The organism is Campylobacter sp. 2457A (genome assembly GCF_020135895.1).
GTDB lineage: Bacteria > Campylobacterota > Campylobacteria > Campylobacterales > Campylobacteraceae > Campylobacter_D > Campylobacter_D taeniopygiae.
Map to the genome: position 1 here is coordinate 1 of NZ_JACHTO010000011.1, position 51,719 is coordinate 51,719.

Annotated in this window: 50 protein-coding genes and 2 pseudogenes; 35 read left to right on the forward strand and 17 right to left on the reverse strand. The window is 29.7% G+C overall.

Annotated elements, in window-relative coordinates:
- Nucleotides 1-211: 211 nt before the first annotated feature.
- From msrA to aspS, 4 genes are read right to left on the reverse strand one after another with little or no spacing between them, the layout of a single operon-like run.
- Nucleotides 212-718 (reverse strand): peptide-methionine (S)-S-oxide reductase MsrA, encoded by a 507-nt coding sequence (gene msrA, locus H2280_RS04660; RefSeq protein WP_337215829.1) that lies wholly within the window; start codon nucleotides 716-718, stop codon nucleotides 212-214.
- Between the two features lie 36 nt (nucleotides 719-754).
- Nucleotides 755-1,273 (reverse strand): inorganic diphosphatase, encoded by a 519-nt coding sequence (gene ppa / locus H2280_RS04665; RefSeq protein ID WP_337215830.1) that lies wholly within the window; start codon nucleotides 1,271-1,273, stop codon nucleotides 755-757.
- A 12-nt stretch (nucleotides 1,274-1,285) separates the two neighbouring features.
- Complete coding sequence (locus H2280_RS04670; RefSeq protein ID WP_137624211.1) at nucleotides 1,286-1,861, reverse strand: adenylate kinase; 576 nt, start codon at nucleotides 1,859-1,861, stop codon at nucleotides 1,286-1,288.
- Complete coding sequence (gene aspS / locus H2280_RS04675; RefSeq protein ID WP_337215831.1) at nucleotides 1,858-3,609, reverse strand: aspartate--tRNA ligase; 1,752 nt, start codon at nucleotides 3,607-3,609, stop codon at nucleotides 1,858-1,860. Before aspS ends, H2280_RS04670 begins: the two co-directional genes overlap by 4 nt.
- Before the next feature lie 85 nt (nucleotides 3,610-3,694).
- On the opposite strand from aspS, the gene H2280_RS04680 reads away from it, so the two are divergent.
- The 12 genes from H2280_RS04680 to mrdA all read left to right on the forward strand — a co-directional run bounded on the left by H2280_RS04680 (nucleotide 3,695) and on the right by mrdA (nucleotide 14,432).
- A complete protein-coding gene (locus H2280_RS04680) occupies nucleotides 3,695-4,552 on the forward strand; it encodes an NAD(+) kinase (protein WP_337195466.1) in 858 nt (285 codons plus the stop codon).
- Nucleotides 4,552-6,075 (forward strand): AAA family ATPase, encoded by a 1,524-nt coding sequence (locus tag H2280_RS04685; protein WP_337215832.1) that lies wholly within the window; start codon nucleotides 4,552-4,554, stop codon nucleotides 6,073-6,075. The genes H2280_RS04680 and H2280_RS04685 overlap by 1 nt, the downstream gene beginning before the upstream one ends.
- A 78-nt stretch (nucleotides 6,076-6,153) precedes the next feature.
- Complete coding sequence (gene cbrR, locus H2280_RS04690) at nucleotides 6,154-7,398, forward strand: bile resistance response regulator CbrR (RefSeq protein WP_337215833.1); 1,245 nt, start codon at nucleotides 6,154-6,156, stop codon at nucleotides 7,396-7,398.
- Nucleotides 7,389-8,207, forward strand: a complete 819-nt coding sequence (locus H2280_RS04695) for a TatD family hydrolase (protein WP_337215834.1) — start codon at nucleotides 7,389-7,391, stop codon at nucleotides 8,205-8,207. Before cbrR ends, H2280_RS04695 begins: the two co-directional genes overlap by 10 nt.
- Entirely contained in the window at nucleotides 8,204-9,340 is a 1,137-nt protein-coding gene (locus H2280_RS04700; protein ID WP_137624205.1) for a lytic transglycosylase domain-containing protein, read from the forward strand. The genes H2280_RS04695 and H2280_RS04700 overlap by 4 nt, the downstream gene beginning before the upstream one ends.
- A complete protein-coding gene (locus tag H2280_RS04705) occupies nucleotides 9,279-10,118 on the forward strand; it encodes a septal ring lytic transglycosylase RlpA family protein (protein ID WP_337195469.1) in 840 nt (279 codons plus the stop codon). Before H2280_RS04700 ends, H2280_RS04705 begins: the two co-directional genes overlap by 62 nt.
- Before the next feature lies 1 nt (nucleotide 10,119).
- Nucleotides 10,120-10,608, forward strand: coding sequence for an HAD-IIIA family hydrolase (locus H2280_RS04710; protein ID WP_137624203.1), 489 nt, complete (start codon nucleotides 10,120-10,122; stop codon nucleotides 10,606-10,608).
- Complete coding sequence (locus H2280_RS04715; protein WP_337215835.1) at nucleotides 10,599-11,114, forward strand: hypothetical protein; 516 nt, start codon at nucleotides 10,599-10,601, stop codon at nucleotides 11,112-11,114. Before H2280_RS04710 ends, H2280_RS04715 begins: the two co-directional genes overlap by 10 nt.
- The gene (locus H2280_RS04720) at nucleotides 11,096-11,557 is read left to right on the forward strand and encodes an LptA/OstA family protein (RefSeq protein ID WP_137624201.1); all 462 of its coding nucleotides are present in this window, start codon (nucleotides 11,096-11,098) and stop codon (nucleotides 11,555-11,557) included. The genes H2280_RS04715 and H2280_RS04720 overlap by 19 nt, the downstream gene beginning before the upstream one ends.
- The gene (gene yihA / locus H2280_RS04725; protein WP_337215836.1) at nucleotides 11,554-12,144 is read left to right on the forward strand and encodes a ribosome biogenesis GTP-binding protein YihA/YsxC; all 591 of its coding nucleotides are present in this window, start codon (nucleotides 11,554-11,556) and stop codon (nucleotides 12,142-12,144) included. Before H2280_RS04720 ends, yihA begins: the two co-directional genes overlap by 4 nt.
- Nucleotides 12,145-12,630 carry a hypothetical protein gene (locus H2280_RS04730; protein ID WP_137624199.1) on the forward strand — a complete coding sequence of 162 codons (486 nt, stop codon included), beginning with the start codon at nucleotides 12,145-12,147 and terminating at the stop codon, nucleotides 12,628-12,630.
- Nucleotides 12,630-14,432: a penicillin-binding protein 2 gene (gene mrdA / locus H2280_RS04735; protein ID WP_337215837.1), complete on the forward strand. Its 1,803-nt coding sequence runs from the start codon at nucleotides 12,630-12,632 to the stop codon at nucleotides 14,430-14,432. Before H2280_RS04730 ends, mrdA begins: the two co-directional genes overlap by 1 nt.
- 19 nt (nucleotides 14,433-14,451) lie before the next feature.
- Here mrdA and H2280_RS04740 read toward each other — a convergent pair whose 3' ends face one another.
- Genes H2280_RS04740 through rplI form a run of 7 tightly spaced genes read right to left on the reverse strand, consistent with a single transcriptional unit; the run spans nucleotide 14,452 to nucleotide 21,040 of the window.
- A complete protein-coding gene (locus H2280_RS04740; RefSeq protein ID WP_337215838.1) occupies nucleotides 14,452-16,242 on the reverse strand; it encodes an aminopeptidase P family protein in 1,791 nt (596 codons plus the stop codon).
- Nucleotides 16,239-16,805, reverse strand: coding sequence for a hypothetical protein (locus H2280_RS04745; RefSeq protein WP_337215839.1), 567 nt, complete (start codon nucleotides 16,803-16,805; stop codon nucleotides 16,239-16,241). The genes H2280_RS04740 and H2280_RS04745 overlap by 4 nt, the downstream gene beginning before the upstream one ends.
- Nucleotides 16,798-17,874: a hypothetical protein gene (locus H2280_RS04750; protein WP_337215840.1), complete on the reverse strand. Its 1,077-nt coding sequence runs from the start codon at nucleotides 17,872-17,874 to the stop codon at nucleotides 16,798-16,800. The genes H2280_RS04745 and H2280_RS04750 overlap by 8 nt, the downstream gene beginning before the upstream one ends.
- Nucleotides 17,864-18,739, reverse strand: coding sequence for a GTPase Era (era, locus tag H2280_RS04755; protein ID WP_137624194.1), 876 nt, complete (start codon nucleotides 18,737-18,739; stop codon nucleotides 17,864-17,866). Before era ends, H2280_RS04750 begins: the two co-directional genes overlap by 11 nt.
- On the reverse strand, nucleotides 18,736-20,055 hold the full coding sequence (gene hslU / locus H2280_RS04760; protein WP_337195476.1) for an ATP-dependent protease ATPase subunit HslU: 1,320 nt from the start codon (nucleotides 20,053-20,055) through the stop codon (nucleotides 18,736-18,738). The genes era and hslU overlap by 4 nt, the downstream gene beginning before the upstream one ends.
- Nucleotides 20,052-20,594, reverse strand: a complete 543-nt coding sequence (hslV, locus tag H2280_RS04765) for an ATP-dependent protease subunit HslV (RefSeq protein ID WP_137624192.1) — start codon at nucleotides 20,592-20,594, stop codon at nucleotides 20,052-20,054. Before hslV ends, hslU begins: the two co-directional genes overlap by 4 nt.
- Before the next feature lie 2 nt (nucleotides 20,595-20,596).
- Nucleotides 20,597-21,040: a 50S ribosomal protein L9 gene (gene rplI / locus H2280_RS04770; protein WP_137624191.1), complete on the reverse strand. Its 444-nt coding sequence runs from the start codon at nucleotides 21,038-21,040 to the stop codon at nucleotides 20,597-20,599.
- A gap of 146 nt (nucleotides 21,041-21,186) precedes the next feature.
- Here rplI and H2280_RS04775 point away from each other — a divergent pair, with 146 nt between their 5' ends.
- From H2280_RS04775 to H2280_RS04820, 10 genes and pseudogenes are all read left to right on the forward strand, one after another.
- On the forward strand, nucleotides 21,187-21,432 hold the full coding sequence (locus tag H2280_RS04775; protein WP_337215854.1) for an RNA-binding S4 domain-containing protein: 246 nt from the start codon (nucleotides 21,187-21,189) through the stop codon (nucleotides 21,430-21,432).
- A complete protein-coding gene (gene tsaE / locus H2280_RS04780) occupies nucleotides 21,429-21,833 on the forward strand; it encodes a tRNA (adenosine(37)-N6)-threonylcarbamoyltransferase complex ATPase subunit type 1 TsaE (RefSeq protein WP_337215841.1) in 405 nt (134 codons plus the stop codon). The genes H2280_RS04775 and tsaE overlap by 4 nt, the downstream gene beginning before the upstream one ends.
- Nucleotides 21,830-22,558, forward strand: coding sequence for an LPS export ABC transporter ATP-binding protein (lptB, locus tag H2280_RS04785; RefSeq protein ID WP_137624189.1), 729 nt, complete (start codon nucleotides 21,830-21,832; stop codon nucleotides 22,556-22,558). The genes tsaE and lptB overlap by 4 nt, the downstream gene beginning before the upstream one ends.
- Complete coding sequence (locus H2280_RS04790) at nucleotides 22,558-23,808, forward strand: RNA polymerase factor sigma-54 (RefSeq protein WP_337215842.1); 1,251 nt, start codon at nucleotides 22,558-22,560, stop codon at nucleotides 23,806-23,808. The genes lptB and H2280_RS04790 overlap by 1 nt, the downstream gene beginning before the upstream one ends.
- Before the next feature lie 118 nt (nucleotides 23,809-23,926).
- Entirely contained in the window at nucleotides 23,927-25,462 is a 1,536-nt protein-coding gene (locus H2280_RS04795) for an anaerobic C4-dicarboxylate transporter (protein ID WP_337215843.1), read from the forward strand.
- A 90-nt stretch (nucleotides 25,463-25,552) separates the two neighbouring features.
- A pseudogene (gene kdpF, locus H2280_RS04800) lies at nucleotides 25,553-25,630 on the forward strand (K(+)-transporting ATPase subunit F); the annotation flags it as partial.
- Nucleotides 25,631-25,639: 9 nt separating this feature from the next.
- On the forward strand, nucleotides 25,640-27,331 hold the full coding sequence (gene kdpA / locus H2280_RS04805; protein WP_337215844.1) for a potassium-transporting ATPase subunit KdpA: 1,692 nt from the start codon (nucleotides 25,640-25,642) through the stop codon (nucleotides 27,329-27,331).
- A gap of 13 nt (nucleotides 27,332-27,344) precedes the next feature.
- The gene (gene kdpB, locus H2280_RS04810; RefSeq protein ID WP_337215845.1) at nucleotides 27,345-29,390 is read left to right on the forward strand and encodes a potassium-transporting ATPase subunit KdpB; all 2,046 of its coding nucleotides are present in this window, start codon (nucleotides 27,345-27,347) and stop codon (nucleotides 29,388-29,390) included.
- Between the two features lie 2 nt (nucleotides 29,391-29,392).
- Nucleotides 29,393-30,034 (forward strand): potassium-transporting ATPase subunit C, encoded by a 642-nt coding sequence (locus H2280_RS04815; protein ID WP_337215846.1) that lies wholly within the window; start codon nucleotides 29,393-29,395, stop codon nucleotides 30,032-30,034.
- A complete protein-coding gene (locus H2280_RS04820; protein ID WP_137624183.1) occupies nucleotides 30,003-31,934 on the forward strand; it encodes a sensor histidine kinase in 1,932 nt (643 codons plus the stop codon). Before H2280_RS04815 ends, H2280_RS04820 begins: the two co-directional genes overlap by 32 nt.
- Here the strand turns inward: H2280_RS04820 and uvrB are convergent.
- Entirely contained in the window at nucleotides 31,929-33,902 is a 1,974-nt protein-coding gene (uvrB, locus tag H2280_RS04825; RefSeq protein ID WP_337215847.1) for an excinuclease ABC subunit UvrB, read from the reverse strand. The genes H2280_RS04820 and uvrB overlap by 6 nt on opposite strands.
- Nucleotides 33,903-34,059: 157 nt before the next feature.
- Between uvrB and H2280_RS04830 the strand changes: the two genes are divergently transcribed.
- The 4 genes from H2280_RS04830 to H2280_RS04845 are packed head-to-tail and all read left to right on the forward strand — an operon-like array spanning nucleotide 34,060 to nucleotide 36,788.
- The gene (locus H2280_RS04830; protein WP_137624181.1) at nucleotides 34,060-34,290 is read left to right on the forward strand and encodes a hypothetical protein; all 231 of its coding nucleotides are present in this window, start codon (nucleotides 34,060-34,062) and stop codon (nucleotides 34,288-34,290) included.
- Complete coding sequence (locus tag H2280_RS04835; protein ID WP_137624180.1) at nucleotides 34,280-34,525, forward strand: hypothetical protein; 246 nt, start codon at nucleotides 34,280-34,282, stop codon at nucleotides 34,523-34,525. The genes H2280_RS04830 and H2280_RS04835 overlap by 11 nt, the downstream gene beginning before the upstream one ends.
- The gene (locus H2280_RS08660) at nucleotides 34,522-34,953 is read left to right on the forward strand and encodes a type II secretion system protein (RefSeq protein ID WP_442862342.1); all 432 of its coding nucleotides are present in this window, start codon (nucleotides 34,522-34,524) and stop codon (nucleotides 34,951-34,953) included. The genes H2280_RS04835 and H2280_RS08660 overlap by 4 nt, the downstream gene beginning before the upstream one ends.
- Complete coding sequence (locus H2280_RS04845; RefSeq protein WP_337215848.1) at nucleotides 34,950-36,788, forward strand: primosomal protein N'; 1,839 nt, start codon at nucleotides 34,950-34,952, stop codon at nucleotides 36,786-36,788. The genes H2280_RS08660 and H2280_RS04845 overlap by 4 nt, the downstream gene beginning before the upstream one ends.
- Here the strand turns inward: H2280_RS04845 and H2280_RS04850 are convergent.
- Nucleotides 36,781-38,135 (reverse strand): annotated as a pseudogene (locus H2280_RS04850) (DUF2972 domain-containing protein). The gene H2280_RS04845 and the pseudogene H2280_RS04850 overlap by 8 nt on opposite strands.
- Before the next feature lie 3 nt (nucleotides 38,136-38,138).
- Complete coding sequence (locus tag H2280_RS04855) at nucleotides 38,139-38,663, reverse strand: adenylyl-sulfate kinase (protein WP_337215849.1); 525 nt, start codon at nucleotides 38,661-38,663, stop codon at nucleotides 38,139-38,141.
- Nucleotides 38,664-38,779: 116 nt separating this feature from the next.
- Between H2280_RS04855 and ispG the strand changes: the two genes are divergently transcribed.
- Nucleotides 38,780-39,853 carry a flavodoxin-dependent (E)-4-hydroxy-3-methylbut-2-enyl-diphosphate synthase gene (gene ispG, locus H2280_RS04860; protein ID WP_337215850.1) on the forward strand — a complete coding sequence of 358 codons (1,074 nt, stop codon included), beginning with the start codon at nucleotides 38,780-38,782 and terminating at the stop codon, nucleotides 39,851-39,853.
- A 27-nt stretch (nucleotides 39,854-39,880) separates the two neighbouring features.
- On the opposite strand, the gene flgH is transcribed toward ispG, so the two are convergent.
- Nucleotides 39,881-40,579: a flagellar basal body L-ring protein FlgH gene (gene flgH / locus H2280_RS04865; RefSeq protein ID WP_137624175.1), complete on the reverse strand. Its 699-nt coding sequence runs from the start codon at nucleotides 40,577-40,579 to the stop codon at nucleotides 39,881-39,883.
- 108 nt (nucleotides 40,580-40,687) lie between these two features.
- Here flgH and pta point away from each other — a divergent pair, with 108 nt between their 5' ends.
- The 3 genes from pta to H2280_RS04880 are packed head-to-tail and all read left to right on the forward strand — an operon-like array spanning nucleotide 40,688 to nucleotide 43,914.
- Nucleotides 40,688-42,190, forward strand: coding sequence for a phosphate acetyltransferase (pta, locus tag H2280_RS04870; RefSeq protein WP_337215851.1), 1,503 nt, complete (start codon nucleotides 40,688-40,690; stop codon nucleotides 42,188-42,190).
- Nucleotides 42,191-42,208: 18 nt separating this feature from the next.
- Nucleotides 42,209-43,393, forward strand: coding sequence for an acetate/propionate family kinase (locus H2280_RS04875; RefSeq protein WP_137624173.1), 1,185 nt, complete (start codon nucleotides 42,209-42,211; stop codon nucleotides 43,391-43,393).
- A gap of 29 nt (nucleotides 43,394-43,422) precedes the next feature.
- A complete protein-coding gene (locus H2280_RS04880; RefSeq protein ID WP_137624172.1) occupies nucleotides 43,423-43,914 on the forward strand; it encodes a hypothetical protein in 492 nt (163 codons plus the stop codon).
- Here H2280_RS04880 and H2280_RS04885 read toward each other — a convergent pair.
- Together H2280_RS04885 and rsmH are read right to left on the reverse strand one after the other, a co-directional pair.
- Nucleotides 43,902-44,777 carry a hypothetical protein gene (locus H2280_RS04885; protein WP_337215852.1) on the reverse strand — a complete coding sequence of 292 codons (876 nt, stop codon included), beginning with the start codon at nucleotides 44,775-44,777 and terminating at the stop codon, nucleotides 43,902-43,904. The genes H2280_RS04880 and H2280_RS04885 overlap by 13 nt on opposite strands.
- On the reverse strand, nucleotides 44,777-45,703 hold the full coding sequence (gene rsmH, locus H2280_RS04890; protein ID WP_137624170.1) for a 16S rRNA (cytosine(1402)-N(4))-methyltransferase RsmH: 927 nt from the start codon (nucleotides 45,701-45,703) through the stop codon (nucleotides 44,777-44,779). The genes H2280_RS04885 and rsmH overlap by 1 nt, the downstream gene beginning before the upstream one ends.
- A 152-nt stretch (nucleotides 45,704-45,855) precedes the next feature.
- Between rsmH and H2280_RS04895 the strand changes: the two genes are divergently transcribed.
- From H2280_RS04895 to flgG, 5 genes are all read left to right on the forward strand, one after another.
- Complete coding sequence (locus H2280_RS04895; protein ID WP_337215853.1) at nucleotides 45,856-47,346, forward strand: peptidylprolyl isomerase; 1,491 nt, start codon at nucleotides 45,856-45,858, stop codon at nucleotides 47,344-47,346.
- Nucleotides 47,343-48,731: a cell division protein FtsA gene (gene ftsA / locus H2280_RS04900; RefSeq protein WP_137624168.1), complete on the forward strand. Its 1,389-nt coding sequence runs from the start codon at nucleotides 47,343-47,345 to the stop codon at nucleotides 48,729-48,731. Before H2280_RS04895 ends, ftsA begins: the two co-directional genes overlap by 4 nt.
- Before the next feature lie 15 nt (nucleotides 48,732-48,746).
- Nucleotides 48,747-49,859: a cell division protein FtsZ gene (ftsZ, locus tag H2280_RS04905; protein WP_337203728.1), complete on the forward strand. Its 1,113-nt coding sequence runs from the start codon at nucleotides 48,747-48,749 to the stop codon at nucleotides 49,857-49,859.
- 128 nt (nucleotides 49,860-49,987) lie between these two features.
- Nucleotides 49,988-50,800 carry a flagellar hook-basal body protein gene (locus H2280_RS04910; protein WP_137624166.1) on the forward strand — a complete coding sequence of 271 codons (813 nt, stop codon included), beginning with the start codon at nucleotides 49,988-49,990 and terminating at the stop codon, nucleotides 50,798-50,800.
- 24 nt (nucleotides 50,801-50,824) lie between these two features.
- Nucleotides 50,825-51,616, forward strand: a complete 792-nt coding sequence (gene flgG / locus H2280_RS04915; protein ID WP_137624165.1) for a flagellar basal-body rod protein FlgG — start codon at nucleotides 50,825-50,827, stop codon at nucleotides 51,614-51,616.
- Nucleotides 51,617-51,719 lie beyond the last annotated feature (103 nt).

The following is a 51,719-nucleotide window of genomic DNA, read 5'->3' on the forward strand; positions in this document are numbered from 1 at the left end:
ATAAATAAATATAAGCAAAATTTGTTCCAAGCTTATTTTAACTATGATTTTAAATTAAACTTTTCACATATAATTTTAAATTCATAAAAAAACTTAAAAAACAATAAATATTTTTTTTCATTTTTTTAAACTTAAAGCGCTATTTTATAGGATTTTCATAAGAAAATCACATTGTGAAAACTTTGTGAATAAAATGTATTTTTTTAAGATCTTAATTGGATAATTTATCTCTTATAAGTTGTAATTTCGGAGCAATAACAAATTGGCAATAACTTTGATTTGGATTTTTTGCAAAATAGTTTTGATGATAGGATTCTGCGGAATAATATTTATTTAATTTATAGATTTGAGTTGCTATAGGTAAAGAGTAGTTATTTTTTATCTTTTCAATAAAGTTTTTAATTAGAATTTCATCATTTTCATTTTCGTAAAAAATTGCAGATCGATACTGAATTCCTATATCAGCACCTTGTTTATCTATGGAAGTAGGATCATGAATTTTAAAGAAGATGTCTAAAATTTCTATAAGAGAAATTTCTACATCGTTGTAGTTTAGTTTAACAACTTCAATATTGCCATCACCAGAGCATACGCTTTCATAGGTTGGATTTTCAGCCCCTCCTGTATATCCAACTTCGCTATATACAACGCCTTTAATGTTTTTAAATACAGCTTGTATGCACCAAAAGCATCCACCACCTAAAATAATACTTTTCATATTTTCCTTGATATTAGCCTAAAAAAGGCTAATAATTTATTTGTAATTTTTGATCGCTTTTTCTAAAATTTCAATTGCAGCATCTGTATCTTTGAAATCTTGCACTTTCACCCATTTATTTGGTTCAAGAATTTTATAGGTTTCAAAGAAATTTTTGATTTTATTTAAGGTTGCTTGAGGCAAATCGGTATAAGATTTGATATTATCATATCTTGCATCAATTTTTGAGCTTGGAACAGCTAAAAGTTTTTCATCCATTCCGCTTTCATCTTCCATGATTAAAACGCCAATTAAACGGCAAGGAATAACAGCTCCAGCTTGGATAGGATACTCATTTAAAACCAAGATATCAACAGGATCGCCATCATCAGCTAGGGTATTTGCGATAAAACCATAATTTGCAGGATAAAACATCGCACTTGCCATCACGCGATCAACCATAATAGCGCCACTATCTTTATCGATTTCATATTTGATATTTGATCCATAAGGAATTTCGATTACAGCATTGATTTTATTTGGGATATCTCCAATTTTGATTCTACTTAAGTCCATATTTATTCTCCTTTAAATGCTTTGAATTTTTTTAATTAATTCTTTCATATCTGCAACAATAGGTTCTATTGTGCGTTCTCCATCGATAATAAAATGAAGTTTTTTATCTTGATAAAATTTTTGAATTTCTTCTAAAGGCTCGGTATAAACTTTCATTCTATTATAAAAAACTTCTTCATTGTCATCAGCTCCGCGATTTCTACCTAAAACTCTATCTTTAGCCACTTGCTCGCTTACGCGTACCTCGATCACGCCTTTAAGCTCTATTTCGTTTTGAGAGCTTAAAACTTTATCAAATTCCATCATTTGTTCAACACTTCGCGGATAACCATCGATAATAATTGTTTTTGTTGGAGCGTTTTTAAGTGCTGAAACAATAGTATTTACAACCACATCTAAAGGAACTAAATTTCCTTTAGAAATAAAGCTATCAATTGTTTTTCCAAGTTCACTTCCACTAGCAACTTCTTCTCTTAATAAATCACCTGTTGAATAATGAGTAATATTAATATCTGATTGAGCTATAAGACTTGCATCTGTAGTTTTTCCACTTCCAGGTGCCCCTATGATTAAAAATAATTCTTTCATTTTATATTCTCCCTTAATTTGATTCCTAATTCTCTTAAAGCTTCTTTATTTGGTTCTGATGGTGCGTCTGTCATAAGACATTGTGCTCTTTGTGTTTTTGGAAAAGCGATAACTTCTCTTATGCTTTTTGATCCAGTCACTAGCATGATAAGTCTATCTAAGCCTATGGCAATACCACCATGAGGTGGAGCTCCAAAACTTAAAGCATCGAGTAAAAATCCAAATTTATTTCTTTGTTCATTTTCATCGATATTTAATTTTTTGAAAACTTTTTGTTGGATATCGTTTTTATGAATTCTAATGCTTCCACCACCTAATTCTACGCCATTTAAAACCACATCATAGGCAATAGAATAAATCTCTTCAATATCTTCTTCATCAATATTTTTTGGCATAGTAAAAGGATGATGCATAGCTGAATAAGTTCCATCATCGTTTTGTTCAAACATAGGAAAATCAACAACCCATAAAAATTCTAATACATCAGGATTGATTAATTTTAATTCTTCTGCAAGGAAAATTCTAAATCTTCCCATATAATCAAGAACGGTTTTTTTAGCTCCAGCTCCAAAAAAGACAACATCTCCAACTTCTAAATCACAGCGTTTGCTAAGTTCTTGTAAATCAGCTTCATCAAAAAATTTACAAAGTGGACCCTTAAGACCATCTTCTTTAACTTGTATAAAGGCCAAACCTTGTGCTCCAAATTTGCGAACAAATTCTTCAAATCTTTGCATTTGTCTTTTTGAAAAGATAGTGTCTCCTTGTGGAACGCGTATAGCTTTGATACGATTTTTCTTTGTATCTTTAGCGATATTTGAGAAAATTTCATTGTTAGATTTAGCAAAGATATCGATTACATCTATAAATTTAAGATCAAATCTCAAATCAGGTTTGTCACTCCCATAAAGCTCCATAGCTTCTTTATATTGCATGACTTTAAAAGGGGTTTTGATTTCTTTTCCACAAGCCTTGAAAATGTCTTTCAAAAAGGTTTCACCAACCATCATAACGTCTTTTTGTTCGCAAAAACTCATTTCAACGTCAATTTGGGTAAATTCAGGCTGGCGATCGGCTCTTAAATCTTCATCTCTAAAACATTTTGCGATTTGAAAATAACGATCAAAACCACTACACATTAAAAGTTGTTTAAATAATTGCGGACTTTGAGGCAAGGCATAAAATTCACCTTGATGAACGCGAGAAGGGACAAGATAATCTCTCGCTCCTTCAGGTGTGGCTTTAGTTAAAATAGGGGTTTCAACTTCTAAAAATCCCATATTAGCTAAAGAATTTCTAGCCGCTATACAAGCTTTAGATCGTAAAGAAAAATTTTCATAAAGTTTAGGACTTCTTAAATCTAAAAATCTGTATTTTAATCTTAATTCTTCATTAACGCTTTCATCGGCGATTGCAAAAGGAGGAACCGCGCTTTCATTTTCTATAATGAGTTTGCTAACAACAACTTCGATTTCACCGGTTTTTAATTTAGTATTAACAAGTCCTTCTCCGCGAGGACGAATTTTGCCTTCAGCAATAAGCACAAATTCATTTCTAGCACGTGAAGCGATTTCGTGAGATTCTTTGCTATCATTTGGATCACAAACAAGCTGTATGATACCGCTACGATCTCTTAAGTCTATAAAAATGACTCCTCCGTGATCGCGGTAGCTATTGACCCAGCCACAGAGTTTAACTGTTTCTCCAACATTGGAAATTCCCAAGTCTGTATTGTAATGACTACGCAATTTTTTTCCTTGAAATTAAAATAATTATTTTAAAATTATAGTATTTTTATTCTTTTGCTTAGCTAAGTTTTGTTATAATTTTTCCATGCAAAACAAAATAGATTATAAAAATATTAAGAAAGTAGGGCTTGTTGTTCGTTTTAATTCGGATCTTGATAATGAAATATGTATTTTAGAAAATATTTTAAACAAATATAATGTTGAACTTTTGCTTTTAAAAAACTCTAAAAATCCGAATTTATCACATTATGATATTGATGAGTTGTTTAAAATTTCTGATTTTATTATTTCTTTGGGTGGCGATGGAACTTTGATTTCTGTATGCCGCAAAGCTTGGGAATATCATAAAGCTGTTTTGGGAATTCATGCAGGACACTTAGGTTTTTTAACGGATTTTAAAATTGATTATGCGGAGGAATTTTTTCAATCTTTTTTTTGTGGTGATTTTAAAACGGAAAATCCTTTCTTGCTTAGTGTCAGTTTAAAGCAAAAAAATGGTCAAAAAATAAAAAATTATGCTTTTAATGACATTATCATAAAAAGGGAAGATCAAGCTTCTATGGCACATATTGAAGTTTATCATCAAGACAAAAAATTTAACGAATATTTTGGAGATGGATTGATCGTTGCTACACCTGCTGGATCAACCGCTTATAATTTAAGTGCTAATGGTCCTATAGTTTATACTTTAGCTCAAGCCTTTATCTTGACTCCAATTTGTTCTCATTCTTTGACACAAAGACCTATTGTATTGCCTAAAGGATTTGAATTAGAAATTAGAGCAAAAGGATGTATGTTTTCCATAGATGGGCAAGAAAATTACAAAATGGATGATTTTAAAAGCATTAAAGTGGGTTTAAGTCATAAAAGTGTTACTTTGATTCGTCCAAAAAATCGAGATTATTTTCAAATTTTAAAAGAAAAATTAAATTGGGGAAGTTAATGATCAATAGAATTTTGATAAAAGAAAATTTGGGTTTTAAAGAAGCAAAGCTTGAAATTTCAAAAGGACTTACTGTTTTTACTGGGCTTAGTGGAGCTGGAAAATCTGTGTTATTTAAGGGAATTTTATCCGCTTTTGCTCTAAGCGATAGTGAAGCTAAACTTGTAGAGTTAGAGCTTGATGATGAGTTAAATTTAGAAGAATATGGAATAGAAAGCGAAGAAGAAAATGTTTTTAAGCTTTTAAAAGAAAAAAATACAAAATATTTTATTAATAATCAAAGCATCGCTAAAAAAAGTTTGCAAAATTTAAGTAAAAGTTTTATTAAATATCTTAGTGCCAAAGAAAATAATGAATTTAGTAATGAAAAATTTTTGAGAATTTTAGATGCTTTGGAGATACAAAATAATCCTCAATTTGAAAATTTCTTAAATGAATTTAGAGAAGATTTTGCTAATTACACTCGATTTTCTGAAGAATTAAATCAAATTTTAGATGAAGAAAAAAAAATCGAAGAATTAAAAGAAGTGGCAAGCATTCAAATTGAAAAAATTCAAAGCATTAATCCAAAAATAGGGGAATATGAAGAATTATTAGAGCTTAAAAAAAAGCTTTCTAAAAAGGATAAATTAGATGAAGCGTGGCAAAAGGCTAGTGTAATTTTTGATTTGGAAAAAGTCGTGATTGATGCTTTAAATTTAAGCGATAAAGATCCGACTTTTTTTAGTGAATGTTTAAATGAGTTGCGTTTGATTTCAGAAAGTCAAAAATTGGAAGATTTTGATTTTGATATTGAAAAAATACTTGATAGGATAGAAAATTTATCTTTTTTAATTAAACGTTACGAGAGTATTGAAAATGCACTAGAAATTTTAGAGCAGAAGAAAAAAGAACTTGAGCATTATGAAAATCTAAGTTTTGAAAAAAAAGAGCTTGAGAAGAAATTTGAAAAAGCAAAAGACAAAATAGAAAAAAGTGCAAAAATTCTAACCCAAACAAGAAAAAATAATCTAGAACAATTGCAAAATTGCTTAAATGGATATCTAAAAAATCTTTACATGAAAGATGCTATTTTAAATTTGGATGAAAGTAAAATGATATCTTCTATGGGCAAAGATGAGATTAGTTTAAATATCAATTTGGCTAATTTGAAAAATTTAAGCTCAGGAGAGCTTAATCGTTTAAGACTTGCATTTATAGCAACGGAGTGTAAAATTTTAGGTCAGGGCAATGGGATATTATTTTTAGATGAAATTGATGCTAATTTGAGTGGCAAAGAAGCGATGAGTATCGCTAAGGTTTTAAATGAACTTTCAAATTTTTATCAAATTTTTGCTATTTCACATTTACCGCAACTTTCTTCTAAGGCACACAATCACTTTTTAGTTGAAAAAAAAGGTGATGAAAGTTTTGTCAAAAAACTGAATCAAGAAGAGAGAATCAAAGAGCTTGCTAGAATGGTAAGTGGGGAAAAGATTAACGATGAAGCTTTAGAATTTGCTAAAACTTTGTTTAAGTCTTAAGCGGATTTTTTATTTAAGCATGTTACAATTTTATCCTTACATTAAAATTAGCTTTAATTTTTAAGGTGTGTTAAATTTATGGATAAAAAAATTTTAATTGTCGATCATAATAAAATGCTTGGAAAGCTTTTGGCTAAAAAAATCCAATCGACTTTAAATTATGAGGTTGATATTGTTTTTAGTTATGCGGAGGCAAAAGAATTATCTTCTAATAAATATTTTTTAGTTTTTGCTGAATTATATTTACCAGATGCTCCAAATGGAGAGGTAGTAGAGTTTCTTTTAGAAAAAAAATTACCCGTGATTGTTTTAACCGCTAATAACGATAAAGAAGTAAGAGATGACTTTTTAAAAAAAGATATAATGGGTTATATTTTTAAAGAAAGCAGTACTTGTATTGATGATATTATAAATTCTATATCTAAATTAGATCAGTATTCTGGAACTAAAATCATTTTAGCCTTAAGCAAACTTCCTGAACGTAATGAAATTAAAAAGATCCTTACGCAAAGACGTTTTAATGTTTTAGCTGCTGCTCATGGAGAAGAAGCTATGAGTTATTTAAATGATAACAATGATATACGCCTTATTATTGCAGATGTTAATATGCCAGTTATTAGCGGAAGCGAACTTTTAGATGAGGTTAGAGCTCGTTTCAGTGAAGATGAACTAGGAGTGATACTTTTAGGCGATAAAAATGATACTTTAGAGGCTGATTTATTTAAAAATGGTGCCAATGAATATTTAATAAAACCGATTAAAAGAGATAGTTTTAATTCTCGTTTGGATCGATGTTTAACTTATATGGATAATATGAAATTTTTAAATACCTATAACAATCTTGATCCTATTTCGGGTGTAAAAAATTATGAAGCTTTAATGGATGATATTGAAGCGTATTTTAATGAAGTTATGATTAAAGAAGAAGATTTTGCTTTGGCTTTTTTAAATATTGATGATTTAAAATCTTTAAATGAAAGATATGGTTTTGATGCGGGTAATGAGATTATTAAAATTTGCGCCAATGAAATTGTAAATGAAGTTAAGGGTAGGGATATAGTAGGAAGATTTAGTCCTGAAAAATTTTGTATTTTATTAAAAAATATTTCTCACGAAAAAGCTGTTAAAATTTTATCTCGCATCCGTGTTAATATAAAAAAAGTTGGAATTTTGATTAATTTAGATGAAGTGTTTTTTACTGCTTCTATTGGTGTAGTTTTTGGTAAAAACAAAGATAAATTTGACCATTTAGCTGAAAAAGCATCTAAGGCACTTGCACAAGCAAAAACCAACGGTAAGGATCGAGTGGAAGTATGTTCTTAGATCTTGAATTTAAAGATAATTTAAAGATTATCGACACCCATTGTCATATTGATAGTGATGTTTTTAAGGATGATTTGGATGCACTTTTAACACATTCTTTTAATAATGGGATTGAAAAAATAATTATACCTGGTGCACATATTAAAGATCTTCCTTATGCTGCAGAATTAGCGCAAAAATATGATAGAGTATATTTTGCAGCTGGAATACATCCTTATGAAATTGATAATTTTGATGAAAACATTTTAAGACAATATTTAAAACAAGAAAAATGCATAGCGGTAGGCGAGTGTGGATTGGACTATTTTCGTTTTCAAAGCGATGGTTTAAAAGAAATAGAGCATCAAAAAAATCTTCAAAAACATTTTTTTAAAATTCAGCTTGAATTAGCAAAAGAGTTTAAAAAGCCTGTGATTATCCATACACGAGAAGCCAATAATGATACCTATGAAATTTTACATCAATATTCTAAGGATCTTGTTGGTGGAGTTTTACATTGTTTTAATGCGAGTGAACATTTACTTCGTCTTAGCAATGAAGGTTTTTATTTTGGAATAGGTGGAATTTTAACGTTTAAAAATGCTAAGAAATTAGTGGAAATTTTACCTAAAATTCCAAGGGACAAATTACTCATTGAAACTGATGCGCCTTATTTAACTCCAGAGCCTTATCGCGGGAAGAGAAATGAGCCTTTGCTAACTCAATTAGTGGCTAATAAAATGAGTGAAATTTTAAATTTATCAAGAGAAGAGCTTTTAAAAATTTGCTTGGATAATTCTAAAAAATTATTTTTTCAAGGTGGTTTATGAAAAAAATATTATTACTATTATTGTTTTTTAATTTTCTTTTTGCACAAATTAATTCTCCAGAATTTTATGAAAGACAGATAAAAATTTTAAGAGATTTAGATATAGAGTCAAATTTTATCAGTAATTTAGTTTTTGTTCAAAGTCAGCAAGATATAAAATCAAAGCATACTAAAACTTTGATTGACGGAATGCAAAATTTTTCAAAAATAACTCCTATGATTCGAAAAATAATATCTGAAGAAGAAGTTCCTGAAGAAATTTTATATTTAGCTATGGTTGAATCTGGTTTAAAGGTTAATAGTGTTTCTAATGCTAAAGCTGTTGGAATTTGGCAGTTTATGAAACCTACGGCCAAAAATTTAGGACTTAGGGTAGATGCTTATGTTGATGAAAGACGGGATCCTGTAAAATCAACTTATGCAGCCATTGATTATTTAAAAAGAATGAAAGCAGAGTTTGGTAAGTGGTATCTAGCTATTTTAGCTTATAATTGCGGCAATGGAAAATTGCATCAAGCTATTAAAGAGGCAGGCAGTGATGACTTAAATGTTTTGCTTGATTCAGATAAAAAATATCTTTCTTTAGAAACTCGTAATTTTTTGCGTAAAATTTTAACCCTTTCATTTTTGGCAAATGATAGGGATTTTTTATTAGCAAAAGATGCATCTTTGGTAAATTATGCTTTAAGTAATGATTTTATTAAAGTGGATGCCCCATCTTCTGTCTCGTTAAAAGATATAGCTAAAAATTTAAATATAAGTTTTGCTACTTTTAAAAAATACAATCCTCATTTTAAGCATAATTTTACGCCGCCAGGCAAAGGATATTATATGTATATTCCTTTAAATAAAGTGGCTTTTTTTGACAAGTATTTTAAAGAAAATAAACTTGCAAAAGTTGATACAACTATACCTATGACCAAAGTTTATACCGTAAAAGCGGGAGATTCTTTATATAAAATAGCGAAAAATCATCATGTGAGTATAGATAGTATTAAAGAATTAAACCGTATTTATAAAAATCGTTTAAGTATTAATCAAAAAATTATAATACCAATAAAGGAGAACAAAAATGCAAACATTAAGACAGCTCAAAGCGACTCTAAAAATTATTCCAATTTTATCCGTCATTAGTATTTTTACGGGTTGTGGAATAGGTAATTTACTTTCAGAATCAAGTAGTGGTGCTCAGGTTTATTACCCGAGTAATGATTTTAAAAGCAATCCTAGTTCTTCAGGCGGTAAAGGCACAATGAAGCCTTATACCATAAATGGAAAAACTTATTATCCAACTGTGGTATCTGTTGGAGAAACTGCTGATGGTATTGCTAGTTGGTATGGACCAGGATTTCATGGTAAAAAAACTTCAAATGGTGAAATTTATGATCAAAATGCATTCACAGCAGCACATAAAACTTTACCTATGAATACTATTTTAAAGGTTACAAATTTAAACAATAATCGTCAAGTTACCGTTCGTGTAAATGATCGTGGTCCTTTTGTAAATAATCGTATTATTGATTTATCTAATGCGGCTGCAAAGCAAATCGATATGATACACAGTGGAACGGCACCAGTTAGACTCGAAGTTATAGGATTTGGTTCTTCAAATTCTGGCAATAATGTCGTTCATTCTAATGTAAATTATGGCAACGGTGGAGAAATTTCAGGCAATGGTCAAATTTATGAGGGTGGAAATTTTATGGTTCAAATTGGTGCGTTTAAAAATCCAGAAGGTGCAAGAACTATAGCTTCAAGATATAAAACTTATAGAACTTATTCTTCGACTATACGCACAAGTACAGTGGATGGTTTAAATCGAGTTTTTTTAACCGGATTTAGAAGTGAAGAAGAAGCACGTGATTTTGCTGCAAGTGGAGCATTTGCTGGAGCTTTCATAGTAAGAGAATAAAATGATAGAATTAATTTTTTTAGATGTGGATGGTTGCTTAACAGATGGAAAAATCATCTACACTTCAGAAGGTGGTTTTATCAAAGAATTTAATGTTAAAGATGGTGCAGCGATTGAAGCTTGGATAAAACTTGGCAAAAAAATCGCTATCATTACAGGTAGAAATTGCCCTTGTGTAGATAAAAGATCTAAAGATTTAAAAATAGATCTTTTATTCCAAGGAGTTAAAGATAAATTAACTTGCGCAAAAGAAATTTTGCAAAAATTAAACCTTGATTTTTCTCAGTGTGCAGCTATAGGGGATTATTTTAATGATAAAAATCTTCTTGAAAATGTGGGTTTAAGCTTTAAGCCAAAAGATGCTCATAAGGATTTAAAGGTTGATGTGATTTTGGAAAATAAAGGCGGAGAAGCCGCTGTAGCAGAAATGATAGAATATATCGTGAAAAAAAATAATATGCAGCAAGATTGGAATAAAATTTGGCTATAAAAAGTTTTGGTATCCTTATCGCTCTTTTTGTGATTACTTTTGTGATTTTATGGCTTCAAGATCCTTATTCTTTAGATATTAAATCTTATTCTTTAAATTTTAAAAATATTGAAGCAAATCATTTAAAAGCTTATGATATCAATCAAACAGCAATTAAGTCTTATTATAAAGCTAATTCTTGGGTAAGATATACTAATAGAGATGAATTTGATAATTTCACAAATTATAATTTGGATTTTAACTTAAGTGCTAATAAGCTAGAACTTTTGGGTCAAAATATGGATAAGATAAAATTTGAAGGAAATGTTACATATTTAGGATCTAATAATGTTAAATTTATTGCTGATGAAGTAGAGTATCAGCCAAAAAACAAAATTTTAAGCACAGATACAGGTTTTAAGGGTTTGATTAATGGAAATATTGTTAATGGAAAAATTTTACAATATGATACAAAAAACAAAATTTTGCAAATTCAAGAGGTAAATGCATGTTTGCAAGAAAAATAATTTTATTATTCTTTTGTATAAGTGTATCTTTAGCGACTAAAATTGAAGTAAAAGCTTTAAATTTTTATTCCGATGAGAATAAGGGAGAAAGTATACTTAGTGGCGATGTTGAAGTTAAAAGGGGAGAAGATATTTTAAATGCTGGAAAATTGATCATCTATACTGATAAAAATCGCAAACCTATACGGTATGAAGCTACGCAAAATCCAAAATTTAAAATTAACCTAAAAGGCAAGGTTTATAAAGGAGAGGGGGATAAATTAATTTATAATGTTGTTGATGATACTTATGAAATTGATGGAAATGCATATATCAATGAACCAATCAACCATCAAAAGCTTTGCGGAGATAAAATTATCGTAGATAGGAAAAAAAATATTTATAAAATACAAAGCAAAGACAATAAACCTGCACGCTTTGTATTTGATTTGAAACAAAAATGATTATTAATGCACGTTTTATCACCTCTTTGGCAAAATTTGATATCAATTTTGCGTCTAATTTTAGTGAAGTTGCTTTTTTAGGAAGATCAAATGTTGGCAAAAGTTCTTTAATTAATTCTTTGTGTAAGCAAAAAAATCTTGCTAAAAGCTCTTCAACTCCTGGAAAAACTCAATTGATAAATTTTTTTGAAGTTTTATGTCAAAAAGATGAGGATAAATTTAATATTCATTTTGTAGATTTACCTGGTTTTGGTTATGCTAAGGTTTCTAAAAATTTAAAAGAAGAATGGAATGTTCATTTAGATGAGTTTTTAAGATTAAGAACTTCCATAAAGCTATTTATTCATTTAATTGATTCAAGACATACCGATTTAGAAATTGATAAAGGATTGAATGATTATTTAAAAGGATTTTTAAGACCGGATCAAAAAATTTTAAAAGTTTTTACAAAATGTGATAAATTAAATCAAAGCGAAAAAGCCAAACTTAGAAATAATTTTAAAGATGCAATTTTAATTTCAAATTTAAATAAATTTGGGCTTGATAAGCTTGAGAATGAAATCATTAATCAGGTTTTGGGTTTATAAATGATAAAAAATTATAGAGTAAATATCAATGGTGGGTATATATTTTTAGGTTTTTTTTATATTGTATATCAAATTTTAGGATCTATTTTTACCTATACACCTTTGCTTTATGGTTTATTTTTTTGCTATATGATTTATCTTTTAGAACAAAGTCAAAAAACCTTTAATAAACTTGATTTTCGGTGGTATTTTTCTTTATTTTTTTTGTTTTTTACAGATATTACTTATGATTTTTTTATTTTTTCATCTTGGATTGCCTTTGCTCTTTTTTATTATATTTGTGCTGATTGGATTAAAACGAGTTTGAAAATGGAAAAATTGATACCTGTTGCATTTGTTCTTTGTGCTTATTTTTTCATTTTTCTTTTGGATTTTATTTTTTCTTATATGAATAATCAGCATTTTAAAACATTAAGTTTTGGATATTTAATATCTATAGCAATTGAATGTTTTTTAGCTTATGTCTTTTTTAGAGGTAAAATTTAATGCGTATGCGTTTGGTTGTTGGTTTTATACTTTTATTTTTTATTTTTTTATTAAGTCGCATTTATTATTTGAGTATAAAGTCTAATGTATATTATGAAGAGCTTGCAAAGCAAAATGCCATAAAAACTCAATTGATAGCTCCTAAACGTGGGGAAATATTTGATCGAAACGGCACACTTTTGGCAGTTAATGACTTAGGATATAGTATTTCTTTAAAACCTTATTTAAGTCTTAAGAAAAATAAAATCAGTATTTTAGAAAAAGAATTAAACAAATTGCAAGGTTTTTTTCCGGATTTAAATGTTACAAAATTATTACAAATTTATAAGAAAAATGATTCATATTATAATCAAGATTATATACAAATTGTAGATTTTATATCCGCACAAGAGATGATGAAACATTATTCAGTGCTTAATTTGGATGAAAATATAAAAATAGAATCTACCGTGCAAAGAAAATATCCTTATGGAAAATTAGCCTCTCATATTATAGGTTATGTTGGAAAAGCTAATTTGCAAGATATAAAAGAAAATGAAATTTCTAAATTGACAAATTTTATTGGAAAAAGTGGTATAGAACGTTATTATAATGATGTTTTACAAGGAGTCAAAGGAGAAAAAGTTTATAAGGTTAATGCCTTAAATCAAGAAGTGGCGCAAATTTCTTATACTCCTCCACTTTCAAATGATATACATTTAACTATTGATATACAATTGCAAGATTTTTTGACTAATATTTTTGAAAATAATGCTGGAGCAGCAATTATTATGGATATTAAAGATGGATCTATTTTGGCAGCTGGAAGTTTTCCAGAATACGATCTTAATCCTTTTGTAACGGGAATTTCTTTTAAAGATTGGGATGAGCTTTCTAATAATCTTGATCATCCTTTTACAAATAAACTTATCAACGGATATTATCCACCTGGCTCCGTTGTTAAGATGGGTGTTGCTTTGGCTTTTTTAAATTCAGGAAATATTACGCCTTCTACTCAATTTTTTTGTGGGGGTAGTGTGGAGCTTGGAGGAAGATTATTTCGATGCTGGAATCGATCAGGGCATGGAAACGTGGATTTAAAACATGCTATTAAATCAAGTTGTGATGTTTATTTTTACGATGGAGGTTTGCAAGTTGGTATCAATCAAATCAGTCAAACTTTATCACGCATTGGTTTTGGTGCAAAAACTGGAGTTGATTTGCCTAATGAATTTGTAGGTATTTTACCGAGTAGAGAATGGAAAATGCAAAGATATAAGCAAAATTGGTTTCAGGGTGATACTTTAAATACGGCCATAGGTCAGGGAAATTTTTTAGCAACTCCTATGCAAATTGCAAGATATACAGCTCAAATTGCTAAAGGTGAACAAGTTTTACCTCATTTTTTACAAAGTATAGAAAATAATAATACTAAAATTGAAAATAAAACCCATGATAATCAAGAAATTTTTACCTTATTTGAAAAAAGTCAACTTCCTTATATAAGGGATGCCATGTATGCTGTGGCTAATGAACAAGGAGGAACAGCTTATCGTTATTTGCATAATCTTGGTGTAAAAGTAGCTGCTAAAACAGGAACTGCACAGGTGGTAGGATTTTCTCAAACAGATCGCAGTAGGGTGGATGAAAAACAATTACAATATTATACAAGATCTCATGCATGGCTTACTTCTTATGCGCCTTATGCAAATCCGAGATATGTTGTAACTGTTTTACTCGAACATGGAGGTAGGGATACTACCTCTGGGGAAATCACTGCAAAAATTTATCAAAAAATGATAAGTTTAGGTTATTTTAAATAACTTGAAGTTTTTAACAAAGCTAATCAATAGTTTTTGTTTTGTTTTTTAGCCATTTTAAAACTTTAGGTTCATTTTTTAGCCTTATGGCAAGTTTATCATAAACTTTTTTATGATAAGCATTTAGCCATGATTTTTCATCTTTATTGAGTAAAGTTTTATCGATGCATTTTAACTCAAAAGGACAAAGAGTTAAGGGTTTAAAGTATAAAAATTCTCCATAATCTTTATTTTTTAGATTTTTAACTTTGGTATTTAAAACTAAATTTTCAAGCCTAATGCCCCATTTATCTTTTTTATATATTCCTGGTTCTATAGAGGTTAACATTCCTTCTTTGGCTTTGGTTTTTTCAAGGACAGGTGCAAAATAAGATAGGGTTTGAGGACCTTCATGGACATTTAAAAAATAGCCTACCCCATGGCCGGTTCCATGCATATAATCAAGCTGATTTTTCCATAAAGGCGCCCTTGAGATCGCATCAAGTAAAGGCATAGGAATATCTTTTGGAAAAATAGTACTTGATATGGCTATATGTGCTTTTAAAACAAGAGTATAATCATAAATTTGCTCTTTGCTAACTTTTCCTATGACAACAACGCGAGTTATGTCTGTAGTTCCATTTTCATATTGAGCACCAGAATCTATGAGTAAAAGTCCATTATCTTTAATATAAGAAAAATTCTCTTTTGTTGCCTTGTAATGAACACAAGCCCCATTAGCATTAAAACCTGCTATGGTTGCAAAGCTATTGCTAATATAATAAGGACTTTTTGATCTAAATTCTGTTATCTTAAGATCAATATCAAGCTCACTTATGCGTTTATTTTTTTTAATATTTTCTTCTAGCCAAGTAAAAAATCTACACAAAGCAATTCCATCTTCTATCATAGCATTTTCTATATGTTTGATTTCTTTTTGAGTTTTGATTGATTTTAAATATGTGCTAGGATTAATTTCTTTTATGATTTTTACACTTTTATGAAGATATTGAATCAATAAAGCTGTTGTTTTTGTTGGTTCTATGAGTAGGTTTGTATCGCGGAGTTTTTGAATTTCTTGATAAATTTCACAATAATTTTTAATGTAAATTCCATCTTGATTGAGTTTTTTTTCTAGCTTTGAATCAATTTTATTTTGATCAATAAAAAGCAAAATTGTTTTTTGACTGATAAGCAAATAACTTAAAAATACAGGATTGTATTCTATATCGTTTGCTCTTAAATTCGTAATCCAAGCGATATCATCAAGCGAAGAAATGAGATGACCCTGCGCGTTTAAATCTTGCATTTTTTCTCGTATTTGTTTGATTTTTTCTTGACGAGAATGACCGCAGTATTTAATCTTGTGCTCGTAAATTTTGCTTTTTGGTAAATTAGGACGGTCTTGCCATAAAGGCGAAATCAAATCAATGTGTTTTAATCTTGCTTGGCAATTTGTTTGCAAATTTTCAAATAAATTTAAAGACAAGAGAGAAAAATCAGTGCCTAGAATTTCATTGTTTTTAAGATTTTCTTTTAACCAATTTAAAAAAGTGTTAGTATGATCTTGTTTTTGAAGTTCTATAGAACTTCCTTTTAATTCTTTTTCAGCTTGAAGCCAATATCTTCCATCTGTCCATAAAAAAGCTTTTTTATGGGTAAAAATCAAGGTTCCAGCCGATCCTTTAAAACCGCTAATGAAAGTTTTATTTTGATAAAAATCTGGAAGATATTCATTTAAATGAGGATCTGAACTCAAAATCAAATAAGCATCTATATGATTTTTTTTCATTAAGTCTCTAAGTCGTGTGATCTTTTGTTGGTATAAATTCATTTAATTTCCTTATTAAGATATATTATTGATATTTCAAGATTTAATTCTAGTTTTAAGCTTGTTAAATTTTGCATTTCAATGATATTGATTTGATAATAAAAATTTGAGTTTTCTAAATCTTTTATAAAAGACAATAAAGCATTAAAATTTCCATAAGTTTTGATAAAAATTTTATAGTGATTGATATTGTTTTTTTGAATTTTTGTCTGTGAGATTTTTTTTATTTCGATTTTGTTATTTAAGGCTAGTGTTTTGATATTTTTTAAATATTGATCATATTTTTTTTGGAATAAACTTAAGTATTGCTCATAAATGAGTGTTTTGTTTTGAATTTGTTGTAGTTTTTGATTTGATATTTGTATTTTTTGTTCTAAATTTTCATTAGCAGCTTGTTCTTTTTTAATATTAATATTATGAATGAAAATATTATGATTAAAAAAAGAATTTACAAATAAAGGTTCGATTTTAAAAGCTAAAAATATAGCGAACAATATTATAATGATAGCAATAAGAAGTTTTTCTCTTAGATTTAAATTTTCTAAAAAAAATTCTATTTTATCCATGGATTAACTCTAAAATAATTTGATGTAATGCATCGTTTTTGGATATAAGCTTCAATTCAGTTTTTAAATTTTTAAGAGCGTGAAGATAGTTTTCCTGATTGTTAAATTGTATGATAATGTTATAATCTTTTAGTTTTAAGCTAGAAATTCCTAGTGAGTTTTGGTTAAGCCAAATAAAGATATTTTTTAAAATCAAAGTTCTATCTTTGTTTGGTTTGAAATTTTTTACAATTTCATTGAGTTGATTAAAATTTTGATCAAGAAGTATTTTTTTATCATAAAGAGTTAAATTTAAGTCTTTGAGTTTTTTTTCCAAGATTTTATTTTTTTCTTTTTCTAGCTTGTAAAGCTTATCTTGAGAGTTTTTATTTTGAGTTTGCAAGTTTTTATTCTCTTGATAATTTAAAAAATTAGTAAAAATTAAAATTCCACTCGCACTAAAAAAAATGAATAAAAATAAAAAAATTAGTTTTAAATAATAAGAAAAAATTTTCTTACTTGTTTTAATAAAATTTGCATTTTTATCTAAGATTGGCATACTTAATTTTGCGAGTTTATTTTCATTTTGTTCTAAAATTTTACAAACTATTGCTTTATTTTTTAATTCTTTTATCAAATCATTATTTTCAAAACTGATTAAAATTTCACTTTCATAGTATTGTAAAAGTTCTAATATATGTGTTTTTTCTAAAAATAATTCTAAGTTTTGTTCATATTTGAATTTTTTAAAAGCTTTAAATTTATCTTGTTCATAAAAACATAAATATATTTCATCTAAATAAAGCTCTAGAAAGCAAAAATTATTTTTTTCAATCAAATTATTTTTAAATAAAGGTTTAAAAATGAAGGCTTTGGGAAAACAAGCGAGGCATTTGGGTAAATTTTCAACTCTACTTAAAAAACAGTGATAAATTTCATCTTGTTTTAAAAATGCTATTTGGTATTCAAAAGGATTTTTTATGTCACATTCTTTGATTATTTCTTCAAATAGTCTATCTTCTTCAAATCTGCCATTTTTTTGGATATAAATGAGTTTTTCAAAACTTACAATTTCAATTTTATTCTTCATAATTTAACATTTTTTTTAAAAAATCCTCATCTTTTTGCCAATTCTTTTTTACCACTACATATAGTTTTAAAAGAATTTTATTTTGAGCTAGTTGTGTAATTTTTATCCTAGCATCTTTGCCTATACGATTGAGAGTTGATCCATTTTTTCCTATAAGCATGGCTTTGTGAGAATTTGTATCTGTAATGATTTGAGCTTCGATAATGATAAGATTTGTTTTTTCTTTAATTTTATTGATCATTACTTCGGTGCAGTAAGGTAATTCTTGACTTAAATTTTCATAAATGCTTTCAAGTATAAAATCCCTATAAAGCTCTTTTTGACTGCTTGGAGTTAAAAAATCAGGATCATAAAAATATTCATGTTCGTCTAAATATTTTACAATTTCATCAAGCAAGGTTTTTTTATAAGTCTTTTTTTTGCAAGAATAAGGAATGATAGCCTTAAAATACTCGCTAAATTTAGCATAATCGTTAAGTTTTTTTAAAAGAGTGGCATTATCGGTTAAATCAACTTTGTTTAAAACGATAATATGAGGAACTTTTGGTTTTAATGTTAAAAATTCTTCATAATTTTTCAAATCATCAAACACGCTTGCCACAAACAAAATCAAATCACAATCTCCCATGGCTTTTATAGCACTTTCAATTAACATTTGATTTAAGGTTGCATTACTTTGATGTAATCCAGGAGTATCAATAAAAATAATTTGATCTTTTTCATGCATCACTATGGCTTTGATTTTTCGCCTTGTGGCATTTTGTTTATGGGAAACTAGGGTGATTTTTTCTTCAAGCAAGGAATTAACCAAAGCACTTTTTCCAGCATTGGTTCTTCCTATGATGCTAACAAAGCCGCTTTTCACAAAATATACCTAGCTAAGTCTTTATTTTCTATAATGTCTCCAAGTTTTTCTTCGACCATTTTTTTATCAACGATAAATTTCTTACCTGCGTATTCATCAGCCTCAAAACTTAAGTCTTCAAGAAGTTTTTCTATCACAGTGTGCAAACGTCTAGCACCTATATCTTGCATTTCTTCATTTGCTTTAGAGGCTATTTTTGCAATTTCTTTTATAGCTTCATCATCAAATTCAAGTTCTAATTTTTCTGTTTTTAAAAGTTCGGTGTATTGTTTCAAAAGTGAATTTTTAGGACGGGTTAAAATTTCATAAAGAGCTTTATCGTCTAAGCTATCAAGTTCAACCCTTAAAGGAAAACGTCCTTGAAGTTCCGGGATTAAATCACTTGGCTTGCTTAAATGAAAAGCACCCGCAGCGATAAAAAGTATATGATCAGTCTTTAAGGTTCCGATTTTAGTTTGAACGCTAGATCCTTCAACGATTGGTAATAAATCTCTTTGTACTCCTTCTTTGCTTGGATCTTGTCGATTTGAATTTCCGCTTGAAACGGCTATTTTATCGATCTCATCTATAAAAATAATCCCTTCATTTTCTGCTCTTTTTAAAGCTTCACTTTTTATGCTTTCTTGATCTAAAATTTTATCTCCAGCTTCGTTTCTTAAAGCGTTTTTAGCATCTTTGATTTTCATTTCTTTTTTGACTTTTTTACTTCCTACGCCAATAACCTTGACAATATCTTGCATCGCTCCCATTTCAGGTGGCAAGTTAGGATTGGTATCGAACATGCTTTGAGAAATTTCTATTTCTATATTGCTTTCATCCAAATCCCCATTTCTAAGTTTGGTTCTCATTTTTTCAAGGCTGTTTTTATATTCTTCTTGCTTTTCATCACTAATGCCTTTTGGTAAAGGTGGCAAGAGTTTTTCTAAAATTTTATTTTCGATAAATTCATCGATTTTATCTTTGTTTTTTTCTTTTTGTTCATTCTTGACCAAATTTAAAGCTGCATTAGCCAAATCTCTTACCATGCTCTCTACATCACGCCCTACAAAGCCCACTTCAGTGTATTTGCTAGCTTCAATTTTTATAAAAGGAAAACCCATCATTTTTGCAAGTCTTCTTGCAATTTCGGTTTTACCAACTCCAGTTGATCCTATCATTAAAATATTTTTTGGCATAATATCATCTTGAAGTTCTGGGCTTAATTGCATTCTTCTATAACGATTTCTTAATGCTATGGCAATGATTTTTTTAGCTTTTTTTTGACCGATGATATAATCATCTAAGAATTTGACTATTTCTTTTGGCGTTAAGTTCATTTTTCATCCTCTATTACATAGGTTTTTATATTTGTATTGGTATAAATGCAAATTTCTCCTGCAATTTGTAAGCTTGATTTTACTAGTTCTTCTTCATCTAAAGAAGCGTGTTTTGCTAAGGCTCTTGCAGCTGAAAGCGCATAATTCCCACCACTACCAATCGCTGCGATCTCTCCATCTTCTGGTTCTACTACATCGCCAGTTCCCGAAAGTAAAAAAATGTGATTTCTATCAAGCACTAGCATCATGGCTTCGAGTTTTCTTAAGTATTTATCTTTTCTCCATTCTTTGGAAAAATCTATAGCGGCCTTCAAAAGATCGCCTTTAGAACTTTGTAATAAATTTTCAAACATATCAAAAAGATTAAAAGCATCCGCTGTACTTCCTGCAAAACCTGCCAAAACTTTGCCATTGTTAAGCTTTCTAATTTTAACGGCATTGCCTTTTAAAACAGTATTTCCAAAGCTAACTTGCCCATCTCCTCCGATTACGGATTTATTTTTACCCTTATAGGCTAAAATCGTAGTTGCGTGAAACATAATTATTCTGCCTTTATATCAATTTTAAAATTTGCATGGATTGCATGGCCTAATTTTACACTGATTTCATGAATTCCAATGCTTTTTAAAGTATCACATTCTAAACTTTTTTTATCAAGTTCTATATTTTTTTGCTCTTTAAGTGCATGAGCGATTTCATCTTTTGTAACCCCGCCAAATAAGTTGCCATTGGCCCCAACAGGTTTAAAAATTTCAAGGGTGATTTTACTAAGCTCTTCTTTTAATTTTTCTAAATTTGCGATCTCAAAGCGTAAATTTTCAGCTTCTTTTTTCTTATCACTTTCATATTTTCTTAAAACTTCAGTAGTGGCAGCTTTAGCTAAGCCTTTTCCAATTAAAAAATTTTGTCCATATCCATCTTTGACTTCTTTAACTTCTCCGGCTTTTCCAAGCCCTTTAACATCTTTAATCAGTAATACTTTCATCGACATTCCTTTTTTAAGCTTTAACTTAATTTTTGTCTTATTGTATCTAAAATTTGTTAAAAGAAAGGTTTTTAATGAAATTTAATTGCAGCAATACAAGCAAAATATGTTCCAAAATTTGTTTTTTTTTGCTAAAATTCATTCCTATGAGAGTGGATAAATTTTTAAATGTGGTTAATATCACCAAAAGACGAGCGATTTCTGAAGATATGTGTAAAAGCGGAGTGGTTAAAATTAATGATAAAGTCGCTAAAGCGAGTAAGGAAGTGAAAATAGGAGATATTATTAGTTTGCATTTTATGCAATATACTCAAGAATATAAGGTTTTGGCCATACCTTCCACTAAAAGTATTCCTAAAAATGCTCAAAATCAATATGTGGAAAAATTATGAAAGAAATGATTTTATCTAAAGAAGAATTAGATCAAATTTTTTCTTATTTGCCTTGCGATGGAGTGGTTTTGTTGCAAGGAGATTTAGCTAGTGGCAAAACTAGCTTAGTTCAAGCTTGGGTTAAATTTCTAAATTTAAGCGATCAAGTTACTTCCCCAACTTTTTCTATCATGCAAAAATACCAAAATGAAAATATTTGTGTGTATCATTATGATATTTATCAGCAGGGCTTAGATGGGCTTTTAAAGAATGGCTTGTTCGATAATTTATTTGAAGAAGGTTTGCATCTAGTAGAATGGGGAGATGATGGGTTAAAGGAAAAATTACTGCAATTTGGAATTTTAGCTACAATTGTTAAAATCAGCGTTAAAGAAAATAAAAGAAAGTATGAAATTTTATGAGTAAATTACAAATCATCAATCTAGAAAAAATCATAAAAAAAACAAAAATTATACAAGATGTATCATTAGAGTTAAATAGTGGCGAAGTTGTTGGACTTTTAGGGCCAAATGGAGCAGGAAAAACCACTACTTTTTATATGATATGTGGTTTAATAACTCCAAGTAATGGAAAAGTTTTGCTTGATGGTGTGGATATTACGAAAGAACCATTAAATAAACGCGCTAGAGAGGGAATTGGATATTTGCCACAAGAAAGTAGTATTTTTAAAGATTTAAGCGTTGAAGAGAATTTGCTTTTAGCGGCACAAATTTTTTATAAAGATAAAAAAGTATTAAATGAAAAAGTAGAGCAAATGCTTGAGCTTTTAAGCATAGAACCGATTCGCTTAAGAAAGGGTTTGAGTTTAAGCGGCGGTGAAAGAAGGCGTTGCGAGTTGGCAAGAAGTTTGATGTGTGAGCCTAAATTTTTACTTCTTGATGAACCATTTGCCGGTGTTGATCCTATAGCGGTTTCTGAAATTCAAGCTTTGATTAAAGAACTTAAGAAATTAAATATTGGAATTTTAATTACTGATCATAATGTGCGTGAGACTTTAGCAATTTGTGATAGGGCTTATGTGATTCGTTCTGGATCCTTATTGGCAAGTGGAAATGCTGAAGAAATTGCAAACAATAAAGATGTAAAAAAATACTATTTAGGAGCGGAGTTTAAACTCCTAGATTAATGTTAAAGCAAAAGATTACTCAAAGCGCAAAAACAAAAATTTCCCAAACCTTGCGCTCGTGGCTTCCTATTTTACAGGCAAATATAGAAGATTTAAAAGAGAATTTGGACAAATTTGCAGAAGAAAATCCTTTTTTAAATATTCAAGATGCGATTAAAACCTCTGAAAAAGGAAAGAGTTATTTTGATTCTTTTTATAAAAACAATACAAATTCAGCTATGGTTGAAAGTATGGGTATTGGTAAAAAAAGTGTTTATGAACTTTTAAATGAGCAAATTATCCCTCCGCTTTTTCCTACAAAAAAATCTCAGGATATTGCAAATAAAATCATAGAATGTCTTAATCATGAAGGGTATTTTGAATACGATCAAGAAGTCATGCAAGATATTGATGAAAAGGATATTGAAAGCATTAGGATGCGTTTTAAGTTTTTAGATCCTATAGGTGTGGGTGCTAAAGACTATAAAGAAGCTTTTTTATTTGCTCTTGAAAATGAAAATATAGATGAAGAACTCTATGATTTTTGCAAAATGCTTATATTGGATTTTGAAAATATTCAAAATTATACGAAAGAAAAATTATACACTCAAGCAATTTCTGTGATAAAAAAATTCAGCATTCCTCCTTTTTTGGAATATTTTGAAGATTCTCAAGCTATCATTCCTGATATTTTTATTTTTCGAGAAAATAATGAAATTAAAGTAAAAATTAATGATGAGTATTATCCTGAAATTTCTATTGAAACAGATGGAATTGACCATGAATATTTAGCACATTACATTAAAGAGGCTAAAAATTTAGTAGATGCTTTGGCTATGAGAAAAGCAACTTTATATAAAATTGGATTGATGATAGTAGAGCACCAGTATGATTTTTTTGTGGGTAAAGATATTAAACCTATGACTTTAAAAGATATTGCAGAAGATTTAGATCGCAATGCTTCTACGGTTTCAAGGGCGATTGCAAATAAATATTTAAGCTGTGAAAGAGGATTGATTCCTTTAAAAGATTTTTTTGCTTTTGCTCTTGATGAAGAAGGAGAAACTTCTAATGCGAGTGTAAAAGATTTTATCGCAAATTTGGTTAAAAATGAAAATCGCTTAAAACCTTTAAGTGATAGTAAAATTTTAAAACTCATACAGGATGAATTTAAGATCGATATTGGGCGTAGAACGGTTACTAAATACCGAAAACATCTCAATATCGCAAGTTCTACAGATAGAAAAAAACTTTACGAACTTGAAGGATAAGTTTTTTAAAACTTCTTATATTTAATTTTTATTTATATTATTTAATAAATATTATCTTTTCTTTTTAAATTATGCTACAATGAAATTATTGATTTTTATAATTTAAAAAGGAATTAAAATGGATTTTTTAACAAATCTTAGCGAAGGGTGGCAATTTTTTATTCAAATAGTGGTAGTGCTTATTTGTCTTTTTTATGGTGCTAAAAAAGGCGGTATAGCTCTTGGTTTATTAGGTGGAATAGGCATTTTGATGCTAGTTTTTGTTTTTCATATCCAGCCTGGAAAACCTGCGATTGATGTTATGCTTACTATTTTAGCTGTAGTTGTTGCTAGTGCGACTTTGCAAGCAAGCGGTGGCTTGGATGTTATGCTTCAAATTGCTGAAAAAATTTTAAGAAAAAATCCTAAATTTTTAACCCTTTTAGCTCCTTTTGTTACGTGTTTTTTGACAATGCTTTGTGGAACAGGGCATGTGGTATATACTATAATGCCTATCATTTATGATATTGCCATTAAAAATGGCATTCGTCCAGAACGTCCTATGGCAGCAGCTTCTATATCTTCACAAATGGGAATTATTGCAAGCCCTGTTTCTGTAGCGGTTGTAAGTTTAACAGCTTTGCTTTTAAATACTTCTCATAAATTGGCCGGTTTTGATGGCTACATTAATTTACTTCAAATCACTATACCTAGTACGCTCATAGGTGTTTTATGTGTGGGAATTTTTTCTTGGTTTAGAGGTAAAGATTTAGATAAAGATGAGGTTTTTCAAGAAAAAATAAAAGATTTGGAATTTAAAAAATATGTTTATGGAGAATCTAAAACGCTTTTGGGGGTTAAATTGGCAAAAAGTAATTGGGTTGCAATGTGGATTTTTATCCTTGCAATTTTTTCAGTAGCTATTATTGGAATTTTTGATGATTTAAAACCCAATTGGGGTCAAAAAATGGTGTATCAAGCACACATTGATAATACAGTAGAATGGACTTTAAGTGGAGGTAATAAGGCTGTAATTGATCTTAAAAAATTAACTTCTAATATAAAAGATCATTCAGAAGCGATTGTAACCATCCCTCAAAAAGATAAGCTTGGAAATCCAAGTTATAATTACATTTCTATGGTGTCAATCATTCAAATGTTTATGCTTTTAGCGGGCGCTTTGATGATTATTTTTACAAAAACAGATGTAAAAAAGATAGGCTCTAATGAAATTTTTAAATCCGGTATGGTAGCCCTTGTGGCAGTTTTTGGAATTTCTTGGATGGCTGATACGATGTTTGCAGTCCATACTCCTATGATGAAAGCTTTATTTGGAGATATAGTTAAAGAGCATCCTTGGACGTATGCTTTAATGCTTCTTTTAATTTCAAAATTTGTTAATTCTCAGGCAGCAGCTATTTCTGCTTTTGTTCCTTTATCTTTAAGTATTGGTGTTGAACTAGGTGTGATCATAGCTTTTGCGGCTGCTTGCTATGGGTATTATATTTTGCCAACTTATCCGAGTGATTTGGCTACTATACAATTTGATCGATCAGGGACAACTCGTATTGGTAAATTTGTGATCAATCATAGTTTTATTTTACCTGGACTTATTGGCGTGGTTTCTTCTTGTATAGCGGGTTATTTTATAACAATGATGGCAGGATATCTTTAGTTTGAAAATAATAAAGCAAATTATAAGGCTAGCAAGGATAGAATTAAAACCCTTTATTGTAAATGATTTTTATTAAATAGGATTTTATGAATGATCTTTTTATTGATTTTAAGTTTATTGCTTGCTTGCTATCTTTTTTATGCACTTTTATATCCTGAAAAATTCTAAAGGAATAATATGTTAGAAATTGTAATAGTACTTCTTATAGCTTTTGGTTTATCTTTAATTTTTGGACGATACTTATATAAAATTGCTAATTTTAAAAAAACTATTTTTGATTTTATTTTTAATCCTATAGATACTTTTATTTATAAAATTTGCGCTATCGATAGAAAAAATATGACTTGGAAACAGTATTCTTTTCATTTGTGTATTTTTAATCTTTTGGTGGCTATTTTTTCTTTCATTATTTTTTTATTACAAGATAGATTTTTTTTAAATCCTAACTCTATCAAATCAATGCCGCTAGATTTGAGTTTGAATACCGCTATTAGTTTTATTACTAATACTAATTTACAGCATTATAGCGGGGAAAATGCTTTAAGTTTATTTTCTCAAAGCACAGGAATTTTGCTTCCTATGTTTGTTTCTGGCGTGAGTGGATATTGTGCTTGTATGGCTTTTTGCAGGGCATTTTGTGGTATGCAAATGGGAAATTATTATGAGGATTTTACTCGTGTGATGACACGTTTAATACTTCCTTTGAGTTTTATTATTTCTTTGATTTTTATTTCTCAAGGTGTAGTGCAAAATTATTATCCAAATTTTAATCTTGTAACTTTAGAAAATAAAATTCAAACTATAGCTACAGGTCCTGTTGCTGCTATTGAGTCTATTAAACACTTAGGAACCAATGGTGGAGGATTTTTTGGAGCTAATTCAAGTATGCCTTTTGAAAATCCTAATGCTTTAACCAATCTTATACAAATTTTATCCATGATGTTAATTCCTAGTTCTTGTGTTGTAGCCTTTGGATTGATGATTCATTATAGAAAAGAAAAACAAGGTTTTGCTTTGATGGGAAAACAAGGCGGAGTTATCTTTGGAGCTATGGGTATTATTTTCTTAATTTCTTTAATTATTATCCATTATAGTGAAACTCTTCCAAATCCTAATTTATCTTCTTTAGAACTTAATCAAACTTTGGGAAATTTAGAGGGAAAAGAATTAAGATTTGGGGTCAATTCATCCAGTTTATTTAGTGCTGTTACAACGTCTTTTACAACAGGAAGTGTTAATAATATGCATGATAGTTTAAATCCTTTAAGCATAGGAGTTACTATGCTTAATATGATGCTTAACGTTGCTTTTGGCGGTGATGGTGTTGGGCTTATGAATATGATGATTTATGTTATTTTGTGTGTATTTATTTGCGCCTTGATGATAGGAAGAACTCCGGAGTTTTTAGGAAAAAAAATAGAAAGTAGGCAAATGAAACTCATCGCCTTAGCTATTTTGATACATCCTTTATTGATCCTTGTTTTAAGTGCTTTGGGAGTAATTTTTGCAAAAGATAGCATCACAAATCCTAGCTTTCATGGTTTAGCTCAAATTTTATACGAATTTACATCCGCAACTGCAAATAATGGATCTGGGCTTGAGGGACTTAAAGATAATGATTTGTTTTGGAATTTAAGCACAGCTTTTGCAATGTTTTGCGGGCGTTATCTTATTTTGATTATACAATTAGCAATTGCAGGATCATTTTTAAATCAAAAAACCCAAGAAAATAATACAAATACCTTAAAAACAGATACTTTGACTTTTATGTTTGTTTTAATTTGCATTGTTTATATTTTTGCGGCATTAACTTTTTTTCCAGTGCTGACACTTTCTAGTGTGGCTGAATATTTATCTTTATGGTATTAAACAAGGAGAACTAATGTCTAAAAAACAAAATAAACTTATCACAAAAGAAATTTTAAGCACAGCAATTAAAGGAGCATTTTTTAAATTTGATCCGCGTTTTATGATTAAAAATCCTACAATGTTTATGGTAGAAATTGGTTTTATTATCACGCTTATTTTAAGTTTTTTTCCTAGTTTATTTGGAGGCGATCATCAAGAAAGAATTTATAATATTTTAATCACTTTAGTTCTTTTTATTACTTTATTGTTTGCAAATTTTGCAGAAAGTATAGCCGAGGGTAGAGGAAAGGCACAGGCAGCCACTTTAAAGCAAAGTAAAAAAGACTTTAAGGCAAGAGTGATTAAAAATGATGGCAGTGAAGAAATGCTAAGTGCTAGTAAATTAAAAATCGGAGACATCGTTCTAGTTAAAGCAGGAGAACTTATACCTAATGATGGAGAGGTTATCGAAGGAGCGGCTAGCGTTGATGAATCGGCAATTACTGGAGAAAGTGCGCCTGTGATGCGTGAAGCAGGGGGTGATTTTTCTTCTGTAACTGGAGGAACAACGGTTTTAACAGATTTTTTAAAAATTAAAATTTTAGTCGGTGCTGGAGAAAGCTTTTTGGACAAAATGATCAATTTAGTTGAAGGGGCTGCTCGTCAAAAAACACCCAATGAAATCGCATTAAATATTCTTTTAATTGTTCTTAGTTTAAGTTTTTTAATCGTTGTGGTTAGTTTGTATCCTTTTATAGAATTTTTAAATGTTAATTTGCCTATTTCTTGGCTAGTTGCTCTGCTTGTATGCTTGATCCCTACTACTATCGGGGGACTTCTTTCAGCTATAGGCATAGCAGGAATGGATAGAGTAACTCGTTTTAATGTGATAGCACTTTCTGGAAAAGCCGTGGAGAGTTGTGGTGATGTTGATACCATGATCTTAGATAAAACAGGTACGATCACTTTTGGCAATCGTTTGGCTAATGAATTTTATGAAGTTCAAGGAGTAGATAGGGAGCGATTGATCCATGCTTGTTTATTATCTTCTTTAAAAGATGAAACTCCAGAAGGAAAAAGTATTGTTGCGTTAGCAGGTAAAATGGGATATCAACGCGATCAAGAAGAAATTCAAGAAGTGATCGAATTTAGTGCTCAAAATAGAATAAGTGGGGTTAATTTAAAAGATGGCACTCAAATTCGCAAAGGGGCTTTTGATACGATTAAGGCCTATATTGATGAAATGGGTGGAGAAATTCCAAGTGATTTGGAAGCAAAAGTCATGCAAATTTCAAATCTAGGTGGAACTCCTTTAGTGGTAAGTCAAGATAAGGAAATTTTAGGAGTAATTTATCTAAAAGATACTGTAAAGCCAGGTCTTAAAGAACGATTTGCAAAATTAAGAAAAATGGGCATAAAAACACTTATGTGCACAGGAGACAATCCCTTAACAGCGGCTACAATAGCCAAAGAAGCCGGACTTGATGGTTTTATAGCAGAATGTAAGCCAGAAGATAAAATAGAAGCTATAAAAAAAGAACAAGCTGAAGGTAAAATTGTCGCAATGACAGGAGATGGCACTAATGATGCTCCAGCACTCGCACAAGCTGATGTTGGTATAGCGATGAATTCAGGAACTGCAGCTGCTAAAGAAGCTGCTAATATGATTGATCTTGACTCTAATCCTACAAAAATTTTAGAAATTGTTGAAATAGGCAAAGGTTTATTGATCACTAGAGGAAGTTTGACAACCTTTAGCATGGCTAATGATATTGCTAAGTATTTTGCCATTTTACCAGCTATGTTTAGTGTGGTTTTGCCACAGATGCAAATTTTAAATATTATGCATTTAGCAACTCCACAAAGTGCTATTTTATCAGCATTGATTTTTAATGCTGTGATTATTCCTTTGCTTATACCTATTGCTATGCGTGGTGTTAAATTTAGACCTATGAAAAGTGAAATGTTACTTTTAAGAAATTTAGGGATTTATGGAATTGGAGGGGTGATCGCTCCTTTTATTGGTATTAAAATCATCGATATTCCTACGGCTTGGCTACTTGGAATTTTAGGAGTTTGATTATGATTAGAACTTTGCTTAGTTTTTTTATCGTTATGCTTGTTTTGTGTTGTGCTATTTATCCTTTTACATTAAATGAGATAGCTAAATTTGTTTTTCCTTATGAGGCGAGTGGAAGTTTAATCGATGAAAATGGACAAGCTACACTTGATGTAAATAAAGCGGTTGGATCAGAGCTTTTAGGTCAAGCTTTTAACAAGCCTTATTTTTTACATGGAAGAAGTTCAGCTGTAAATTATAATACAAGTGATATTAATCAAAGCAGTGTTAATTCAGGTGGTTTTAATTATGCTATGTCTAATCCTGCATTAAAAGAGCGCATGATAAAGGATTTAAATCAATTTTTAAAGCAAAATCCAAATGTTTCAAAAAAGGAAATTCCAATTGATTTATTAAGTGCTTCAGCTTCAGGATTTGATCCACATATTAGCAAGCAAGCAGCATGGATACAAATTCCTCGTATAGTCAAATTTTCAAAATTAAGTAAAAATCAAGTAGAAAAAATCATCAATAATAGCACACAAGATAAATTTTTAGGTATTTTTGGTGAGATGAAAGTTAATGTTTTAAAAGCAAATATAGCTATAAATAAGGCCATGAAAAAGAGTAAAAATGCAACGACAAACACCCGAACAAATTCTTAAAAAATTTGAAGTAAAAGCTAAAGAAGAGGAAAAAAATAAATTTGCTAAACTAAAAATATTTTTAGGTTATGCAGCAGGATCTGGAAAGACCTATGCTATGTTAAGTGAGGCTAGAAATTTATTGCAAAATGGAGTCGATGTCGTTTTAGGTTATATAGAACCCCACGATAGACCTGAAACTATGAGTTTGACTGAAGGTTTTGAAAGCATTGAAAATCTTGAAATCTCTTATAAAAATATCACCTTAAAAGAATTTGATCTAGATGCTACTTTAAAAAGAAAACCGGCTTTAGTTTTGGTTGATGAATTAGCACACACAAACGCAAAAGGTCTTAGAAATGAAAAGCGTTTTCAAGATATAGAAGAATTATTAAAAGCGGGCATTGATGTTTATACTACTTTAAATATTCAGCATTTAGAAAGTTTAAATGATTTGGTGGCAAATATCAGTAAAATAGAAGTTAAAGAAAGAATTCCTGATCGTATTTTTGATGAAGCCGATCAAGTAGAACTTGTGGATATTGAGCCTAATAAACTTCTAAAAAGGATGCAAGAGGGTAAGATTTATAAAGAAAAACAGGCTAAATTAGCTTTAGAAAATTTTTTTAGACAAGAAAGATTGGTAGCCTTAAGAGAAATTGCTTTAAGAAGACTTGCATCAAGAGTTAATTTAAGGGCAAATGAACAAAGGCTTATTAATGATGACTTAACTTATCATACTGGAGAGCATATTTTAGTTTGTATCAATGAAAGCAATGCCAAAGTTATCAGATCAGCCGCAAGACTTGCAAGTGCTTTTCATGCAAAATTAAGCGCTATTTGTATAAAAAATTCTAACCTTGAAGAGGATAAATCATTAAAAGAAAACTTAGAACTTGCAAAGAGTTTTGATGCTGAGATTATCAGCGTTTATGATGAAGATGTAGCGGGTCAAATTGCTGAATATTCTAGCATTAGCAATGTTTCTAAAATAGTTTTAGGGAAAAACAAAAATAAGAAAAAATTTAAAGAAGAAATTTTTGAAGCTGTGGCAAAAAAAAGTCCAAATATTGACTTATATCTAGTCAATGAAAGCGAAATTAAAACGCCCAAAATAACAAGAAAAAAAGGTTTTAATTTTTTAAATTTTATTATGATTAATGCTATATTATTATTGGCAATTATCATCGCTTTTATATTTCATCAATTCGACACTCAACCTAGCAATATAGTGATGGTTTTTATTTTGGCTGTTTTTAGCTCTTCTTTTATATCGGATAATAAATTTTATGCTTTGTATTCTTCTTTAGTTAGCGTATTATTTTATAATTTTTTCTTTTTAAAACCTTTTTTTAGTTTCAAAATTCATGATAGTGCAAATATAATTACTTTTGCGACTATGTTTATCGTTGGTTTTTTAACTTCTATTTTTACAAGAAGATTAAAGCTTCAATCCAAAGAATTAGCAAAAAGAGCTTACAGAACAGCAATTTTGCTTGAAAATAGTGAAAAATTAGCCAGAGTAAAAAGCAAACAAGAACTTTGGGAGCAACTTGGCAATCAAGCTTTGAAATTATTAAATTTACCTATAATCATTTATCCTATGAGTAAAAATAATATTTTATCCAAGCCATTATTATTTTTTAATAATGATAAACAAATACTTAAAAATTGTTTTAGTGCTGATGAAATTGCTATTGCTCAATGGGTGGCTACAAATCGTGAAAGAGCAGGGCTTTGCACCAATACCTTGCCAAATGCTAATGCGATGTATTTGCCTATAGAAGATGGAGAAAAAACAAAAGGGGTTATTGGTATAGTTTTAAAAGAAAAGCGTCCTTTGCAAGATTTTCAATATGAAATTTTAAACGCTTTGATTAATGAAGTTGGAGTGAGAACAAGGGATATATTTTTGTTATAAATTTTTCATTTTATTGATCTCGTCTCTTATAGCTGCTGCTTTTTCAAATTCAAGAGCTTTTGCTGCTTCTAACATTTGCTTACGAAGTTCTTTGATAAGCTTAGCTCTTTCACTAGCAGGCATTTTTTCAAGTTTTTTACCTTTGCGATAAATTTCTCCTAAATCTTCCTCATTTTTTAAACTTTCTTCTATGTGACGTTTAACTGAGGTTGGAGTAATATTGTGTTTTTTGTTATAGGCTTCTTGAAGTTTGCGACGTTCATTAGTTGTATCCATAGCTTCTTGCATGGATTTTGTAATTTTTTTACAAAAAAGCAATACTTTCCCATTGACATTTCTTGCAGCCCTTCCCATAGTCTGTATAAGACTTGTCGTGCTTCTTAAAAATCCTTCTTTGTCAGCATCCATAATGGCAATGAGTGAAACTTCAGGCAAATCAAGCCCTTCTCTAAGCAAATTAATACCAATTAACATATCAAAAGCACCACTTCTAAGATTTCTAATGATTTCATTGCGTTCTATCGCATCAATATCTGAATGCATGTATTTTACTTTAATGCCAAGCTCTAAATAATACCTTGTAAGCTCTTCGGCTAATTTTTTAGTCAGCACTGTAACCAAGACACGTTCATTTTTATCGATCACTTTTTTAGCTTCGTCAAATAAAATTTCAACTTGATTGTCGCTGTCTTTTAATTCTATAAGTGGATCAAGCAAGCCCGTTGGACGCATAATTTGATGGAAAATATTTTCTTGACTTAGTTCAAGCTCTAGGGGTGCTGGGGTGGCTGAAACAAAAAGAAATTGACAATTTTTATGGATAAATTCATCAAACATTAAAGGACGATTATCAAGAGCTGAAGGTAGACGGAAGCCATAATCTACTAAAGTTTGCTTTCTACTTCTATCTCCAGCAAACATTCCGCGAAATTGAGGCAATGAAACATGACTTTCATCAACAATGACAAGAAATTTCCTATCTTTAATCGCAAAATAATCAAATAGCGTATAAGGTGTATCTCCGGCTTTTAAGCCTGTTAAATGTCTAGCATAGTTTTCTACACCTTTGCACATACCTGTACTCGTAAGCATTTCAAGATCAAATTCAACACGTTGTTTTAAACGTTGGTGTTCTACGAGCTTATTTTCGAGTTCAAATTGAGCTAAGCGTTCATTCAATTCTTGTTTGATATCTTTAATAGCTTGTTTTAAACGCGTTTCACCGACGCTAAATTGACTTGTAGGATATAAAATAAAGCGCTTTAAATCTTTGCCTTTTTTATTTTCTAAAACATTATAATGATACATGCTATCAAGTTCATCACCAAAGAATTCAAGCCTTACTACTTCATCCTCATAATAAGCAGGATAAATATCTATAGTATCACCTTGCACACGAAAATCTGCACGATCAAAAAAATTATCATTTCTTTTATAACCCATATCTACAAGTTTTTTAAGAAGTTCTTTTTGTGAAATTTGCATACCAAGTTCAAAAATTAAAACCATTCCAATGTATTCATTTGGATTTCCAAGTCCATAATTAGCCGAAACACTTGCGATACACACAACATCTTCATAGCTTAAAAGTGAAGCTGTAGCACTTAGTCTTAATCTTTCTAGATCTTCATTTGTGGAACTGTCTTTTTCTATAAAGACATCAGTGCGTGGAATGTAAGCTTCTGGTTGGTAATAATCATAATAAGAGATAAAATACTCCACATGATTTTTAGAAAAAAAGCCTTTAAATTCGCTATAAAGTTGGGCGCACAAGCTTTTATTATGACTCATAATAAGAGTTGGCATTTGAAGTTCTTTGATGACATTAGCCATGGTAAAAGTTTTTCCACTACCTGTAACCCCTAATAAAGTTTGATATTTGTTACCTTTTTTAATACTTTTTACTATGCCTTCTATGGCTTGTTTTTGATCAGGACTTGGTTTAAATTCACTTGTAAGTTCTAGCATAATTTCACTTTATTAAAATATTTTAAAAATAAAAATTTTAAAAGAAAATACTTTAATTAAAATTAATCTTTTTAAAAACATGAAAATTTATTTTTTTTTGCTACAATTATATAAATATTTTCTATATTTAAATTTTCAATTAAAGAAGGCGAAAAATATGTTTGATGAAAAAATTATTAATACTATGTCAGATAAAGTTAATGAGCTTATTGAAAAGTATAATGAAGTGTGCGAAGCAAATGAGAATTTAAGAAATGAACTTGTAAGCGTAAAGGCACAAAATGAGGCAAAAAGTAATCAAATAATGCGTCTTGAGGAAGAATTAAAATCTCGCAATATAGAAAGTGAGGATATTTACAAAAAAATCGAGGCTGTACTTGGCAAGTGATAATTTAAAACAAGTAATTATCAATGTTTCTGCAAAAGATTTTATTGTTAAATGTAGTGAAGAATTCGCTAATGTTTTAGAGGATGATATTGCTTTAATTTCTGGTGGAACTAAAAAAATTGAACTCAAGCGTTTTGTAGATGCTTTTGTAAAAAAAAGTTATGAAAATTATATTTTAGAAAGAGAACTTAAAAAACTTATAAAAGCTATTAATGAAGAACTCCCAGTCAAATGAAAAAAGCTTTTACCTTGCTTGAGTTGGTTTTTGTCATTTTGATTTTAGGGATACTTACTACTTTAGCCTTAAGCTTTTGGGGCGAAAGCAAAGAAGAGGCAAAAATTTTAAAATTAAAAATAGATTATGAAATGTTAAGCTCGGCTTTATCGCTTATGCGAACTCAAGCTGAGCTTAAACAAATTGCTTTTATAGCCAATCTTGACAATGCTAAATTTAATACTCCAAGGGAAAAACTTTTTTATAATGCTAACGATTATTCCTTGCTTGATTCTCCTATTTATTCTGATTTTAAATCTTGGATGAAAATTGCATCCAATCAATATAGATTTTTCTTAAATTCAAAAGAATACATTGATTTTGCTTATGACTCTAAAGAAGGTATTTTAGAGTGCATAAATTCAAAATATTGTAAAGATTTGCAATGAGATATTATGAAGTGTCGGTCTTTGGACTGTATTTGCAAAATTTAATTTTTCATAGTGAAAAGGAGATTCCTGCCTTAAGCGAGGTAATTATAGATGTAAAAATGAAAAAAAATCTTAGAGCTTTAGTGATTAAGGAATGCGAAAAGCCAGATTTTCAAACAAAAGCTATTAAAGAGCTTACACCTTTTTCTTTAAGTAAATCTCAATTTGAACTTGCGCAATTTATTTCTTATTATTATGCAGCCAAAATGGGTTTTATTTTGGGCTTTTTTTTAACAAGCAAAGAGTATAGCTGCAAAAAACTAGAAATTACTAAAGAGCCAAATTTAAGCTTAGGGCAACAAAAAGCTTTAGATTTTTTAAACAATCAATCAAGTTCTTTGCTTTTTGCAGATACTGGGAGTGGTAAAACTGAAATTTATATTTCTTTAATTAAAGATTATTTAAAAAAAGGAAAACAAGTTTTATTTTTGATGCCTGAAATTTCACTCACTTCTCAAATGAAAAAACGTTTGCAAATGTATTTTGAAGACAGTTTTTTTTTATGGCACTCTAAGGTTTCTAAAAAGAAAAAACAAGAATGTTTGGAAAGCTTTAATGAAGGCAAAGCTTTATTGATTGCTGGAGCTAGATCCGCACTTTTTTTACCTTTTAGAAATTTGGGTTTAATCGTGGTAGATGAAGAGCATGATAATTCTTATAAAGCTTCAAATCAACCCTATTTAAATGTTAGAGATTTGGCACTTTTTTTAGGGGCTAAGTTAAATATTAAAGTCGTTTTAGGATCTGCAACTCCTTCTTTGACGAGTTTTTATAAGCAAAAGGTATTTAGACTTAAAGGAACATTTTTTGAAAGCAAGAAACATTTTATATACGATGAAAATGAATTATCATTAAGTCCTATGCTTTTAAATGAAATACAAGCGAGTTTAAATAAACAAAAGCAAGTGATTATTTTTTTACCTACGCGTGCTAATTTTCGTCAAATTTTTTGTAAAAATTGTGGAGAGACAATAAAGTGTCCATTTTGTTCTATTGCTATGAGTTTGCATAAAAATAGAAATTTATTAAAATGCCATTATTGTAATTTTACAAAAAATATCGATCAATCCTGCCCTTCTTGCAAAGGTTTAATGCTAGAAGCTAGAAAGATGGGAACCGCTGAACTTAAAGAGCTTTTAGAGTCAAAATTTACCCATGCTAAAATAGCAAAGTTTGATAGCGATGAGATTACGAGTGTTAAAAAATTAAATCACATTTTAAAAGAATTTAATGATAAAAAAATTGACATACTTATAGGGACTTCCATGCTTGCTAAAGGACATGATTATCATAATGTCGATTTGAGTGTAATTTTGGGTATGGATGAGTACTTATTTAGACCGAATTTTAGAGCGAGTGAAGAAACCTTAGCTTTAGCTATGCAAGTTGCAGGTAGAGCAGGGCGTAAAGGAGAAGCTAGAGTACTCTTGCAAACTAAAAATCGTGCTTTTTTTGAAAAATATATACAAAATTATGATGCTTTTTTGCAAGATGAGCTTGAAAGTAGAAAAGGTTTATATCCTCCTTTTAAGCGTCTTTTGAGATTAATCATAGAAGATAAGGATAAATTAAAAGCACAAAATTTATGTGAGTATTTAGCTGAAAAATTAGCAACGATAAAAAATATAGAACTTATTGGATACGGAGTTTGCGGAGTTGAAATGATTAATGCAAAATACCGTTTTCATATTCTTATCCGCAGTGATTCTTACAAGGCTTTAATTGCCATAGAAGAATACGTTTTACAATTTAAAAGTGTCAATGCAGATATTGATCCTATAGATTTTATGTAAAATCATTGTTTTTAAATTTTTGATAATATTTCCAAGAATTGATAATATCTGGACGATTTTGTTCTAAATGCTGATATTCTTTTTGAAAAATGTTTAGAAATTTCGATGCTAAGGCCTTGTTGGAATTAAAGATAGATAATACCTCTTCCTCTTTCATCATCATAAGTTCATTTTGCTTATCGATCTTTTTTATTTCAAATAAAAAGTTATGTAAATACTCTTTAACAGCATTAAAAAATTGCGTATCATTTGTAAGTTTTTCTAAATCTTCTTTTTGAATATATAAAGCTATATCATTTGATAAATCATCATCAATAACTAATTTTATTATATTAATTTGTTCATTTTGTCTTGGTCTATCTAAGGTAATAGCAATACTATTTAAAGGATCGATTTCTGGATTTAATCTATTGTTTATATCTTTTTTATTGGCATAAAGTGTGATGGGAAAAAGATAGCGGATGTAGCCTTTGAATTCTTGAATTTTAAAAAAGGATTGTTTTTCTATATGGGGGGGGTAAAGCTGAATTTTTGAGCAAGAAAATCCAATGTTTTAAAAGCATTTTCTGGAATAATCGAGTTCATATCTAAATAATAAATTTTATCTTGATTGAAATATCGCAATAAAAAATTTAAGATAAAAACTCCATTATTCAGCTCTTCAAAATCAACTTTAATTTCAGTTTTTTTATTGTGAGTTAAAAATTCAATATAATTTCTATAATCGTAAGTGAGATTAAAATCACGTGGATAATTTCTTGAAACTTTTGTCCAATCTCTTCCCCAATTGTGTTTTAAAATCCCTATAGGATCTCTAACGCCACAAATGATTTGTGCATTAGGATCAAGCAAATTTAGAAATTTATCAAAATTAGGAATATTAAGTTCTGAAATATTTATAGCATATTGATCAATATTGCTATTTAAATACATATAATGGATGCAATATCTTTCTTTGGTATCATTAGGGGAAGTCCAAGAAGGAAAACATAAAACATCACAACCCTCATTAAGATATCTTAAAAATGCAGCAGCACCGACCCCATGAGGCGAAATATAAATAAATTTATAGTGTTTAGGTAAGGGTAAATTTAGATCCCAAGCAAGTTCTGCGCAATATCTGCTCGAATCTGTGTCTATAAAGTCAGGATTAATCAAAGGAGGATAAGGGCTATTTAAATAATTTTCTTTAAATTCATGCGAGTTTAGCCATGTGCAAATAATGTTAATATTTTCTGTAATAAAATTAAAAAAGTTTTCATTGTGAGAATTTTTTAAAGCTTTTAACAAAATTTGGGCCCCAGTTGGATTTAAATTATCCCGTATAAATTCTAATAAATTTTGCATATTTTATAAGTATTTTTGTAAATGATCTAAAATGATAGCTACTTTTTTTTCAAGATTATCAAGTTTAGAATTATCTACAATCAGATCAGGATGTGGCTCATCAAAATCAATATCAACTCCCACAACATTTTTAATATCGCCTTTTAAAGCGCCGCTATAGAGCCCTTTTTTATCTCGTTTTTTTAATTCTTCAAAATCACATTTTATATAAATTTCAAAGTAATTTTTAAGTCGTTTTCGGTTGTATGTATAAATTTCATCCCACATAGAAATCGTACTTACAATAACTATCATTCCTTGAGAACTTAAAAAATGAGCGAAATTAGAACGTTTTAGTGAAACTTCAATACGTCCTTCTTTTTCATAGCCATAATGTCCCAAAAGATCTCTTAATTCATCGCCGTCAAGATAGATAATATTGTTTAATTTTTCCCTCAATTTCCTACATAATTCTTCAGCAATATAGCTTTTCCCGCTACCTGCTAAACCTGTTAGCCAAATCACTCCACCATTTTTTAAATCTTGCATTATTTTTTCCATTATATTTAATAAAAATTAGATGTAGAGATTATATAAAAATAAACTTTAGTTAAAGCAAAAAAAGTTAAAATTTTAAAAATAATATTCATAAAAAGAGTTTGTGTATGAAAGTAGAGAGATTTAAAACAAAGCAGATTAAAGTGGGAAATGTTGTAATAGGGGGAGATGCACCTATTTCAGTTCAATCGATGTTATTTACAAAAACTAGAGATATAGAGGGTTGCTTAGAGCAGCTTAATCGTCTTTATTTTGCCGGAGCCAATATAGTGCGTTTAGCTTGTTTGGATATGGCGGATGCAAGGGCCTTAAGAGAAATTAAAGCAAAGAGTCCATTGCCTTTGATAGTGGATATTCATTTTAACCATAACTTGGCTATATATTGTGCTGAATTTATTGATGGTGTGAGAATTAATCCTGGAAATATTGGCTCTAAAGAAAATATCAAAGAAGTTGTAAAGGCTTGCAAAGAACGTAATATTCCTATACGCATAGGAGTTAATCATGGTTCCATAGAAAAACAATTTAGTGATAAATTTGGATATGGCATAGAGGCTATGCTAGAAAGTGCTTTATATAATATTAAGCTTTTAGAAGATTTAGATTTTACAGATATTAAAATTTCAATGAAAACTTCAGACGCTCAAAAAACGATAGAGGCTTATGAAAGATTGCGTCCACTGTGTGATTATCCATTTCATTTAGGCGTTACAGAGGCAGGAACTAAATTTCATAGCACAGTCAAAAGTTCCATAGCTTTAGGAAATTTACTTCTTAAAGGCATAGGCGATACTATGCGTGTATCTATGACGGGAGAACTTGAAGAAGAAATTCGTGTCGCAAAGGCAATTTTGCAAGATAGCGGGGTGCAAAAAAGCGGGGTTAATATCATCTCATGTCCAACTTGTGGAAGGATACAAAGTGATTTGCTTAGTGCAATTAAGATTGTAGAAGAGAAAACCAAACATATTAAAGAGCCAATTAATATTAGCGTTATGGGATGTGTTGTTAATGCTTTAGGTGAAGCTAAGGGGGCTGATGTCGCTATAGCTTTTGGAAAAAATCAAGGACTTGTTATAAGACATGGAGAGGTTGTTGCAAAATTAAAAGAAAAAGATTTGGTTGATAGATTTTTACTAGAAGTTGAAGATGAGGTAAAAAGTAGAACGATAAAAGAATAATAAAGCAAGGTAAAAAACCTTACTTTATTAAAACGGCCAAATAGCTTCTATAACTTTACTTCCCCAAGGTTTTCTAGTGCTTCTATCCACTTCACCTTCAGTTTTATAAAGAATTTTTGCATCTGCAATGTATTTACTATCTATAGTATTATCTTGTCCGATATCATAAGGACGGATCACCCCGCTTAATTGAATGATTTGTTTTTCTCCATTGATCAAGAGTTCTCTTGAGCCTTCAATGAAATAATTACCATTAGATAAAATTTTGATCACTCGAGTTGAGATGGTTGTATTAAAGCTTTCATTGCGGCTTTGAGATCCTGATCCTTGATAATTATTTGTGCTATTAGTTTGAAAACCAATATTAGAATATGCATTAACTTTATTGATTGCATCTTTTAAGATTCCAGATCCACCAGTTAAAGTTCCTCCACCTAAATTTGAAGTATTAGTTCTACTCGTAGCTTTATTGGCTTGAGTGCTTTGAGTGGTGCTTTCTTGAATGACTACTGTTACTAAATCATTAACATTCATTGCTTTTTTGTCTGAAAATAAAGGATTATCTCCTTTACCAAAAAGCGATCCTGGCGCTGTTTCTATATTGTTGCTTTGTTTAGGTGCAAGTTCTTCGACATAAGCAGGTGGTTTCATAGAAATTTGAGGATCCACTGTAGCAGAGCAACCAAAAAATACAAATGGTAGGGTGTAAAATAAAACTTTTTTCATTAAAATCGTCCTTTAAATTATGAATTTTTATTTTTTTTTGTTAAAATAATATTTATAAAATGTACAAAGCAAAGAGTGTTCCACTTTTTTAAAATAAAAGGAGAGATAATGGAAAATCTTTATTTAATAAGATCCAAGAGTGATGATCAAAATATTAAAGTTGGTTTAAAATTGCTAGAATATTATAGTAAAAACTATAAAAATATGGCGATTTATTGCCCAGTAGCTTCTAAGCATGATATTTCTATTTTTCAAGAGTGGCTTAATCAATTTAGCATCAATCAAAACATAGAAAATACCTATAGCTTTGTTGATAAAGATGCTATGGAAGAATTTAATAAAGATTCTAATATTTTTTTTAATACTATTTTAAAAACTTACGAGGAATTAAAAGAAAAATATGAATTTGTCTTAACAATTGGTTTTTCTAAATTCGGTGTATTAGATGCTTTTGGACTTAATGTTAAAATCGCTAAAAATCTCAACACTCCAATTGTTGCTGATGTTTGCAATGAATACAAAGCGATGACTCAAAAACATCTCGATAAACTTTTAAACGGTAGAAAATATGTTTTAATTGATGAAAATATTGATTTTGATAAAATCGCTCAGTTAAAATCTTATGATTTTATAACCCCTTATCGTTTTAAGTATGAAATGATCAAAAAAGGCATTAAAAATAAAAAAACAGTTGTTTTGCCAGAAGGTAATGATGAAAGAATTTTAAAAGCTTGTGATATTTTATTAAAAACTGAAGTTGTTGATCTTATTATTTTAGGAGATGAAAAAGAAATCAAGCAAAATGCAGAAAAACTAATGCTTGATATTAATTCTGCAAAAATGATCAATCCTTATAATTCAGATTTATGCGAAGAATTTGCCACTATGCTTTATGAGGCAAGAAAATCTAAAGGAATGACTCTTGATCAAGCTAAAGAATTAGTAAAAGATAAAACTTATTTTGGAACTTTACTTGTGCATAGCGGAAAAGCTGACGCTATGGTAAGTGGAGCTTCTACAACTACAGCTGAAACGATTCGCCCTGCGCTTCAATTGATTAAAACTCAAGAAGGGGTAAGTTCTGTTTCAGGATTATTTTTCATGGGCTTAGAAGATAAAATGTTGGCTTTTGCAGATTGTGCTGTTAATCCTAATCCAACAGCTGAGCAATTAGCTTCTAGTGCTTATGTTAGCGCTATGACTGCAAAATCTTTTGGATTAGATCCTAAAGTTGCTTTACTTTCTTATTCTAGTGGGGATAGTGGAAAGGGTGAAAGTGTGGATCTTGTAAAAGAAGCCCTTAAAATAGCTAAGGAAAAATATCCAGAATTAAACATAGATGGTCCTATGCAATTTGACTGTGCTTATGATCCTAAAACAGCAGCTTCAAAAATGCCAGAATCTAAAATAGCAGGACAAATTAATGTTTTTGTATTTCCAGATCTTGATGCTGCAAATATTGGCTATAAAGCTGTGCAAAGAACAGCCGATGCTTTGGCAATTGGTCCTATTTTGCAAGGTCTTAAAAAGCCAGTAAATGATTTAAGTCGTGGATGTTTGGTTGATGATATTGTAGATACCGTCATTTTAAGTGCTGTACAAGCTCAATAATTTTAATAAAGGATAAAAATGAAAGTTTTAGTTTTAAATTCAGGTTCATCATCTATAAAATTTAAATTTTTTGATGATAAAGTAGTTAAAGCAAGTGGTTTGATTGAAAAAATCGGTGAAGAAACTTCTAAAGTGGTTCTAAAAAATACTTTAAGCGATGAGAAATTTGAAAGAGATATCGCTATAAAAGATCATGAACATGGTTTGCAGGTTTTAAATGAACTTTTTAAAGAGTCAGGAATTTTAGAAGATCTTAAAGTTCTTGATGGTTGCGGTCACCGTATTGTTCATGGAGGAAAAACTTTAACAAAACATTGTTTAATAGATGATCAAGTACTTAATGAAATTGATAGAGTAAGTGTTTTCGCACCTTTACACAATCCAGCTCATTTAGCCGGTATAAAAACAATGATTAAAGCTGCCCCAAATGTACCAAATGTTGCAGTTTTTGATACAGCTTTTCATCAAACAATGCCTGATTATGCTTATATGTATGCTTTACCTTATGAATTTTATGATAAAGATGGCATAAGAAGATATGGTTTTCATGGGACCTCTCATGCCTATGTAAGCTCAAAGGCTGCTAATTTATTGGGTAAAAATAGTGTAAATGTGATTTCAGCTCATCTTGGAAATGGAGCAAGTGTTTGTGCTGTAAAAGATGGAAAGAGTGTGGATACTTCTATGGGATTTACTCCTCTTGAAGGTCTTGTTATGGGAACTCGTTGTGGAGATATGGATCCTGCAATTATACCTTTTATTAGTAAAGCAAGAGGCTTGAGTATAGATGAGATTGATAATTTGATGAATAAAAAAAGCGGAGTGTATGGAATTTGTGGTTATAATGATTTTAGAGATATTGAATCACGAGTTGAAAAAGGAGAAGAAAAAGCACGTTTAGCTTTTGATATGTTTTGCTATCGCTTGGTAAAATATATAGGAGCTTATCTTGCTGTATTGCCAGGAACTGATGGTATTATTTTTACAGGTGGAATAGGTGAAAATTCTTCCTTAGTAAGACAAAAAGTGTGTGAAAGATTAGCTCATCTTGGTATTGAGCTTGATTTAAATTTAAATAATCAAAGAATGTCGACTGAAAGAATAATAAGCACTGCAAATTCTAAAATCAAAGTTTGCATCATTCCTACAGATGAAGAATTTGAAATTGCAAGAGTTACGGAAGAACTTGTAAATAAAGGCTAAAAGCTTTTATTTACATTATTTTTTAAAGCATGAAAAAATTTAAAGAATTGAGTCTTAATTTTCTTTTTAAAATATCGGATCAGCCAGTTATTTTGCGCGATTTGCTTGAAGCTAATGCTTTGTTTAATGATGGAATGCTTGTTGATCCTTCTAAGCTTAATTTTAATTTTAAAATTTTAAATTCTTATCTATATTTTAGTATTCTTTGCGTACTTATTTTATTGCCTTTATTACTTATCACTCATTATTTTCTTACGCGTCTTGATTTTCATATAAGTATAATTAGCGCGGTTATTGTAACTGCTTGTGTTTTTATAAGTTATGATATTTTTAAGATTTATGCTCGAAAAATCATTTCAAAACAATTGATAAAAAAAGCTTGGAATTTACATTTTCCCTATTTTTCATATGAAAAATATTCTTCAGTAGCAAGCAAACTTTATAAGGAAGCTTTAAAGGACGATATTTTGAAAAAGAATTTAGAAAAATATGTGTTAGAAAAAATCATTCAATCTAAGTAGTCAAGAATTTGATTTTGAAAGCGCATGTTTTCTAATCTTCTTTTTAGATCTTTATTTTCTTCATTAAGCACACTTTCTTCTGTTTTTAAAGTTGCAATTTCTCGGCTTAAATAATAAATTTGATTTCTTATGTAAATTTGCGGAACAAAAAGCAATAAAGCAAAGCTTACAAGTAAGACGGCAAAAAGCAAATGATTAAATGTTAAATTTCTATCTTCTTTTGTTGCATCTGTAAATCCTTCTAAAAGAGTATTTTTAGCTTTTTGTGTGTCTTCCTCGGCAGGATTTTTTTTCAATGAAGTATCAGATATATTTTCAGTATGTATTTTTTTTTGTAAATTTTCTAGACTTTGTTTGATATTAGTTTGAGGGATTTTTGGATTTTTTTTATCTAATTTATGACTATTTTCTTTTTTTGGTAATTGAGATTCCTTGTTGTTTTTTTTGTTTAAATTTTTAGCTTCTATTTTATTTTCTTGTATTTTTTTAGGTTGCAATTCTTTTTCTGTTTTTTTTAGAGAAAATAATTTTTTCTTATTTTTTTGCGTCTGTGAATTTTTACTCTTTTCTTTTATTTTGGAGAAAATTTTCTTAGCTAAGGATTGTTTTTCTTCCAATTTTACATTGATTAAATCTTCTTTAAGATATATATTTGATTTTTTAGAATTTTTTGTTTCATATTCATCTTGATCAAATAAATTGCGAGGTTGTTTATTGAGGCGTCTTTTAAAAATATCATTACTAGAGATAATTTCATTTTTAAGCTCATCATCTAAAGGTTTTCCCTGATTTATAGCACGCGAAAAATTTAGCATTTTCTGACGTATATTTTGCTTTTCTTTTAAAAAATCATCTTCTAACATTATTTTTCCATATTTTTAAAATGAAATAAACGCATTTTTGCGCAACTAGATCTTGAATTTTGCATTATTTCTGCTTCGCTTGCAATGATAACTTTTTTATTTAAAATTTTTCCTAAAGAATGATTATTTCCACATTCACAGCGTAAAGCTTTTTCATCGCAAATGCAATTTTTAGACCATTTTTTAAAATAATTTTTTACCATTCTATCTTCTAGAGAATGAAAACAAATTATAGCTAAAATACAATCTTTTAGCTTTATTTTTTCTAATTTTTCTAAAAAGATTTTTAAAACTTCAAGTTCTTGATTAACTTCGATTCTAATGGCTTGAAAAACTAGCGTAGCTTTAGAAACTTTTCTGTGATTTTGTTTGTTTGCACCTATAATTTTTTGCAATTCTTTAGCACTTTTTATAGGTTTTTCAATTCTTGATTGGCAAATTTTTTTAGCAATAAAATAAGCATCGTCTAATTCACCATATTCTTTAAAAATATAAGCAAGTTGTTCGCAAGTATAGGAATTAACAACATTAAAGGCTGAATTTTTAGCATTTTGATTCATTCTCATGTCCAAAAAATCAGAATTAAGATTAAATCCTCGTTCATTATTGTCTAATTGATAGGATGAAATTCCAATATCTGCTAAAATTCCTTTTAAAGAATTTGTAGAAATTTGATCAAGAATTTGACTAAAATTTGTTAAGAAAAATTGCGTTCTATCCTTAAATTTTTCAAGGCGTTTTTTAGAAAAACTAAGGGCTTCTTGATCTTGATCACAAGCGATAAGTTTTATATCGGGATGATTTTTGAGTAAAGATTCACTATGACCACCAAAGCCTACAGTGCAATCTAAAAAATATCCGCAATTTAAATTTTCAAAAGCCTTATTAACTTCATTAAGCAATACTGGAATGTGTGGAATTTCCAAGCTAAATCCTAAATTTTATTGATTGAGTTTGATATTATAACTTATTTTAACGTCAAAATCAAAAAAAGTAACAATACTTTTGGTTTAAATTAAACTCCACTTAAAAACTTATATGTTAAAATGTTGAACTTATTTTTTTATCAAGGAATAGTATGCTTACTTGGATGCAGCATCATAGAAAATACCTTATTATTACTATATGGATTAGTACTATTGCTTTAGTTGGGGCTGTTTTTGTTAATTGGGGTGCTTATGATTTTAACCTTGATCGTGCTTCAAATGCGGCTATTGTAGGAAACGAGAAGATAAGTTATAATGAATTTAATACACGATATAATCAAGTTTTTAATTATTACAATCAGATTAGCAATGGTAGCTTAGATGAAAAGAGTGCCGAAAAGATCGGCTTAAAAGAATTAGCCTTAAATTCACTTATAGAAGATAAACTTTTATTAAATTTTGCTAAAGATCTGGGTTTAAACTCTAGTGATGATGAAATCATAAACAAGCTTACTCAAACAAGGGCTTTTCAAAATCCAATAGGTGAATTTAATAAAACAATTTATTATGAGATTTTACATGCGAATGGTTTTATGCCTAAAGATTATGAAAAAATTCTTTCTGATGAAGTTATTATTGACAAATTAAATAAAATTTTTAATCTGCCTTCTAGTGAAAATGAGATCAAAATGTTAGCAACTGCTTATTTTATGAGAGATTCTTTGAGTGTTGCGGAATTAGATTATGATAAAAAGAATATAAAAATCAATGAAGAAGAATTGAAAAAATTCTGGGAACAACAAAAACAAGATTATAAGACAAGTAAAACTTATGAAATTTCTACATATTTTTTACCGCTAAATGATCAAAAATTTACGGAAGAAGAATTGCAAAAATTTTATAATGATGAAAATAATCGAATAAATTACAAAGATCAAAATGGTAAAATTTTAGATTTTAAATCAGTAGAAGATAAAGTTGCTAAAGATTATGGTTTAATTAATCTTAAAAATTTAGCTAATGCTAAATTTCTAGAATTAAAAAATAATAAAGAGCAATTTCAAAAAGATGAAAATGTTTCAGATTTGAGTATTTATTATCCTTTAGAACTTTTATCTAAGATAAAAAATGGAGATGTTTTAAGACCTGTTAGATATAAAGATGGTTATGTGATTGTTAGGGTTAATAAAATTGATCCTGTAAGAATTAAAACCTTTGAAGAAGCTAGAAATGAAGTTTTACCTTTATACTTGAGTGAAAAATCTAAAGAAAATTTAGAAAAAGAAGCGAAAGAAAAGTTAAAAGATTTTAAGGGTGAAAATATAGGTTTTGTGACTAGAGATTCTTTGCTTAGCGATGTTAAAATGGATAAAAATATATTTAATGATGCTGAATTTAGTTATTTTTTAACCAATGTTTTTAATTCTGATCAAAATACTTCTTATGTCCTTTTGGGTGATAATAAAGCAGTGCTTTATAAAATCAATAAACAAAAGATTGATATTAGCAAGGATAAATTAAGTCAGCATTATGAAACATTAAGACAAAATTTACAAATGTTAAAAGCTGATATGATTAAACAAGAATTAATTAATCAATTAAGAAAAACATATCCAATAAAAATTTATTATAAAGGGAAGTGATTTTGAATATACTAGGAATTGATTTAGGTTCGACCCAAACTTGTGCTATTATTGCGCAAAAAGATGATGAAGGTTTAAAAATTATTGGTTTTTCAAAAGCAAAAACCAATGGTGTAAAAAAAGGTGCTATTACAAATATCGAACTTGCTTCAAAATCCATCGAAGAAGCAGTAAGAAATGCTGAGATGATGAGTGGTGTGCATTATGATAAGGTTGTCGTTTCAATTTCTGGTGCATACACTAAGAGTGTTGATAGTATAGGAGTTGTAAATATTCCAAATCATGAAATTGGAATCAAAGAAATACATCGAGCAGTAAGTACTGCAAAACATACGGCTAATATACCAAGCGGGTATGAAATCATTCACGTTTTACCTTATAATTTTAAAGTCAATGATCTAGAACATGTAGATGATCCTTTAGGGATGAGCGGAAGTCGTTTAGAAGTTTCAACCCATATTGTTATTTCTCAAGAATCTCATATTAAAAATTTGAAAAAAGCTGTAGAATTAGCTGATTTAAGGGTTGATAATATAGTACTTTCTGGCTATGCTTCATCCATAGCTTGTTTGGATGATAGTGAAAAAGAACTCGGATCCGTTCTTATTGATATGGGTGGTGCAATTTGTGATATGGTAGTTCATACTGGAAATTCTATCCGTTATAATGATTGTTTGCAGATTGGTTCTATTAATATCACCCAAGATTTATCTATGGCTTTGCATACCCCACTTAAAGAAGCTGAAAAAATTAAACTTAATTATGCAGCTTTATCACAACAACCTAATGCACTTATACAAATTCCAACAATGGGCGATGAAAAAAGAGTAAATGAGGTTTCTTTGGATATTATTTCTGAAGTTATTTATGCTAGAGCAGAAGAAACTTTGATGATTTTGGCAAAAATTTTAAGCGATAATCGTTATGCTAATAGCATAGGTGGCGGGGTTGTGCTTACTGGAGGAATGACTAAATTAGCAGGTATTGATGAATTAGCTCCTGCTACTTTTGATAATCGTTCTATTAGAATAGCAACTGCAAGAAGAGATTTAATAACAAGTTTTAATGAGATTTTTAATGATCCTGAAAATACTTGTGCTATAGGTCTTTGTCTTTATGGTGCGGGTTATTTCACTCCTTATGAGCTTGATTCTAATGAAAAATTAAGATATAAAGGTGAAATAGAAAATTATAATCGTCAAATCAGACAAGAGATTATTCCTCAAAAAGAAATAGAAAATGAAATAAAATCTGATTTTTTTGATGAAAATTTGCAAGAAAATGATACAATAGCAATTCAAGAACAATTGGATTTTAAAGAGACACGAGAAAAAAAATCCGGCCTTTTTTCAAGCGTGTGGCATAAAATAATAAATCAATTTTAACAAGGAGAGAATTTTATGAATGAATTTTTAGTAGAAGAAATGCAACATAATAAAGGTGCAAAAATTAAAGTTATAGGCTGCGGAGGTGGCGGCGGTAATATGATCAATCATATGGTTAAAATGGGGTTAAATGATCTTGATCTTATTGCTGCTAATACTGATGCACAAGCTATCTCTACATCTTTAGCAAAAACTAAAATTCAACTTGGTGAAAAGAAAACAAAAGGGCTTGGGGCAGGTATGCTTCCTGAAGTTGGAGCAGAAAGTGCTAGAGAAAGTTTTGAGGAAATCAAAGCGAGTTTAAGTCAAAGCGATATAGTATTTATCGCATCTGGTTTTGGCGGTGGAACTGGAACAGGTGCTACTCCTGTTATAGCACAAGCGGCTAAAGAAATTGGAGCTTTAACTGTTTCTGTAGTTACTATGCCTTTTAGCTTTGAAGGTAAGCAAAGAAAAAAACTTGCAGAAAGCGGACTTCTTGAACTAAAAAAAGAAAGTGATTCTATCCTTGTAATTCAAAATGAAAAACTCTTAAGTATTATTGATAAAAAAGCGAGTATGAAAGAAGCTTTTAAATTGGTTGATGATATTTTAACTCGTGCAGTAAAAGGTATGGTTTCTATACTTTTAGATAATGGTGATATCAATGTTGACTTTGCAGATGTTAGAACTATTATGAGTCATAGAGGACTTGCTCTTATGGGTGTTGGAAGTGCCGAGGGTGAAAATGCTGTTGAAATAGCTTTGAAAAATGCTATAGAGTCTCCTTTATTGGATGGTATGGATATTAAAGGGGCTAAGGGTGTGATTTTACATTTTAAAACAAGCTCTAATTGCTCCTTATTTGAAATTTCTGCAGCGGCTAATAGTATTGAAGAAAAAGTTGATGAAAATGCAAAAATTATTTTTGGATCAACCATGGATGATACTATGGAAGATAGAGTCGAAGTTACTATTATCGCTACAGGTTTTGAAGATAAAGACACTGTTGAGAAAAAATCTTCAGAAGAAACCGAAGTGGCTAAGAAAAATCCTTATTTAAATCTTAAAAAAGTTAGCGGTGGTTTTGATGAGGAAATTATGGCTCAAATAGAAACTCCTACATTTTTACGCCGACAAATGGATTAAAATACAAGGCTTAAAAGCCTTGTAACTTTCTACAAATTCTTCATTTTATTCTTTATTTTTTATATTTTTAAAAGTTGGAACACTCTTTGCTTTATACCTTTATATAAAATAATTTTATAGGTGAAAATATGCAAAATGGATATTATCAAGCAGTAGGCGGAATGGTAACTCAGTTTAACAAACTTGATGTTATCACAAATAATCTTGCCAATATCAATACAAGTGGATATAAAAGAGATGATGTTGTAATTGCAGATTTTAAAAGGATTTTTAAAGAAACTCAGGATGTGTTGCCTATAGAAAACAATACAAGAGATGCTTCACGCTTTATCAATACTACTATAGATAGCGTACCGCAAGTTTCTCAAGAATATACAGATTTTAGTTTAGGTTCTTTAAAGGCAACTAATAATCCTTTGGATTTTGCAATAACAAGAGATGATGCTTTTTATCTAGTTCAAACAAAAAATGGAGAAATTAGATTAAGCAAGGATGGAAATTTTCAATTAAACGAAGAGGGTTATTTGGTAAATAAACAAGGATATAAGGTATTAAGTAGTGATTATTTTAACAATCCTGAAAATGCCGCTATTAAAATTCCAAATGGATCTTCACAAATTAGTGTTGATAAAGATGGAAACATCGAAGTTGATGGCACGAGAAATGCAAGATTATTCATTGCACAAGTAGATGATATGAGAGCCTTGCAAAAAGATGGAGATAATGTTTATAAAATCGATGATTTAACTCGTATTAGAGATTTAGATAATTCTAACGCGGTGCGTCAAGGTTTTTCTCAAGGCTCTAATGTCAATCCGGTTATTGAAATGGTGGGTTTGATTGAAGCCAATAGAATGGTTGAAATGTATCAAAAAGTTATGACAGCTCATATGGATGATTTAAATCAAGAAGCTATCAATAAACTTGCATCTGTTAAATAAGATTAAAAATTAAAAGGATAAAAAATGATGAGATCACTTCACACTGCTGCTACTGGGATGGTAGCGCAGCAAACACAAATTGATGTTACTTCTAACAATATTGCCAATGTTAATACAGCTGGTTTTAAGAAAAGTCGTGCTGAATTTGCTGATTTGATGTATCAGGTTATGAAATATGCAGGAACTTCTACTTCAGCTACAACCCTTTCACCTTCTGGTATAGAAGTGGGTGTTGGTGTGCGTCCTACTGCTGTAACAAAAGTTTTTACAGAAGGAAATTTAAAAGCAACGAGTACAGATAGTCTTGATATGGCTATTGCTGGAAATGGTTTTTTTCAAATTCAGCTTCCTGATGGAACTATAGGATATACAAGAAATGGACAATTTACAAAAGATAATGAAGGTAATATTGTCAATTCTGATGGCTATAAATTACTTCCTGAAATGACCATACCAGAAGGCGCAACTGCTATCAATGTGGCAACTGATGGAACGGTATCGGTTATGCTTCCTGGAGAGCAACAAGAAACTCAAATCGGACAAGTAGAATTAGTGCAGTTTATTAATCCAGCAGGGCTTCATTCTATGGGAGATAACTTATATCTTGAAACAGGTGCGAGTGGCGCTCCGGTTGCTGGAATCGCAGGACAAGACGGACTCGGTACAATCAGACATGGTTTTGTTGAGCTTAGTAATGTTCAACTTGTCGAAGAAATGACAGATCTTATTACAGGACAAAGAGCCTATGAAGCCGGTTCTAAAGCTATAACAACAAGTGATGATATGCTTGGCATTGTAAATCAGTTAAAACGATAATTAATCTAATTTTTAGTCTTATTTTAAAAAATCCAAAATCAATACTAAACTATTTCTTCGTTCCACTTATCCAAAGTGGAACACTTCTTGCTTATATTTAATT

What these genes read in the sequence shown, in the direction of transcription:
- H2280_RS04790 (WP_337215842.1), top strand. Translation starts at nt 22,558, where the DNA reads ATGTTAAAGCAAAAGATTACTCAAAGCGCAAAAACAAAAATTTCCCAA.
- ppa (WP_337215830.1), bottom strand. Translation starts at nt 1,273, where the DNA reads ATGGACTTAAGTAGAATCAAAATTGGAGATATCCCAAATAAAATCAAT.
- H2280_RS04700 (WP_137624205.1), top strand. Translation starts at nt 8,204, where the DNA reads ATGAAAAAAATATTATTACTATTATTGTTTTTTAATTTTCTTTTTGCA.
- ftsZ (WP_337203728.1), top strand. Translation starts at nt 48,747, where the DNA reads ATGAATGAATTTTTAGTAGAAGAAATGCAACATAATAAAGGTGCAAAA.
- hslU (WP_337195476.1), bottom strand. Translation starts at nt 20,055, where the DNA reads ATGAACTTAACGCCAAAAGAAATAGTCAAATTCTTAGATGATTATATC.
- H2280_RS04720 (WP_137624201.1), top strand. Translation starts at nt 11,096, where the DNA reads ATGTTTGCAAGAAAAATAATTTTATTATTCTTTTGTATAAGTGTATCT.
- msrA (WP_337215829.1), bottom strand. Translation starts at nt 718, where the DNA reads ATGAAAAGTATTATTTTAGGTGGTGGATGCTTTTGGTGCATACAAGCT.
- H2280_RS04710 (WP_137624203.1), top strand. Translation starts at nt 10,120, where the DNA reads ATGATAGAATTAATTTTTTTAGATGTGGATGGTTGCTTAACAGATGGA.
- H2280_RS04830 (WP_137624181.1), top strand. Translation starts at nt 34,060, where the DNA reads ATGTTTGATGAAAAAATTATTAATACTATGTCAGATAAAGTTAATGAG.
- H2280_RS04750 (WP_337215840.1), bottom strand. Translation starts at nt 17,874, where the DNA reads ATGAAGAATAAAATTGAAATTGTAAGTTTTGAAAAACTCATTTATATC.
- lptB (WP_137624189.1), top strand. Translation starts at nt 21,830, where the DNA reads ATGAGTAAATTACAAATCATCAATCTAGAAAAAATCATAAAAAAAACA.
- H2280_RS04845 (WP_337215848.1), top strand. Translation starts at nt 34,950, where the DNA reads ATGAGATATTATGAAGTGTCGGTCTTTGGACTGTATTTGCAAAATTTA.
- H2280_RS04705 (WP_337195469.1), top strand. Translation starts at nt 9,279, where the DNA reads ATGCAAACATTAAGACAGCTCAAAGCGACTCTAAAAATTATTCCAATT.
- uvrB (WP_337215847.1), bottom strand. Translation starts at nt 33,902, where the DNA reads ATGCTAGAACTTACAAGTGAATTTAAACCAAGTCCTGATCAAAAACAA.
- tsaE (WP_337215841.1), top strand. Translation starts at nt 21,429, where the DNA reads ATGAAAGAAATGATTTTATCTAAAGAAGAATTAGATCAAATTTTTTCT.
- H2280_RS04815 (WP_337215846.1), top strand. Translation starts at nt 29,393, where the DNA reads ATGATTAGAACTTTGCTTAGTTTTTTTATCGTTATGCTTGTTTTGTGT.
- H2280_RS04885 (WP_337215852.1), bottom strand. Translation starts at nt 44,777, where the DNA reads ATGTTAGAAGATGATTTTTTAAAAGAAAAGCAAAATATACGTCAGAAA.
- H2280_RS04820 (WP_137624183.1), top strand. Translation starts at nt 30,003, where the DNA reads ATGCAACGACAAACACCCGAACAAATTCTTAAAAAATTTGAAGTAAAA.
- H2280_RS04895 (WP_337215853.1), top strand. Translation starts at nt 45,856, where the DNA reads ATGCTTACTTGGATGCAGCATCATAGAAAATACCTTATTATTACTATA.
- H2280_RS04695 (WP_337215834.1), top strand. Translation starts at nt 7,389, where the DNA reads ATGTTCTTAGATCTTGAATTTAAAGATAATTTAAAGATTATCGACACC.
- H2280_RS04880 (WP_137624172.1), top strand. Translation starts at nt 43,423, where the DNA reads ATGAAAAAATTTAAAGAATTGAGTCTTAATTTTCTTTTTAAAATATCG.
- flgH (WP_137624175.1), bottom strand. Translation starts at nt 40,579, where the DNA reads ATGAAAAAAGTTTTATTTTACACCCTACCATTTGTATTTTTTGGTTGC.
- H2280_RS04875 (WP_137624173.1), top strand. Translation starts at nt 42,209, where the DNA reads ATGAAAGTTTTAGTTTTAAATTCAGGTTCATCATCTATAAAATTTAAA.
- hslV (WP_137624192.1), bottom strand. Translation starts at nt 20,594, where the DNA reads ATGTTTCACGCAACTACGATTTTAGCCTATAAGGGTAAAAATAAATCC.
- flgG (WP_137624165.1), top strand. Translation starts at nt 50,825, where the DNA reads ATGATGAGATCACTTCACACTGCTGCTACTGGGATGGTAGCGCAGCAA.
- yihA (WP_337215836.1), top strand. Translation starts at nt 11,554, where the DNA reads ATGATTATTAATGCACGTTTTATCACCTCTTTGGCAAAATTTGATATC.
- H2280_RS04745 (WP_337215839.1), bottom strand. Translation starts at nt 16,805, where the DNA reads ATGGATAAAATAGAATTTTTTTTAGAAAATTTAAATCTAAGAGAAAAA.
- kdpA (WP_337215844.1), top strand. Translation starts at nt 25,640, where the DNA reads ATGTTAGAAATTGTAATAGTACTTCTTATAGCTTTTGGTTTATCTTTA.
- mrdA (WP_337215837.1), top strand. Translation starts at nt 12,630, where the DNA reads ATGCGTATGCGTTTGGTTGTTGGTTTTATACTTTTATTTTTTATTTTT.
- H2280_RS04775 (WP_337215854.1), top strand. Translation starts at nt 21,187, where the DNA reads ATGAGAGTGGATAAATTTTTAAATGTGGTTAATATCACCAAAAGACGA.
- H2280_RS08660 (WP_442862342.1), top strand. Translation starts at nt 34,522, where the DNA reads ATGAAAAAAGCTTTTACCTTGCTTGAGTTGGTTTTTGTCATTTTGATT.
- H2280_RS04670 (WP_137624211.1), bottom strand. Translation starts at nt 1,861, where the DNA reads ATGAAAGAATTATTTTTAATCATAGGGGCACCTGGAAGTGGAAAAACT.
- H2280_RS04910 (WP_137624166.1), top strand. Translation starts at nt 49,988, where the DNA reads ATGCAAAATGGATATTATCAAGCAGTAGGCGGAATGGTAACTCAGTTT.
- kdpB (WP_337215845.1), top strand. Translation starts at nt 27,345, where the DNA reads ATGTCTAAAAAACAAAATAAACTTATCACAAAAGAAATTTTAAGCACA.
- rplI (WP_137624191.1), bottom strand. Translation starts at nt 21,040, where the DNA reads ATGAAAGTATTACTGATTAAAGATGTTAAAGGGCTTGGAAAAGCCGGA.
- ispG (WP_337215850.1), top strand. Translation starts at nt 38,780, where the DNA reads ATGAAAGTAGAGAGATTTAAAACAAAGCAGATTAAAGTGGGAAATGTT.
- H2280_RS04795 (WP_337215843.1), top strand. Translation starts at nt 23,927, where the DNA reads ATGGATTTTTTAACAAATCTTAGCGAAGGGTGGCAATTTTTTATTCAA.
- pta (WP_337215851.1), top strand. Translation starts at nt 40,688, where the DNA reads ATGGAAAATCTTTATTTAATAAGATCCAAGAGTGATGATCAAAATATT.
- H2280_RS04855 (WP_337215849.1), bottom strand. Translation starts at nt 38,663, where the DNA reads ATGCAAGATTTAAAAAATGGTGGAGTGATTTGGCTAACAGGTTTAGCA.
- cbrR (WP_337215833.1), top strand. Translation starts at nt 6,154, where the DNA reads ATGGATAAAAAAATTTTAATTGTCGATCATAATAAAATGCTTGGAAAG.
- H2280_RS04730 (WP_137624199.1), top strand. Translation starts at nt 12,145, where the DNA reads ATGATAAAAAATTATAGAGTAAATATCAATGGTGGGTATATATTTTTA.
- H2280_RS04740 (WP_337215838.1), bottom strand. Translation starts at nt 16,242, where the DNA reads ATGAATTTATACCAACAAAAGATCACACGACTTAGAGACTTAATGAAA.
- H2280_RS04685 (WP_337215832.1), top strand. Translation starts at nt 4,552, where the DNA reads ATGATCAATAGAATTTTGATAAAAGAAAATTTGGGTTTTAAAGAAGCA.
- H2280_RS04680 (WP_337195466.1), top strand. Translation starts at nt 3,695, where the DNA reads ATGCAAAACAAAATAGATTATAAAAATATTAAGAAAGTAGGGCTTGTT.